The 48,143-nt window shown below is 37.1% G+C and carries 39 protein-coding genes; 22 read left to right on the top strand and 17 right to left on the bottom strand.

Features of this window, described 5'->3' with window-relative positions; all coding sequences use genetic code 11:
* Positions 1–3,055 (bottom strand): alpha/beta hydrolase family protein (locus tag ACODST_RS25320; RefSeq protein WP_488934884.1); only part of this gene is annotated, 3,055 nt, incomplete at its 3' end.
* Positions 3,056–3,331: 276 nt separating this feature from the next.
* Between ACODST_RS25320 and ACODST_RS25315 the strand changes: the two genes are divergently transcribed.
* From ACODST_RS25315 to ACODST_RS25265, 11 genes are all read left to right on the top strand, one after another.
* Positions 3,332–4,345 carry a hypothetical protein gene (locus ACODST_RS25315; RefSeq protein WP_488934883.1) on the top strand — a complete coding sequence of 338 codons (1,014 nt, stop codon included), beginning with the start codon at positions 3,332–3,334 and terminating at the stop codon, positions 4,343–4,345.
* 209 nt (positions 4,346–4,554) lie between these two features.
* Positions 4,555–5,076: a hypothetical protein gene (locus ACODST_RS25310; RefSeq protein WP_488934882.1), complete on the top strand. Its 522-nt coding sequence runs from the start codon at positions 4,555–4,557 to the stop codon at positions 5,074–5,076.
* Positions 5,077–5,256: 180 nt separating this feature from the next.
* Positions 5,257–5,679, top strand: coding sequence for an MgtC/SapB family protein (locus ACODST_RS25305; RefSeq protein WP_488934881.1), 423 nt, complete (start codon positions 5,257–5,259; stop codon positions 5,677–5,679).
* A gap of 50 nt (positions 5,680–5,729) precedes the next feature.
* Positions 5,730–6,857, top strand: coding sequence for an NAD(P)/FAD-dependent oxidoreductase (locus ACODST_RS25300; RefSeq protein ID WP_488934880.1), 1,128 nt, complete (start codon positions 5,730–5,732; stop codon positions 6,855–6,857).
* Between the two features lies 1 nt (position 6,858).
* Positions 6,859–7,572 (top strand): methyltransferase domain-containing protein, encoded by a 714-nt coding sequence (locus ACODST_RS25295; RefSeq protein WP_488934879.1) that lies wholly within the window; start codon positions 6,859–6,861, stop codon positions 7,570–7,572.
* A complete protein-coding gene (locus ACODST_RS25290) occupies positions 7,569–8,621 on the top strand; it encodes a type III polyketide synthase (protein ID WP_488934878.1) in 1,053 nt (350 codons plus the stop codon). The genes ACODST_RS25295 and ACODST_RS25290 overlap by 4 nt, the downstream gene beginning before the upstream one ends.
* Before the next feature lie 19 nt (positions 8,622–8,640).
* Positions 8,641–9,078, top strand: a complete 438-nt coding sequence (locus tag ACODST_RS25285) for a 3-hydroxyacyl-ACP dehydratase FabZ family protein (RefSeq protein ID WP_488934877.1) — start codon at positions 8,641–8,643, stop codon at positions 9,076–9,078.
* Complete coding sequence (locus tag ACODST_RS25280; RefSeq protein WP_488934876.1) at positions 9,075–10,349, top strand: beta-ketoacyl-[acyl-carrier-protein] synthase family protein; 1,275 nt, start codon at positions 9,075–9,077, stop codon at positions 10,347–10,349. The genes ACODST_RS25285 and ACODST_RS25280 overlap by 4 nt, the downstream gene beginning before the upstream one ends.
* 2 nt (positions 10,350–10,351) lie before the next feature.
* Complete coding sequence (locus ACODST_RS25275; RefSeq protein ID WP_488934875.1) at positions 10,352–10,606, top strand: acyl carrier protein; 255 nt, start codon at positions 10,352–10,354, stop codon at positions 10,604–10,606.
* The gene (locus ACODST_RS25270) at positions 10,603–11,106 is read left to right on the top strand and encodes a 4'-phosphopantetheinyl transferase family protein (RefSeq protein ID WP_488934874.1); all 504 of its coding nucleotides are present in this window, start codon (positions 10,603–10,605) and stop codon (positions 11,104–11,106) included. The genes ACODST_RS25275 and ACODST_RS25270 overlap by 4 nt, the downstream gene beginning before the upstream one ends.
* A gap of 300 nt (positions 11,107–11,406) precedes the next feature.
* A complete protein-coding gene (locus tag ACODST_RS25265) occupies positions 11,407–13,566 on the top strand; it encodes a prolyl oligopeptidase family serine peptidase (RefSeq protein ID WP_488934873.1) in 2,160 nt (719 codons plus the stop codon).
* A gap of 3 nt (positions 13,567–13,569) precedes the next feature.
* On the opposite strand, the gene ACODST_RS25260 is transcribed toward ACODST_RS25265, so the two are convergent.
* Both ACODST_RS25260 and ACODST_RS25255 read right to left on the bottom strand, forming a co-directional pair.
* Positions 13,570–15,840, bottom strand: coding sequence for an ATP-binding protein (locus tag ACODST_RS25260; RefSeq protein ID WP_488934872.1), 2,271 nt, complete (start codon positions 15,838–15,840; stop codon positions 13,570–13,572).
* Positions 15,840–16,439: a biliverdin-producing heme oxygenase gene (locus ACODST_RS25255; RefSeq protein WP_488934871.1), complete on the bottom strand. Its 600-nt coding sequence runs from the start codon at positions 16,437–16,439 to the stop codon at positions 15,840–15,842. Before ACODST_RS25255 ends, ACODST_RS25260 begins: the two co-directional genes overlap by 1 nt.
* Positions 16,440–16,645: 206 nt before the next feature.
* Between ACODST_RS25255 and ACODST_RS25250 the strand changes: the two genes are divergently transcribed.
* The 3 genes from ACODST_RS25250 to ACODST_RS25240 all read left to right on the top strand — a co-directional run bounded on the left by ACODST_RS25250 (position 16,646) and on the right by ACODST_RS25240 (position 20,334).
* Entirely contained in the window at positions 16,646–17,452 is an 807-nt protein-coding gene (locus ACODST_RS25250; protein WP_488934870.1) for an AraC family transcriptional regulator, read from the top strand.
* A 91-nt stretch (positions 17,453–17,543) separates the two neighbouring features.
* Positions 17,544–19,196: a serine hydrolase domain-containing protein gene (locus ACODST_RS25245; RefSeq protein ID WP_488934869.1), complete on the top strand. Its 1,653-nt coding sequence runs from the start codon at positions 17,544–17,546 to the stop codon at positions 19,194–19,196.
* Positions 19,197–19,209: 13 nt separating this feature from the next.
* Positions 19,210–20,334 (top strand): hypothetical protein, encoded by a 1,125-nt coding sequence (locus ACODST_RS25240; RefSeq protein WP_488934868.1) that lies wholly within the window; start codon positions 19,210–19,212, stop codon positions 20,332–20,334.
* A 145-nt stretch (positions 20,335–20,479) separates the two neighbouring features.
* Here ACODST_RS25240 and ACODST_RS25235 read toward each other — a convergent pair whose 3' ends face one another.
* From ACODST_RS25235 to ACODST_RS25205, 7 genes are all read right to left on the bottom strand, one after another.
* Positions 20,480–23,299, bottom strand: coding sequence for a M16 family metallopeptidase (locus ACODST_RS25235; protein ID WP_488934867.1), 2,820 nt, complete (start codon positions 23,297–23,299; stop codon positions 20,480–20,482).
* A 266-nt stretch (positions 23,300–23,565) separates the two neighbouring features.
* Positions 23,566–26,163, bottom strand: coding sequence for an alpha/beta hydrolase family protein (locus ACODST_RS25230; protein ID WP_488934866.1), 2,598 nt, complete (start codon positions 26,161–26,163; stop codon positions 23,566–23,568).
* Positions 26,164–26,187: 24 nt separating this feature from the next.
* The gene (locus ACODST_RS25225; protein WP_488934865.1) at positions 26,188–28,167 is read right to left on the bottom strand and encodes a TlpA family protein disulfide reductase; all 1,980 of its coding nucleotides are present in this window, start codon (positions 28,165–28,167) and stop codon (positions 26,188–26,190) included.
* An 11-nt stretch (positions 28,168–28,178) separates the two neighbouring features.
* Positions 28,179–29,534 (bottom strand): RagB/SusD family nutrient uptake outer membrane protein, encoded by a 1,356-nt coding sequence (locus ACODST_RS25220; protein ID WP_488934864.1) that lies wholly within the window; start codon positions 29,532–29,534, stop codon positions 28,179–28,181.
* 17 nt (positions 29,535–29,551) lie between these two features.
* Positions 29,552–33,115, bottom strand: coding sequence for a SusC/RagA family TonB-linked outer membrane protein (locus ACODST_RS25215; RefSeq protein WP_488934863.1), 3,564 nt, complete (start codon positions 33,113–33,115; stop codon positions 29,552–29,554).
* Positions 33,116–33,276: 161 nt separating this feature from the next.
* A complete protein-coding gene (locus ACODST_RS25210) occupies positions 33,277–34,335 on the bottom strand; it encodes a FecR family protein (protein ID WP_488934862.1) in 1,059 nt (352 codons plus the stop codon).
* 86 nt (positions 34,336–34,421) lie between these two features.
* The gene (locus ACODST_RS25205) at positions 34,422–34,964 is read right to left on the bottom strand and encodes an RNA polymerase sigma factor (RefSeq protein WP_488934861.1); all 543 of its coding nucleotides are present in this window, start codon (positions 34,962–34,964) and stop codon (positions 34,422–34,424) included.
* Between the two features lie 422 nt (positions 34,965–35,386).
* On the opposite strand from ACODST_RS25205, the gene ACODST_RS25200 reads away from it, so the two are divergent.
* Positions 35,387–35,725 (top strand): avidin-fold protein, encoded by a 339-nt coding sequence (locus ACODST_RS25200; RefSeq protein ID WP_488934860.1) that lies wholly within the window; start codon positions 35,387–35,389, stop codon positions 35,723–35,725.
* Positions 35,726–35,732: 7 nt separating this feature from the next.
* Here the strand turns inward: ACODST_RS25200 and ACODST_RS25195 are convergent, their stop codons facing one another.
* Positions 35,733–36,515 carry a polysaccharide deacetylase family protein gene (locus tag ACODST_RS25195; protein ID WP_488934859.1) on the bottom strand — a complete coding sequence of 261 codons (783 nt, stop codon included), beginning with the start codon at positions 36,513–36,515 and terminating at the stop codon, positions 35,733–35,735.
* Positions 36,516–36,698: 183 nt separating this feature from the next.
* On the opposite strand from ACODST_RS25195, the gene ACODST_RS25190 reads away from it, so the two are divergent.
* Positions 36,699–37,616 carry a bestrophin family protein gene (locus ACODST_RS25190; RefSeq protein WP_488934858.1) on the top strand — a complete coding sequence of 306 codons (918 nt, stop codon included), beginning with the start codon at positions 36,699–36,701 and terminating at the stop codon, positions 37,614–37,616.
* Here ACODST_RS25190 and ACODST_RS25185 read toward each other — a convergent pair whose 3' ends face one another.
* Together ACODST_RS25185 and ACODST_RS25180 are read right to left on the bottom strand one after the other, a co-directional pair.
* Positions 37,617–38,420: a DUF2490 domain-containing protein gene (locus ACODST_RS25185; protein ID WP_488934857.1), complete on the bottom strand. Its 804-nt coding sequence runs from the start codon at positions 38,418–38,420 to the stop codon at positions 37,617–37,619.
* A 203-nt stretch (positions 38,421–38,623) separates the two neighbouring features.
* Positions 38,624–39,970 (bottom strand): phosphatidylinositol-specific phospholipase C domain-containing protein, encoded by a 1,347-nt coding sequence (locus ACODST_RS25180; protein WP_488934856.1) that lies wholly within the window; start codon positions 39,968–39,970, stop codon positions 38,624–38,626.
* Positions 39,971–40,151: 181 nt separating this feature from the next.
* Between ACODST_RS25180 and ACODST_RS25175 the strand changes: the two genes are divergently transcribed.
* The 3 genes from ACODST_RS25175 (at position 40,152) to ACODST_RS25165 (ending at position 42,003) form a co-directional block, all read left to right on the top strand.
* Entirely contained in the window at positions 40,152–40,349 is a 198-nt protein-coding gene (locus ACODST_RS25175) for a hypothetical protein (RefSeq protein WP_488934855.1), read from the top strand.
* Between the two features lie 130 nt (positions 40,350–40,479).
* Complete coding sequence (locus tag ACODST_RS25170) at positions 40,480–41,034, top strand: hypothetical protein (protein ID WP_488934854.1); 555 nt, start codon at positions 40,480–40,482, stop codon at positions 41,032–41,034.
* A 54-nt stretch (positions 41,035–41,088) separates the two neighbouring features.
* Positions 41,089–42,003, top strand: a complete 915-nt coding sequence (locus ACODST_RS25165; RefSeq protein ID WP_488934853.1) for a phytanoyl-CoA dioxygenase family protein — start codon at positions 41,089–41,091, stop codon at positions 42,001–42,003.
* 4 nt (positions 42,004–42,007) lie between these two features.
* Here ACODST_RS25165 and ACODST_RS25160 read toward each other — a convergent pair whose 3' ends face one another.
* Entirely contained in the window at positions 42,008–42,649 is a 642-nt protein-coding gene (locus ACODST_RS25160; protein WP_488934852.1) for an NAD(P)H-binding protein, read from the bottom strand.
* A gap of 168 nt (positions 42,650–42,817) precedes the next feature.
* On the opposite strand from ACODST_RS25160, the gene ACODST_RS25155 reads away from it, so the two are divergent.
* Positions 42,818–43,837: an SDR family NAD(P)-dependent oxidoreductase gene (locus ACODST_RS25155; RefSeq protein WP_488934851.1), complete on the top strand. Its 1,020-nt coding sequence runs from the start codon at positions 42,818–42,820 to the stop codon at positions 43,835–43,837.
* 73 nt (positions 43,838–43,910) lie between these two features.
* The gene (locus ACODST_RS25150; RefSeq protein ID WP_488934850.1) at positions 43,911–44,726 is read left to right on the top strand and encodes a helix-turn-helix domain-containing protein; all 816 of its coding nucleotides are present in this window, start codon (positions 43,911–43,913) and stop codon (positions 44,724–44,726) included.
* Positions 44,727–44,896: 170 nt separating this feature from the next.
* On the opposite strand, the gene ACODST_RS25145 is transcribed toward ACODST_RS25150, so the two are convergent.
* Genes ACODST_RS25145 through ACODST_RS25135 form a run of 3 tightly spaced genes read right to left on the bottom strand, consistent with a single transcriptional unit; the run spans position 44,897 to position 46,656 of the window.
* On the bottom strand, positions 44,897–45,664 hold the full coding sequence (locus ACODST_RS25145) for a methyltransferase domain-containing protein (protein ID WP_488934849.1): 768 nt from the start codon (positions 45,662–45,664) through the stop codon (positions 44,897–44,899).
* 58 nt (positions 45,665–45,722) lie between these two features.
* Complete coding sequence (locus ACODST_RS25140) at positions 45,723–46,097, bottom strand: hypothetical protein (protein ID WP_488934848.1); 375 nt, start codon at positions 46,095–46,097, stop codon at positions 45,723–45,725.
* Positions 46,098–46,131: 34 nt separating this feature from the next.
* Positions 46,132–46,656 (bottom strand): PPC domain-containing DNA-binding protein, encoded by a 525-nt coding sequence (locus tag ACODST_RS25135; protein ID WP_488934847.1) that lies wholly within the window; start codon positions 46,654–46,656, stop codon positions 46,132–46,134.
* Between the two features lie 203 nt (positions 46,657–46,859).
* Here ACODST_RS25135 and ACODST_RS25130 point away from each other — a divergent pair, with 203 nt between their 5' ends.
* Positions 46,860–47,441, top strand: a complete 582-nt coding sequence (locus ACODST_RS25130) for a hypothetical protein (RefSeq protein WP_488934846.1) — start codon at positions 46,860–46,862, stop codon at positions 47,439–47,441.
* The last annotated feature ends 702 nt before the right edge of the window (positions 47,442–48,143 follow it).

The following is a 48,143-nucleotide window of genomic DNA, read 5'->3' as shown; positions in this document are numbered from 1 at the left end:
CGTTTTCTAAAGTGTACTGAAGGATATTGCCTTTGTCGTCGTACTGATCATAGGTAAATTTTCTGTCTGTAGAATTTAATATATTAATATCTGTACTTCCTTTATTAGTATACACTTCTTTAGGCAACAAAAGATTTCCTGTAAGGATAGATTTATCATATTTAGCATGTCTCTCTGATAATCTGACCGCACTATTAAATGTTTTTACAATAACTGGTTCACTTACCCTGTAAGCATCTACTAATTGCTGCATAAATGGTGTTTGTTCAACACCTATTAAATCATGTGGATATTTATACTCCGTTTTAAGGTTTTCGTTTTGAGAATTGGTAATTGAAGATGATTTTAGCTGATAAAAAGGCTGATCACCATATACGTTTGCAGTGGTAGTAACAAGATTATTATCTATAAAATAATTAGTTTCCGTCAAATTAGCCAATTTGACAATTCCATAATAATTTTTATATCCCCAGACAGAATAATTATAAAGTTTTGGAAAAAAGGTAGTGGGATCAACACATACCTTGGTATATGCATCAGGATATCCTAGTTCATCTAACGGGAAAACGTAGTTTCTTCTGGCTTTAATAGCCGTGAGATAATTATTATCGAATACTATATATTCAAATATTTTTTTATTCTTAACTTGATTTAAGTCATCATAAATTGTTTCTTCTATAATCTTATCATTCATTAACTCACCGGAATTATCAGGAGTATCAGCATAAATATCTGTTCCGTTATACAATCTTGCCGGAGAATTAGGGCTTGGAGCAAATATCCTTTCGATAGCCCCATTTTTAATACCATTATTCTCCAGTACTTCTGTTACAGCTGAATAATTAATAGGTTGACGGCTTAAATATCCAGAATTGATTGGATTTGAAGATATCGAATAATTATAAACAAGACTGGGTGAATATTCAGTACATTCAGGAAGACGCATACTGTTAAAGATTGGACACCATATTACTATATTACTATTTTTATTATACTGAGGTTCAAAGTTATGCTGCATAGTCGTTTTATTTGACAAATAATCCTCTAACTTGTTGTAATAGATTTTTCTCTTATTATAACTTACTGCATTTGTAAAATCAGTTATCTCTTTTACCCTCGCTCCTGCTCCATAAATGGTTTCTTCAACAAAATCACCATTATATTTAATCTTAACACTGCCATAAACACCTCCTTTTTCTAAAGTCATTGTTATCTTATAAGTACTCCCAGCTGTTGTACAAATAGGTTCGTTTGCATAGGTAGATGACCAGGTACTCATACAGGTTTTAGCTGGATTAGTATTTAATGGAATCCCATACGTGGTATCAAGATTTAATATGATCTGGTTATTCTTATACACTTTAATATTATACTTATTGTTTGTTGAGCCGGTACCGCAGGCAGGCCCCTGAAGAGCTCCAATTGCTTCAAAGTTTATAGGAAGACCATTGGATACAAACTCAAAAGTTCCTGTAACTGGAGCTACATTTGAATCACAATATTTAACTACCCCTAAAGTATAATTGAGAGGAACCTTTGTTTCTGACATTTTAGTGCTTTTATTTGGCTCATATACAATTTCAGTAAATCCACCCGTTGGGTACGTTATTTTACTTAACATACCATAATAGACAGAAGATGGGTTTACGTCGTTATTGGCAGTCATAGCAGGAAAAGGAACATCCAGATTATTTATTGATGTTGCTGATAGTGTTTTATTACTAAATCCACTTGTATTCGTTGAACCATTATTAAAGCCAAATTTATCTTTTGAATAGCTCAATCTGGCTGGTAACTGATCCGGGGAGTAGTAATCAAATGAATACTTTTCGTAGTTTGTGGAACTTAAATTCCCTTTAAATGTTATATTTTTTAAGAACATTCTGTAATTGACACCTGATTCTCCAACAGTATTAATAACAGAATTTAATGGTGTAATTCTTGCTGCAAGGGTTTCATAAGTAAAATCTATTTGTTTAACTAACTCCGTATTTCTAAGAACTTTTATTTCTTTTAATGACTTTCCGCCTCCGTCCTGCCTTTGCAAATTATAGTTAAATACCACTGAGTTATTCTGAAAGTTAATAGACGATATCACCTTTGAATTTATAGTATTGGAATTTAAACAGTTATTAATCTGAGTAGTTGTTAAAAGCGGGATTGCATTAATTTCACTTATCCCATTATTGGAAACAACTTCATATCCACAAGTGTCCTGAGCTGATGCACTTACAGAAAGGTTATTACTATAGTAGTGATCATTTGCTGCATATGAAAAAGTAACGGAATTATTTCTTGGAGAGATAATTTCTGTAAGAAACCACCCCGTAACAGCACTTATACTTTGAACATTATCACATTGATTATAATTTAATGTAGTTTCAATGGAATTAGTATTTCCACCAAACAAGTATTTGTATCCTTTTTCATCAATTAAGGTAAATTTCGAAACCCCATTAACCGTTTCAAAAATAATTTTTAGAGTTTGTTCACTACTGACATGAGGTACAAGATTTTTATCAAAATAAAAACTTCCAGAAATACCATTGACATTAAAAGAAAATGTGTCTTGCTCACCATCAAAAAATGACCTGTAACTCAGATTTCTGGCAATATCTTGAATATCTTCTACATGATCCTGGATATTAAAAGTATCATTAGAAAAATACAACCTTCCATCAGGTCCGGCTGATTCATCAGGATAATCCCTAACTACTCTCGAAATAACACCTCCTGCACTTAAGTTCCAATTTGTTCCCAAAGTTCCCGAAAGAGCATCTATCAAAACTCCATTGCTTGAGTATCCAATAGAAACCGGAAGGGTTATATCGCCTGATTCAATTGTATAGACGGGAATATTATAGTTAAAAGCTCCGGTACTTCCATTTATCGGGATACTCCCAAATTTAGAAAACTCATAAACAGAGGGCGAGGGAACGATAATTTTTTGAGATAGTCCCTTTACATATTCAGCATCTTGAGACTGACCATAAATAAAAAACAATAAAAAATAAAATGTAAAGATTTTTTTTAAACAGGTTCGATTGATTACCATAGAGAAAAGTTTTAATTTTTGGCATATATTTTAGAACAATCCACAAACTAAACTATCATGTGTTTGTTATCGTTTAAAATAAGAAGTATCTTGCAATTATAATAATTTTTCTTCTTTTATTTAACAAAAATTAATAAAATTTTATCTATTAAAAAATTATTTTTTTTTTCTCGATTATAAATTAATCTATGGTAAAAAAAAGAATACTTTTCGATTCTTAAAACTTAATTAAACAAAAAAACTCTATCTTTCCCATAAACTTAAAAACCCGCCCGCTTGAAAAACATCTTCAAAAAAACAATCATTATTCTTGCCGCCTTCCCTATTTTTTATTCCTGTAAAAATGATCCTAAGAAAACGGATTCCGGGCCCAAAAAAGCAGATACGCTCTCCAATTCCAAAAGAGATGCTGTCAGAACCGCTGTTTTATTCTCATTTAGTAATCCTGATAATTCTGAAATCATTAAAATAATGGGCAGCGAAGCCAGTGATGACAATGATTTTTTTCTAAGAGGCGACAAAAATGTGATTACGGTTTTAAAGTACAAAAGAGACAATAACAGCTTAAAACTCCTTCAAAAAGAAACCCTGCTTACGGATGAGTTTTATTATATTGAAGTCGATGGGAAAAATTCCTTACGAAAAAAAATCAGAGATACGGATTATTTTCTGTTTGCTTTACTGGAATCACCAAAAGGAAACGGAGATCCGGAATTCCTTGTAAATTTTATCATGTTTAATACTAAAACTTTACAATCCTATACGTTACTATACAAAGGAGAAGCTACTTTGAGATGTAAAGAATGTATCGATGGTGAATTCCTACCAAACAAAAGTCTGGACGCAGATCCGGTAATAAAAAAAGAATTATACCAGTTTGCCTACACCAGCAAATGGGTTTACAATCCGTCAGAAGAAGAGAAAGACATTAACTTCTACAGGAATTACGAACAAAAATGGTATCGGGATAACCGTTCCTTGTCTAATCCTGTAAAAAGTACTTATTACAAAGAAAACCTGTTTGAGTACACCGGACTTTACGACAAAGATCAGGTTACTGAAAATGATAATTACAAAATTGTCACTTACTTCAGAAACAATGTTATTGGATACGACAAGAATAAAGAATTGTATTTCCCTATTATAGTAGAATCTTGTGCATCAGGATGCCATAGAACAGTTAAATTTATATCTGATGATGAAATAGAAATAACCCATGAAATGAATTCTGAACCCAATGACACCATTAATTTGAGTACAATTGAATTTCAAAATCCCGATCTGCAATAGGTCTGATTCCGTTTCAAAACAAAAGAGCTGTCCATGGACAGCTCTTTTGTTTTTTATAAAAAGCCTGATTCCTGTCTTATAATGGTCTTTTTAAGTCTTATTCCGGGCATTCACCGAAAAGCCCGAACCTAACTTTGCATTAGAATTTAATCCACTAATTACTAATTAGTTAAAAACAATTAACACTAATTTTTAACGAATAAGAACTAATGCAAAAGACAATAATACCACTATTATTACTCCTTGCCAATACTTTAATGGCTCAAAACGGTTTTAGAATAAATCATCAGGAATTTTTTACCGTAAGTACTTCAATTGATCCCACCAGCTCTGTAAAAGAAGGCGGAGTTGATTTTGTTGGAGAAATTGAATATTCAGGTTTAATTTATGCCAAAGCAGGAATCGAAAATTTTGCTGCCTTAACAGGAGGATATCGCGATATTCACGCAGCAGTCGGGCTAAACTTTACTTCGGGTCTGTACGAAAGAATGCGTTATTACTCCGGAATACGGGTGGCCAAAGTAAACAGAGGCGGTGAAGGTGCCTTCAGAATAAACTACGGACTGGAAGGTGGAATAGACTATAAACTCACCGATCACTTTTTTATGGGACTCCGGGCTACTATTGACAAACGAAATGATCAGGAAATCTTCAGATGGAAACCGGAAACCAAATTCAGCGGTTTCATCAGAATAGGTTACCGATGGGATTTTAAAGGTTACAGAAGATAGCCCAAAAGCAAAAATGTAAAATAAACCGGTTATTACAATCGGTTTATTTTTTATGTCTATTGGTCATCAAAAGAGAGCTGTCTCACAAATGCTAAAACACCTCTGCATTTCAAATAATATTTTTATATTTATTACTGTTAATTTATTTCAAATGATAATTATATAAAAACCTGCATTATTTTGACTACAACAGAATTTTTTACGCGGCTGTCTATTGCTTTGTTTGCCGGCTTAATCATAGGTTTTGAAAGACAGTGGCACCATAAAGAAACCGGTTTAAAAACCAATATGCTGGTAGCCACCGGGGCAGCCACCTTTGTATTATTATCCATCAAAGTGGCAGCAGGAAATCCCAATATAGATGTAACCCGTATCACTGCTCAGGTAGTTATGGGAGTTGGATTCCTGGGTGCCGGGGTTATATTCAGGGAAGGAACCAATGTTCACGGTCTTAACTCAGCCGCCACCATATGGTGCAGTGCGGCTATTGGCTGTATTGCAGCTTCCGGTTATTTTGCAGAAGCGCTGATATGCACCTTTCTGGTAACCATTGTAAATACGGTACTGGAACCTGTTGAAAAATGGATGAGAAATAGAAAATAGACAGCTAAAATTATAAAGTATATTTAAATTTTTATTCCTAAATTGGTAGTATGGGAACAAATTGGGATGTGCTTATTATAGGAGGCGGTCTTGCCGGACTGGCAGCTGCCCTGCATTTATCGAAAAAAGACCTGAAGGTAATTTTGATCGAAAAAGCAGAATATCCCAGACATAAGGTCTGCGGCGAATACATCTCTAATGAAATTCTGCCGTATCTAAAATGGCTGGGAGTAAATGTTTCTGAATTAAATCCCGTCCTTATCTCTGATTTTGAGTTCAGCTCTCGAAATAATAAAACAGTAAAAACCAGTCTCCCTCTGGGCGGATTTGGCGTGAGTCGTTATACTCTTGATCATTTTTTGTTATTAAAAGCCATAGAAAATGGCTGTACAGTAGTAAAAGCATCTGTAGACACTATTACCTTTAAAGAAGATCAATTTAGCGTTTCGACCTCAGAACAGCATTTTACAGCCAAAATGGTATTGGGAGCTTATGGCAAACGTTCTTCTTTAGACCAGCAGCTGTCACGAGACTTTATAGCTAAAAAATCTCCATGGCTGGCTGTAAAAGGGCATTATAAAGGCCGTTTCGATGATCATCTTGTGGCCCTTCATAATTTTGAAGGCGGTTACTGCGGAGTTTCTAAAGTTGAAAACGGAATCATTAATATCTGTTATCTGGCTCATTATGACACTTTTAAAAAGTATAAAAATATAGAGGATTATCAGAAAGCCGTGTTGTATAAAAATAAAAAACTCCGGCATATTTTTGAAAACTGTACTCCTGTCTTCGAAAAACCGCTCACCATCAGCCAGATCTCATTTGATAAAAAACAGCCCGTTGAAAACCATATTTTAATGATTGGAGATACGGCCGGTCTTATTCATCCTATGTGCGGCAATGGGATGGCGATGGCAATTCACAGTGCTAAAACAGCCTCTGAACTGATACTGGATTTTTACGCCGGAAAAATAAAAAACCGCCCTTCACTGGAACAATTGTATGCGGCAGAATGGAAAAAACACTTTGGAAGAAGATTATGGATGGGCCGGATTCTGGCAAAAGCCCTGACCAATCCAACCATTACCTCTTTAATGATGTCAGCAGCTGTTGTTGTTCCGTCTTTACTAAAAGCTATAATCAAACAAACACACGGAAAAGTGGTAACTATTCAATAAAATGAAGCTAAACACCCAATATAGAACGGAAGAAAGTGAAATCATGGACGATTTTTTACTGGAAGGTAAAGAACTTGCAGATGCTCTTGACCAGATTGCTTCTATCAATAAGCTGTTAGGAGGAAACAGACTGACACTTCACGGATTAAAGCAGCTGCTTCAAAAAGCCGATATTTCACAGCCTGTTTTAATAGCCGACATAGGCTGCGGCAATGGCGATATGCTCCGGGTACTGGCCGATTACGGAAAAAAACACAATCTCAATTTTCAGCTGATTGGCATCGATGCCAATGCTTTTACGATCGAATATGCCAGAACACTGTCGGCTGATTTCCCTAATATCGAATACAAATGCCTGGATATTTTTAGTGATGAATTTACCCGTCTGCAATACGACATTGCATTATGTACTCTGACTTTACATCATTTTAACAACCAGCAGATCGCAGATATTATGACTTCTTTTCATAGTAATGCAGCTTTGGGAGTCATTGTAAACGACCTGCACAGAAGCCGAATGGCTTACCATCTCTTCAAAATAATATGCTTCATTTTTAATCTCAAACCCATGTCCCGTAAAGACGGTCTGATTTCAATTTTAAGAGGATTTAAGAGAAAAGAACTCGAAAATTTTTCTGAAAAACTAAATTTAAAAAACTATACCATAAACTGGAAATGGGCGTTCCGTTACCAATGGATAATTGCAAAAGTATGAGTGTAAAAATAGTAACCGCCGTAAAAGAACTCCCTCAGTATTCCCGCAGCACTGAAGAAATCCTGCCCTTTGTAGACATATGGCTTCAGGGACAGGAAGAACGTTTTATAAAAAAAGTAAAAAAAATATTCGAAGGCGCTTCTGTAGACCAGCGTTATTCTGTAATGGATCCTGCAGAAGTTTTTACTGCCTCTTCCTTTGAAGAAAAAAATGATATATACAGCCGGGAAATGATCGTTCTGGGCAGTAAAGTACTCGAAAAAGCGCTGCAGAAAACAGGCTGGGATCCGCTTTCCATTGATTATATTATTACGGTAAGCTGTACCGGAATTATGATTCCGTCATTAGACGCTTATCTGATCAATAAAATGAAGCTCAGACAGGATATTGTACGTCTTCCTGTAACAGAAATGGGCTGCGCTGCCGGTATCTCGGGTATTGTATATGCCAAAAACTTTTTAAAAGCCAATCCCGGAAAACGGGCCGCTGTTATAGCCGTAGAATCCTCTACCGCCACATTTCAGCTGAATGATTTTTCAATGCCTAATATTGTGAGTGCAGCAATTTTCGGAGACGGCGCAGCCTGCTGTCTTTTATCTTCTTATGAAGAAGACAAAGGACCGGAAGTTGTCGATGAAGAAATGTACCATTTTTATGATGCTGAACATATGATGGGTTTTAAACTAACCAACAGCGGACTGCAGATGATTCTGGATATAGAAGTTCCGGATACCATTGCTTCCCATTTTGATGCGATCATTCATCCTTTTCTGCAAAAGAACAATTTAGAAATAAAAGATCTGGACCATATGATTTTCCATCCGGGCGGTAAAAAAATAGTCAATACCGTTGAATCCCTTTTTTCGGGATTAGGAAAAAATATCAACGACACCAAAGAAGTATTACGGCAGTACGGCAATATGTCAAGTGCCACAGTACTTTATGTTTTAGAACGAATTATGGATCAAAATCCAAAACCGGGCGAAAAAGGACTTATGCTTAGTTTTGGTCCCGGTTTCTCGGCGCAGCGTGTCCTGCTGCAATGGTAATTATTTTATAAAAAACAATATGGACTTAACCTCTATTACAGCACAGCTTCCTTACAGTGAACCTTTTTTATTTGTCGACGAATTACTTCAGGCCGATGAAAATGGTGTTACCGGAACGTATTTTTTTAAAGAAAACCACGATTTTTACAAAGGACATTTTAAGAATAATCCCGTAACTCCTGGAGTAATCCTGACCGAAACTATGGCCCAGATTGGACTGGTCTGTTTTGGTATTTACCTGCTTGGCGATCAGTTTACCAAAGATACAGTAGTAGCGTTTACCTCTGCTGATATGCAGTTTTTAAAACCGGTATATCCTAATGAAAAAGTCACGGTAACTTCTGAAAAAATATTCTTCAGGTTTGGAAAACTAAAATGTAATGTAGTCATGAAAAATGAAACGGGTCTGGAAGTCTGCAGAGGCATCCTATCCGGAATGATAACTACTAAATTATGAAAAAACGCGTAGTAATAACAGGTCTTGGCGTCGTGGCCCCAAATGGTACCGGTATTCCGGCTTTTACCAGGGCTTTAAAAAACGGTATTTCGGGTATTCGCCATGATGTCCGTCTGGAGGAACTGCAGTTTTCCTGTCAGATTGCCGGAGAACCTGAAATATCAGACGAATTAAAATCGCATAATTTTACAGAACTGGAACTAAGAGGATTTAACAGTACCGGTATTCTGTACGGTGTTATTGCGGGTCTGGAAGCCTGGAAAAATGCCAGACTTTCTATAGAAAATAATAACCAGCCGGATTGGGACAGCGGTACCATATTTGGCTCCGGTACATCAGGAATTGACAAATTCAGGGAAAGTATTTATAAAATAGACGAACTCCAGACCCGCAGGCTCGGAAGCACCGTAGTGGCGCAAACCATGAACAGCGGTGTAAGTGCTTATCTTGGCGGTAAACTCGGATTAGGCAATCAGGTTACCACCAATTCCTCCGCCTGTTCAACAGGAACAGAGGCCTTAATTATGGCTTATGACCGTATTCAGTCCGGAAAAGCAAAACGTATTCTTGCAGGAAGTACCGGCGACAGCGGTCCTTATATCTGGGGCGGGTTTGATGCCCTGAGAGTCTGCAGTGCCAAATACAATCAAGCCCCTGAACAGGGTTCACGACCAATGAGCGCCTCAGCAGCCGGATTTGTTCCCGGAAGCGGTGCCGGAGCACTGGTTCTTGAAGATCTGGAAACGGCTTTAGAAAGAAATGCTGTTATTTACGCCGAAATATTAGGCGGCGATGTAAATTCAGGAGGACAACGCGGCAGCGGCAGTATGACCGCTCCTAACAGCGATGCCGTACAGCGCTGTATTGTAAATGCCCTTCGTAATTCAGATGTACTGCCTGAAGATATTGACGCCATAAACGGACATCTGACGGCCACAACCAAAGACAGTCTTGAAATTGAAAACTGGACAAAAGCCCTTAACCTGAAAGGAAATCATTTCCCGTATATCAATTCTTTAAAAAGCCTAACCGGACATTGTTTAAGTGCTGCCGGAAGCATCGAAAGCGTAGCAGCCGTACTGCAGCTTTATGAAGGTTTTATATTTGGAAACACCAACTGTTCTGACCTGCATCCGGAAATCACGGCTCTTATCGATTCCTCCAGAGTACCCCAGCAGACTATCTATAATAATCCCAAAATAATAGCCAAAGCCAGCTTTGGTTTTGGTGATGTAAATGCCTGTATACTATTCAAAAAATTCGAAAATTAATTATGGAAAAGCAAGAACTCATAGAAAAGTTAAAAACAATCATAAAACCATATGCTGCCAATGCAGAAGCTTATGAAAACCTTACGGAAGAAACTGATTTTATTAACGACCTGAATATCAACTCAGCAAATCTCGTTGATATAGTACTCGATATTGAAGAAACTTTTGATATTGTAATTGACAATACTGATATGGAACGTATGCTGGATGTAAAAACAGCAGTCGAAATCATTGAAACAAAACTAGAGGCTAAATGATTGGTAACGATGTGATAGACCTTTTGAAGGCACGCCGGGAAAGCAACTGGAAACGAAACGGTTTTCTGGAAAAACTTTTCACGGCACAGGAACAGCTTTTGATTGTGCAGAGCGATAATCCCGAAAAAATGGTCTGGCTGCTCTGGAGCATGAAAGAAGCCGCTTATAAAATCTATAACCGGCAGACCCAAATAAGAGCCTATATACCGCAAAAACTAATCTGCTCTCTACTTATCGAAGATCAGAAATACAGTGCAGGAAAAGTCAGCCTGGATAATGAGGTATACTATACCAAAACGAATCTGGCAGACGACAGCCTGCATACAATAGCAGTCAGAAACATTAAAGATCTTGATACCGTAATCGAAATCGAAAAAAAAGACATTATTAAAGATGTCTACGGCATTCCGTATCAATTTGATGTCTTTTCTAATACTTTACGGGATGCCTCGGTGAGTCATCATGGCCGTTACGAAAAATGCGTTACAATACAGCGCTGATCATGCCCCTGAATAGGCTGTAAAGATTTTTGCTTTTATTATTGTATAAAACAGCAGGTTTATTACGATTATTCTATCAGGATTTTTACATTTGCCAGAAAGCACTATGTATGATTTCTTATAAATTTTCCCTTCTTCTTCTTTACCATTTCTTCTCTCCTTTTGCGGAATTTATAAGACAAAAAGCACTGCCGTCATGATCATTAATAAAATAATGCAGTCACGTACTTTAAAAGTCTTCTTCGGACTTTTTATGCTTAACAAAAAAAAGTAAAATCCACCCCGTTTAAACTGAACCAATTGAAAAAAATTATACTCCTCTCTGCCCTCACCTGTTCTGTAATTGCAGCTGCTCAGTCTCCGGCTCCCTCTGTTTCCGCAGTAGATGTTTATCACGGAATTGAAATTACCGATCAATATCGAAATTTAGAAAATCTGGAAGATCCGGCTGTTATTGACTGGATAAAAAATCAGACGGCTTATGCTCAGAAAATCTTAAAAAATATTTCCGGCAGAAATAAGTTTCTGGAAAGAGTGCAGAACATTGACAAAAAAACAGAATACAGTTACGGAGGTATTAATATTACTGCAAATGGCGCTTACTTTTACACCAAAATTCACAATACAGACACTTATAGAAAACTATACTATAAAAATGGACTGCAGGGAGATGAGCAGTTACTTTATGATCCTAAAGATTTTAAACCTGAAAGCGGTAAAGAATACGTAATAAGTTACTATATCCCTGCCAGTGACGGTTCTAAAGTGGCTATTGCCCTTACTGAGGGAGGAAAAGAAATTTCTGAAATTATTATTTATGATGTGGCAGAAAGAAGGGCTCTGCCACAGATTATTACCAATACCTGGCCAGGCGGAATAGGCGGCATAAAATGGCTGCCGGACAATTCCGGAATTACCTATGTTTATATTCCTAATACAGATATGAAATCTGATGATTTTATAATGAATACCAGATCTGTGGTGTATCGCGCGGGCAGCAGCCCTGATACTGCAAAAGACATCTTTTCAATGGCAAAAGACCCGGAACTGAAATTAAACAGATCCGATTTTCCTATTGTCAAAATCCCTCAAAAATTTAATAACTATATCTTCGGGCGAATTGGCGGTGCCACTTCCTATCATGATCATTATTATGCAAGAGTAACCAATCTTTATGAGGATAAGGTAATCTGGAAACCTTTCTTTAAAAAAGAAGATAAAATTCAGGCCTTCATTACTGATGGAGATGATATTCTATTTATCTCTGAGAAAAACGATAAAAATCAATTGTATAAAACTTCAATCACAACTCCTGATTTTTCAACTCCCGAAGTCATAATTCCACAGCTGAAGAATGAAATTATAGATGATATTGTGAAAACAAAAGACGGGTTTTTCTTTACTACTGTAAAAAATGGCGTAACGGCTAATTTTTATTCACTTCATGGAAAAAATTATAAAAAAATAAAGCTTCCCGTACCTGCAGGGAAAATTTACATGCAGACCATAAATGAAGATTTTTCGGATATCTGGATTTCATGTTCGGGCTGGACCCAAAATAGAAAAAGATACAAATATGACCTTAAAACCAATACTTTAAAACCTGAAGATTTTCGAATAGAACCAGATTATTCTGAATATAAAAACATTGTTGTCGAAGAAACAGAAATAAAAACACCTGACGGGTTAGATCTGCCTCTAACAATTATTCACAAAAAAGGGCTTATTAAAAATGGTAAAAACAGGGTGATTATGGATGGATACGGATCGTACGGAATCTCAAATGATGCCTATTTTTCACCACAAAATTTACTTTGGGTACTGGACGGAGGAATTCTGGTACGCACACATGTAAGAGGAGGCGGAGAAAAAGGAGACTCCTGGTATAAAGGCGGTTATAAAAAGACCAAACCAAATACATGGAAGGATTTTATCACAACTGCTGAATATTTAATTCAGGAAAAATATACCTCTCCCGAATATCTGGGTGCAGAAGGTGCAAGTGCGGGCGGCATCTTAATAGGAAGAGCTATTACCGAAAGACCTGATTTATTCAAAGCAGCCGTTATTGATGTAGGCTCTCTAAATATGGTTCGATCCGAAAAATCGCCCAATGGCCCTAATAATGTAAAAGAATTTGGAACCGTTGAAAACAAGGAAGAATTTGAAGCACTGCTGGAAATGGATGCTTACCATCATCTGAAAAAAGGAACAAAGTATCCCGCAGTTTTACTAAATTCCGGCGGTAATGATCCAAGAGTTGTATCCTGGATCCCTGCTAAATTTGCTGCAAAACTTCAGGCTTGTCAATCTGGCAATAATCCTGTTTTGTTAAATGTAGATACTGAAAGCGGACATGGAAAAGATGTATCCTCAGACAAAGAGAATGATCAGTTAACCGATTTATATGCCTTTTTTTACTGGCAGCTGGGACATCCTGATTATAAATTAAAAGAATAAAACCTATAAAAGCGAATCCTCAGGATCACATGGGAAATAAAGAGTTATATCCGTCCCCTCTCCCGGCCTTCCCTGAGCATGGATATCACCGCCTAATGTCTGCATAATTTTTTTACAGAGTGCCAGTCCGATACCAGAACCTGTATATTGCTCCTGATTATGAAGTCTTGTAAAAACCTTAAAAATAGATTCGGCATACTGCTGTTCAAAACCAATACCGTTGTCTGAAAAACGAACCCAGTGGCAGTATACTTTATATAAATCCTGTATTAAAACAGGTTCCTGAGAAGCCGTAATTTTAATTACCGGAAACCTGTCCGGCGAGGCATATTTGAAGGAATTCTGCAGAATATTAGAAAACAGCTGACGCATTAAAAAAGGAATCGCATAGACTTCCGGAAGATTTTCGGATTCAATTATGGCATTACAGTCCGTAATGGCTTCCCTCATCTCTTCCGTCGTTACTCCGAGAATTTCATTCAAATCGGTTTTCTGAAGGGCATCTGCGGTATTTTTTATCCGGGTATATTTTAAAATATCTTCCAGTAAACCTCTCATCCTGCCAGCTGACTTTGAAACCCGCTCTAACGAATTAAAAATCGATTCGGTGGGTATAACATCCAGTTCCAGAAGCATTTTGGATGTAATCAGCTGGATTTTCCGAAGCGGTTCCTGCAGATCATGTGTACTGATCCAGTTGATATTTTCAAGTTCCAGATTGGTTTCTTTCAGGATTTCGCTCTGTGTTCTGTACTTTTCCTCCTCCTCACTCAGCATAATCATAATCAAATGTTTATGCAGCGCATGGGCATACTGAACGGCTGTATTGATTTCATAAGGACGCCAGATACTGCTTTGGTCTTTTACGATCTGTTTCCAGATATTAAATGAATTTCTCGGATGAAGACCGGTACTGTCTTTTACAATACTTTTTTGAGGATCACCGCCCCAGTTAATTTCTGATATAGTTTCGGGTCTGTACCAAATAATATAATCGTTATTTTCCAGCGAATGGTAAATAATGCCGGCAAAATTAAAATTCTGTGCAGCTTCCGGTAAATGCTCCATTATTTTATTGGTCGTAAATACCTCCTGAACCTTTTGATTTTGAATATAGTCTGCCAAAAACCTGATCTGGTCCTCTTCCGGTGTCAGACCGTTTTTATATATTTTATCTCTGGTTACAACAGAAACTCCTGCCGCATTACAGATATCCAGTAACTGAGGGGCTGCAATAATCGTTTCCAGTGATTTTTCGAGAAAAGGGAGGTCAAGAGCCGTTAACTGTTCCAGCGCCAAAGAGGTTTTCTGAGCATTATCATTTTCATCATTGGACTGGCGTATATCAATCTGTGAAGTGATAAACTGCCCCTGAAGCTTTGCTGCCAGTCTAATTTCCGGCGATATATTCTTTTTAGAATAATGATGACACGCTATCAATCCCCATAACCTGCCATGGTGAATCAGTGAAATGGTCAGTGTTGCCCCAACGCCCATGTTTTTTAGATACTCTACATGAATGGGAGAGGTACTTCTAAGAATTGAAAGACTTAAATCAAGGTTTTTATTTTCTTTATCGTCAATAGTAAAAACAGGCACCGGCTGATAATCGATATCTACAATAAGTCTCAGCTGGTTTTTAATATACAGTTCCCTTGCCTGCACCGGAATATCGGTATGCGGATAATGCAGGCCCAAAAAAGGCTCCAGGTCTTCCCTGCAGTTCTCAGCAAACACTTCGCCGTTGTATTGTTCATCAAAACGATAAATCATCACACGGTCATAACCCGTTATTTCGCGGGTTCCCTGTGCTACCAGTGCACACAAATCTTTTAACGATTTGGTGTTGTTCATCTGGGTCACAAACTGAATCGTCTGTGTATAAACATCGGCCAGTTTTTCTTTTCCGGGAAACTGAGGCTCTGCTTCCAGAATATAGACCGCATCATTTTTATGAATACTGATTTGAAAAGGTTTTCCGAGCAGATCGATCTCAAGCGGAAAAACATCCTGAACCGTATCTTCATTTATATAATCAAAAATCTCTTTCTCTGCTTCAGAGCCAAAAACATCTGCCAGGGCTTTTCCTAAAACATCAGTATGAGCAACCTCTATAAATGAAGAAATATTGGCTGTGCAAAAATCTATTTTCCAGCCAGCCGTTAGACCAATTAAAAAACCGTGCGGCTGAATACTTCCGGGAATATGAATGGGTTCATGTTCGCAGTTGGTCAGTGTAACAATATCACGGTTAACTATATCTTTTATCTTCATTATTTTTCTGCACTCCCAAAATGATTGTAAATACTATCAAAAGCATATACAGCCCCTTTTATTATTTCCTCTCCGCAGTTGTTATTTTGTTCATATTCTGAAAGCACATTTAAAAACGATTTCCAAAAACTTCCGGTTTTGTCTCCATATCCGTTAAAATAAGAGACTCCATTACCGTTATCCAGTCCTGAAACCGTAGTGATATTCTTTAATATAAATCTTCCGCCAAGGCTTGATCCTTCAATAACATAAAATACACCCAGTGCAAAAGGTATTGAAAACGCTGTCTGAGCAAATACCTGTTCTGAAACTGTTTTGTTATAATTAAGGTAAGAAAGATCGCCTTCTATAAGCTGTTTCTTCTTTCTTTGATCCAAATCATCAATAATTCCTGAAAGCAGCGGAAAAATAACTTCTTCGGTATTTTTATGAACGTCATGCATTAAACTTAAATAATGGGCATAGGCATCGAGAGTCATATCCGGTGACAAAATAGAAGCCGAAACCGGAAGCGTCTCCAGTCTGGTATGAGCATCAGTTGTCTGCGTTTTAAGGTCAGTAAGAAAATGGGAGGATAAAGAAGTTGCATGGGGATTCATAGTAGTTATTTTAGCAGTTTAGGCAGGAATATCAAATTCAGTTTATAATTTCTCTCTAAGCAAATTTAGAGAAAAAAATTCAGCGACCTAATATTTACGCCCGTCATCTGTATTTTAAAAAACAAAAAAACTGCAAATCCGCTCATCAGGATATTCATAAGTTCTTTTTTACTAAATTGCAAAAGCTAAAAAGTCAAATCAAACTCATGAAGGTTTTAAGTACAGGTCAGTTTTTTGGTGACACTAACAGTATCATAAAGCTGGAAGGCTTAACCATTACAGATACTGTCTATACTCATGATAAAGTAGACTGGCACTATCATGAAAATCCCTACTTCACTTTTATACTTCAGGGCGGTGTACTGGAAGGCAATAAAAAAGAAATCTACCATTGTTCCAAAGGCAGTCTTTTGTTTCATAATTGGGATGATGCGCATTATAATATAAAACCACCTGGATTTACAAGAGGCTTTCATATTGAAATAGACCGAAACTGGTTTCAGGGTTACAACCTGAATATCGAACATGTACTGGGAAGCATTTCGGTTAAAGATCCCGAAATACAATTGTTGTTTTACAAACTTTTCAAAGAAAGTAAAACAAATGACCCGCTGGTTTCTCTGGCTATGAATGCTTTAGTAATTGAGGTATTGGAACGAATCAACAGTCAGAATAAAATAACGGAACGCTCTGTTCCTTCATGGGTCAAACCTTTAAAAGAGCTTCTTCATGAGCAGGTTCATGATGATTTCTCTCTTTCTCTTCTGGCAAAAATTTTAGACATCCATCCAGTTCATCTTTCCCGTTATTTTCCCAAATATTTCGGCTGTTCACTGGGCGAATATATCCGTAAAATAAAAGTTAAAAAAGCACTGGGCATGCTAGCCGATCATCGCAATTCGCTGGTTGAAGTAGCACTGGAAAACGGTTTTGCTGACCAAAGCCATTTTAACAGATGTTTTAAAGAAAATATGGGCATCACCCCTGCCGGTTATCGTAAACTGATTTTTTAATCCGATTAAAAAAGGCTTCCCGGATGTTAATTTTATTCTATACTTTCGTTTTAGGTATTTGTAGTTTTATCATTCATTTAAAAACAAAAACATGAGATTATTTATAATTGGGGTTTTAGCTTTCTGCATGAAGATAACTGCTTTATCAGCACAAAATATCGTAGAGCCGGACGAACCCAAAAACAAACTTCAGGAAGCGTATGGCGGAAAAATTGCTTTTCTGGCAAAAAACTATTCCATCGAAGAATTAAAAGAGGAAAACTTTATCAGCTCTTTTGAACTTAAAGAAGGCAATGCCCTCGACATTCGTATTTTTCTAAAAAACTCACTGATCAATTACCTTCACAAACTCGCACCGGAAATCAGTGCCGAAGACCTGCTTAAAAAAGGTAATTTTCAGTTTACTTTTTCTGTAGATGATAAGCTGGTTTATACCGAGAACCTGCATACAGGAGCCGGAACCGTAACAGCCAAAAGACAGTGGACTACTTTCAGGGTTCCTTTGATCAGCCTCACAAATGAAGACAACTGGGGACGTTATATGTGGGGACGTTTTTATTACGGTAATGGCGGAGACGAAGCGCTTTTTGGCGGAAAACATCTGTTGAAAATAGCAATTCGTCCTTATATAAAAACAGAAAACGGTATTAAAACGGGAGATTTAATAGCTGAAGGTCAAATCACTTTTACAACTCCCATATTGGAGTTAACAGAACAGCAGACTGCCATTCAGGCTATAACTGAAGGAAGCGGCTGGGCACTTTCCCACGATACTTTTAATTCCAAACTGATTGAGGAAATGAACACCCGGATTGAGCAGAAACGTTTTAAAAATATTACCAGTATTGCCGTTATTAAAAACAACAAACTACTGTTGGAAGAATATTTTAACGGAACTCAAAGGGAAACACTTCACGATACCCGTTCCGTTGGTAAATCGTTTGCTTCTACCATGACAGGAATCGCTGTAAAAGAAGGGTATTTAAAAGATGAAAACCAGACCCTCGGCCAGTTTTACAACCTGAAAAATTACGATCATTATACTGCTGTAAAAGACAGCGTGAAATTAAAAGACCTGCTCACGATGAGTTCTCTTTTTGAAGGTTCTGATCAGGATTCGGATTCACCAGGAAATGAAGAAAACATGTACCCTACAGATAACTGGGTCAAATTTGCTCTCGACCTGCCTGTCGATCCTAAAAAGAAAAACGGAAAACAATGGGATTATTTTACCGCCGGAGTTGTTGTTATTGGCGATGTACTGAACCAGAAAGTTCCGGGCGGACTTGAAGCGTATGCCAATAAAAAGCTGTTTCAGCCTTTAGGAATTAAACATTACCAATGGCAGTATACGCCGCAAAAAGTAGCCAATACAGCCGGAGGTTTAGGCCTGGAAACACTTGAACTTGCCAAATACGGACAACTTTACCAGAACAAAGGAAAATGGAACGGAAAACAGGTTTTACCTAAAAGCTGGGTAGAAAAATCGTTTTCCAATTATTTTCCTAAAAATGAAAATCACAGTGGTTATGGGTATTTATTCTGGCGCGAAATTTTTGAAATAAACGGTAAAACTTACGAAGCTTATGCCTGCAGCGGTAACGGAGGTAACAAAGTATATGTTTTTCAAAATATTCCGTTTGTTATTGTTGTTACAGCAACGGCTTATAACCAGTCTTATGCGCATCCGCAGGTTAAAAAAATGATGACAAATTATATTCTTCCTGCTGTTTTGAACCTCTAAAAATCAAATAAATATGAAAGTACTATTCTTCCTGATGCTGGCCGTTTTACAGATTGGTCACGCCCAGACTAAAATTCCTGTAATAAGCGCTTCGTCTAAAACAGCCTTTATTAAAGAAGGTACCGAAGAAAAATCGCAATGGCATCTGGATGCTGAAATAAAACCGGATGTTTATCTTACTAGTAAAAGCCCTAACGGAAAAACAGTTACTTTTTATACCAATCAGGACTCTTTGAATATAACCTTAAAACCGGGGAAACATTTTGATTTCATGGTTCTTTTAAACGGAAAAGACAGCTGTTATACCCGTATTGAATGTCCGGCACTGCAAAACTTTTCGAAACTAAAACCGGAAATACACGATACCATTCCTTTTGTACTTTCGGACTATAACAACCTTATTTTTAAAGTGGTTCTGGATGATAACGAAACTCTGTATTTAAAATTCGATTCGGGCACTACAGATTTTCTACTGACTAATGAGGTCCTGAACAAACTGAAACTAAAAAGTCTTAACGGGCATACTTTCCAGCTGGGCAGCCAGGTCTGGAAAAACCAGCGTATTTATCCAACAGAACTTTCGGGCCAGGGAACTGTGGGACGTTTTGGATGGAATTTATTTGATGGTAAAATTGTAGAAATTGATTACGGGAAAAGGCTTTTTATTGTTCATTCTGTTAAACCCAAAACAGATAGAAAATATCTTAAACTAAATCTGGAATACAGTAATACTTTATTTTGCATTCAGGGCGCTTTGAAAATAAAAAACACCTCTTACAAAGGGCGTTTCCTTTTTGACAACGGCTACCAGCGAACGGTAATGCTCGATCCTCAGCTGGTAAAGGAACAGCAGTATCCTAAAGAAAGTCTTCCGGTGCTGAAAAAGGTCATTATGAAAAACGGAAAAGGGGAAGAAATTCCGGTACTGACTGTAAAAAATGAGAAGCTCTGTTTTGCTGGTTTATGTCTTGAAGATGTGCCGGTACAATTGCTCGCTGCAGGCAATCCGGCCCGGTTTAAAACACATATTTTAGGGAACGAAGTTTTAAAAAGATTCAATACCATTCTGGATTTTCAGGACAATATCCTATATCTGAAACCTAATGCGCTCTGGAACGATCCTTATAGTGAAGGCTGATAAAAAAGAAAAGAGCTGTTCGGCAAAACAGCTCTTCCTAGTCTACAAATTCTATAACTAATTCAAATTTAAAAAGAAACGTAAGTTTTTCTTTTCCAGAGACTATTAAAATTAAAGTGAAGAATTGCCGTTCTTGGTTTGGTATCTATTGTTTTGCAGCTGTATCGCCTGATTTTGGCTGCATTAAAACTTCTACTTTATCTGCTTTAGTCAGTACTTCTCCGGCATATTTCTGAATGTCTTTTACTGAAATACTTTTTATCAGTTTTTCATAATCACTGCTGCTCACAAACTTATCTCCTGTTTTTAACTGATCGATAATAATGTTCATCCAGTAGGAATTCGATTTGATGTTCTGCTGATTGCTTTTTACCAGATCTTCTTTTATATCAGAAAGGTCTTTTTCTGAAACTTCTTTTTTCACAATCGTTTCCAGTTCATCATACACAATCTGAAGCAGTTTGGTATCTTTTTCCGGATTACAGTCAAACGTTACTACTAAAGAAAAAACAGGAGCCGGGTTTTTAGACAATGAACTTTGTGTCTGTACACCGTAACTTCCCCCCTCATCTTCTCTGATCTTGTCTAAATAACGCTTGTCCAGCAACTGCGATAACATATAAGCCATAAGCTGGTTTTTCTCTGAAAAGACAGCGTTTCGGTTTTCAAGATGTACATAAATACTGGTTTTAGGCACGCTCATTTCTCTTAGCAGTTTTGCTTTTGAAAAGCCTTTTGCCGGACCAATTTTATGATCGATGAACTTTTCCTGCGTCTGGTTTCCGGCTAAATTTCCTAAATATGTATTAATGATTTGAAGATCGCTTTCGGCAATATTGCCAACAAATACAAAAGTAAAATCAGAAGCATTGGAAATACGTTCTTTGTAAATTCTGGAAGCCTCGTCAAATTTCAGCTCGGCAAGGTTTTCTTTACTTAAAAGATACGTACGTTTACTGTGATTACTGTCTAACAGGGCAATACTGTCTCCAAATATCTTATTGTTGTTTTCGTTTACATTTTCAAGCGCATTGCTGTAATAATCTATAATTCGTTTGTAAGCCTGAGTTTCAAATCTTGGATTTTTAAAATACAAATACGTCAGCTGCAATAACGTTTCTAAATCCTTTTTTACAGCGCTTCCGTTAAAGCCTTCGTAGTGTTCTGAGATAAAAGGTCCTACTTTTACAGTTTTCCCAGAAAGCTGTTTTTGCAGATCGGTCACTTTAAAATCACCTAATCCTGAATTTTTGGCTAGAACGGCTGCGATCTGAGAAGAAGCCAGGTCCTTTTCCGGTAATACTGAAACTCCACCCGGACTAAAAGCAGCAAACAATATCTGATCCTGTGCTAAGGTAGTTGGGTAAATAATCACTTTTGCCCCGTTTTCTAAAACATAACCTTTGGCTTCTTTGATTCCTTTGATTTCAAACTTTTTAGAAACCGGTTTTACCGTCAGTTTATCGCTTACCAAAGCTGTATTGGCTATGGTTTCAGTATAAGGCTCCAGTTTTTGTCCCTGTACTTTAGTCATAACTCCGGTATAATCAGACTCTGACGGATAGGCAACATTTTCTTTTTCAGGTCCTGAAACAGTTAATACCTGATTTTTAGAGGTTGGCAGGGCACGGAAAATTTTGTTAATCTGATTGACATCCAGCTTTGTTAAAATTCCTTTTACAAATTCTACTTCCTCCTCTAAACTCATTACAGGCGAAGCTTCCAGATAGTAATTCTGCAGCTGTGAAGCCCAGTTTTCATTGCTGATTTTGTCTTTATTTTTTAACTGGTTTTCATAACCGGTACGCATATTTTCTTTTACACGGTCCAGTTCTTCTTTCGTAAAACCAGTCTGAAGCGCACGTTCGTATTCTGTATAGGCCTGCTCAAAAGCTTCCAGCAGTCTTCCGTTTTTAGGATTTACTGTTAAACTGAATAACGACGATAAACGGGTAAAACCGGAATGGCTTACTCCTGCTGATAATAAAGCCGTTTCACTGTTTACAATATATTCCCTAAAACGATTGTTCATCATCTGCAGGGCTAACTGCTCTCCTATACTGTTTTCAAACTCAGCAGCATCCTGTACAAGCGGTTTGTTTTTTCTGAAGTTAAAAGTAATAGATGTCTTTTGTGCTTCTTTATCCAAAGCCAGTTTGTACATCAGTTTATCGTTATCCGGAACAGCCTCATAAGTACGTTCTGCCGCATTTGAAGGCATAGGAATAGAACCCATTATTTTTTTTACCTGCTGTTCTATTCGGGCCGGATCAATATCACCCACAATCACCACTGCCTGATGGTTTGGCAGGTACCACTTTTTATAGTAATCTCTTAATTGTTTGTATTTGAAATGATCAATAAGGTCCATATCGCCCAAAACGTCTCTTTTGGCATATTTCGAACCGTTGTAAATGACAGGTTCCAATTGTGTTCCAATTCTTAAATCAGCATTTCTTCTGGTACGCCATTCTTCATGGATTACCCCTCTTTCGGCATCAATCTCGGCATCTTTTAAAGATAAAAAGCCGGACCAGTCGTGCAGTACATACAAACAGGAATCTAATAAAACAGGATTTTTTACCGGAACGTTACTTATGTTATAAACGGTTTCATCATGTGATGTATACGCATTAATATCACGCCCGAAGGTAACTCCGTGTTTAGACAGCATATTGATAATGCCTTTTCCCTTAAAATGTTCGGTTCCGTTAAAAGCCATATGTTCCAGGAAATGGGCCAGTCCGTTCTGGTTATCGTCTTCTAAAATAGCCCCTACATTCTGTACAAAATAGAAATCGGCTCTTTCTTTCGGCCATTCGTTATGCAGAATAAAATACTGCATGCCATTGTTTAATGTACCATGAACTACCTCTTTCCGCAAGGGAATCGTAGTTTTAAACTGCGCTGAAACCTGAGTTAAACCCAGAAATAATAAATGCGCTGCAATTAATTTTGTTTTCATCGTTGATCGTTGTTGTTCTTTTTTTGATTGAATTTTAGTTTAAATAAGATATAAGTAATTCCTGCTGTTACTTTGAAGGTCTCATAAGAAACCTTCAAAAAACAGTTTTTGAAACACATAGAAACATAGTCAGCAGATCTGTAAAAGGCGTTTCACTTGTATCAATTCACATAGTTTTCTATGTGTGGAAGCGAGCTTCTTTTTTGCTCTTGAAAAGAAAAACAGTAAAAATCTATGTTTCTATGTGTTTAATAATTTTAATTGAATTACATCCAGTCTGGTTTATCTGAACCTTTTAAGTAGTAATCAAAATACTGCTGCATCTTGAGAGTCCAGTCTTTTCTGTTACCGGCATCGTCTAAAGTATGTCCTTCTTTTTTGTAGTTTACTAATAAAGCAGGCTTTCCTAAACGACGAAGCGCAAAGAATAAGGACTGTCCTTCCTGATACGGCACGGCACGGTCATTATCATTATGGAAAATCAAAATTGGTGTTTTGATGTTTTTCGCTGAGAAAATAGGTGAATTTTTGATATATCCGTCTAAATTGTCATGCATTGAACTTCCCATGCGGTACTGATCGGCTTCGTACTTAAACATGGTCGAAATACCGTTTGATCGCATTACAGGATAGTTGGCCGTAAAGTTGCTTACTCCGGAACCTACAATCGCACAGTTGAAAAGATCGGTTTTAGTTGTTAAGAAAGAAGTTTCGTAACCGCCAAAACTATGTCCCTGAATTCCAATTTTACCTTTTTCAGTAATACCGTTTGCGATTAAATATTCAACACCGCTCATAACATCATTGTAAACACTGTTTCCGACATCTCCGTAAACATAATGTACGTCTGGCTGAAATACGATATAACCTCTGCTTGTATAACTTGGAATATTAATATTCGAAGAACTAACTTCCGGCAGCTGATACGTATTAAAATCAGTTGTATGTTTTTCGTAAAAATGAACAATTACCGGATATGTTTTTTTGCTGTCGTAGTTGTCCGGAAGATATAGATTTCCTTGATTTTCCTTTCCGTTAAAGGTTTTCCAGGTCAATACTTTTGCAGTTCCCCAGGCATATTCTTTTTGCTGCGGATTAATATCGGTAATTTTAGATTGTGATCCAAAACCAGACGTTCCCCACCATAAATCCGGAAAAATAGTATAACTGGATTTTGAAAATAAAACACTTGAATTATCTCCGGAAACGGCTTCAATACGAACATTATAAGCAGTATTGGCAAATACTTTTGTAATAGAAGTATTGTTGTTTAATTGATAAACTCCTCTCGATTTATGATCGAAATCAAAACCAGTTAAAGTAACGGTTTTCTTTTGGTCCAGATTGCCAATAAAACCTTCTTCTCCGTAACGAAGTTCCACTTTATTTTTTCTTCCGTAACCCTGACTTAGAGAATAAGCTTTTTTCTGATTCGTAAGATCAATTGCCCACAAATCAAACTGATCGTATAAAACTACTGTATTTCCGTTGTTTAACCAGCCCGCAATTCCGTAAGCAGTATTCGCCGATTTCATGTCTACGTTATCATCTGAAACCGGAAAAGGAATCTGTGAACTGATGTTTTTAAACTGCATTGCTGCCGAATCAAAAACGGTCCAGATCTTTTGTTTCTCATCATACATAACCGCAAAACTTCCCTGCGGATTCCATGTAATGCCTCCAAAAACGCCTGTTAGTATTTTAGTTGATCTGCCTGTTGCAATATCAATCCAGTAAATATCGCTTCTTTCGTTAAAAGTCCAGTCGACTTCTACTGTATACGGTTTTTTATCGATAGCAAAAACACCTTTGTAATTCCCGGATTCCGGAACTAAAATCTGGTCAAATTCGCCTGTTGAAGCAACTTTTATTACTTTTTTGTTTGTAATATCATAAAGGAATTTCTGCTCGCTTGGAAGTGTTTTAGAACTTCTTAATAACTCTTGCCGGCGTTCCATAGTTCCCTGATTGGATCTCCAGATTTCAACGTTTGATTTTGCAATCTGAGTATTTTCAGGACGTTTGTTTGAGTTTACTAATAACGTAATGAAATTGCTGTTTTCATTTAATCCGTATGCTGCTTTAGAAATAGAAAAATCAGGATTATTCAAATTGATATCATCATAATTGAATACAAAATGAGTTTTATTAGTATTCAAATTGAAATAATAAACCATATTGAAATCAGCGCTGTTTGCATCTTTTAAAGTAAAAGTTCCGCCGTTTTCTTTGTCGTTTAACTGAAAATCTCCAAAATCAGCTGCATTACCACTGTAAACCGTCTGCTGTTTTCCTCCCGGAATTCCCTGTTTTAAAAATACTTTGTCTTTTTCAATCTGAACATACACAATCGATTTGTTCTTTAAAAAACGGGACGATTTGATATTGCTTACAAAAGTACTGTCATTGCTTTCTAAATTGTAGCAAACCAGACGCTGTAAAAACATTTCCCCTTTTTGTGCTTCAGGACGTGTATAATACAGAAAATCAGTTCCTTCAAGAGCATTCGTATAATGCGGGCTCTTCCAGAGTTTTTTAACACCAGTCTTTAAATTTTGTAAAACGGTACTGTCATTTACACTGTACTGAATCCAGTCTTTTTTTCCAATGAATTTTAAATCACTGATATTATTCAGAACCAGACGTTTTCCTTTTGATGCTTCCTGAATAATAATCTGTTTTTTACTTTCTTTTTCTTCATCCTGAAATACAGTACTATATGAAATCCATTTTCCGTTATAGGACAATGCTTTATTGTTGATTCGCTGCCACGTTTGATAAGCGGTTTCGTCTACTGATTTTTTCTGTGCTGATAAACTATGTACACCCAGAGCGAGTGTACATAGTAAAAATACTTTTTTCATATTTTTTTGGTTTTCAAAAAGAAGCTATTCGTTCTTTAAAACATTTATAACGTTAGTTAGTTCGTCTACAAGCTGTCCCGGATTTCCTGAATATCCTTCGGATGTGAAACGGATTTTCCCGTTTTTGATTACTACTTTTCTTGGAATTCCGCTTGAATTAAAGATTTTAGCATAATTCGTAAAAGAAGCGTTGTTGGTTCCTCCTCCTTTTTTTACTAAATCAAAATACGTATCCAGTTTTAATCCTTTTTCTTTTAAATAAGCCAAGGCTTCTTTTTTATACCCTTCTTTGGTTTCCTGAGTACTGATAAAATATACTTCAACCTGTTTATCATCTTTAAAGTTATTTACCAGCTGCTGCATCGCCGGGAACGCTTTTTTACAAGGTCCGCACCAGGTTGCCCAAAAATCGATCACGATAATTTTTCCGCTGTTTAGTGCCAAATCTTTTATTTTTCCGTCTGCACCCTGCACTTTAATTGCCGGAGCCGCTATTGGGTCCATTAAAGCAATTTTTTCTTCTCCTTTGTTTTCTTTTTTCAATTGCTCTAAATAAGCAGGGAAATCAGCTTCTTTTTTACCTTCTTTTAAATAGATTTCTTTCAGCTTAGCCGTTGCGCCTTCTGATAATGTATTAGCTCTGGCTGCATTTTTTAAAACTTCTAAAACAGGTTTGTTAAAAGTTTCTAAAGCTCGTACATGAATATCGTTGATACTGGCTTTCTCGTAACGTTTTTCAAATGACAGTAATTCAAAAGTTTCCAGTACTTCTTTGTACTTCTTAAGCATATCGTACATACGGATCTGAATTACCAGTTCGTTGTCCAGCTGGTTTTTGGCATTTTCTACCGCCTGATTTGGCGACCAGTAAATACCCTGCATATACGATAAGTCGTTTACTTTTTGCTGCATTAACTGAATCATAGGCACTGCCATAGTTTCGATTACCTGAGGCTCTACTGATTTTAAATACAATGCTTTCGAAATATTCTGATGATAAGCATCATTAAGATTAGCAAAATTCATAGTTGGAATTAACGCCAGAATACTCTTGTAATCTTTGGTGTCAAAATAATACCCAAACTGCATTTTTACAATATTGTCATAAAAATACTGCTGGTGCGGCGGTACTTCTGAATTATACGGGAAAGCCGTTAAAAATTCGGTTATTACTTTGTTACGTTCAGCAGCATCCTGAATTGGCATTATTTTTTGATACGCTTTGAATCGAACATGGCTTCCTTTTGGAAATTGTTTTTCAATTACCGTTTCGATTGAATCTGCTTTCGTTTTATTTTTCAGATCAAATAAATAAATGTGATGTACTTTTTCATACACTTCTTCCGGAAGTCCTTTTAAATTCTTTGCAAAATCGGCTAAAAATTTACTGCCCAGTTCTTCAAACTTCTCTGGTTTTTGTTTTTTCAGAACTTCAAAATAAGTATCAAAAAATTCCGGGAATCTGTCGCCATGGTCTTTTACTTCTTTTTTCAGCCAATACTCCGTAGCATCTCCTTCGATACTGAAATCTTTGAAATAACCGCCAAACTGACCGTTGAAATCTTTGTTTCTGAAAGTTGCCCAGGCCAGATCTGCTCCGGGCATTTTTACTTTTGGTTCTTTAAAGGCAACCAGCATGTATCCGGTATCCTGTCCTGTATCAGTAACTAAGCCGTTTTCGGTATTGCCGTAGAATTTGAAAGCCATAAAAGCACAGTTTTTCGGCACGGTAAAATCGGCACTGTAAACAGCGCCATTTTTCTTCATTTTAAGGTCTTCAATTTCCCAACGGTAATCATTAAAAACATAGGCGTAACCGCTAATATTTTTGACGTTTTCTAATGGTCCTCCTTTTGGATCGTAGGTCATACTAAAACTTGCCCCAGGAATCGGAATATCTATCATTCCCTGTAATCTTGACTTAACTTCCTGACTTGCAACCTGTAAAGTAAAGGCGCAGAAGGCCAATACCAGTAATTTGATATTTCTTATTTTTTTTAACATTGCTGTGTTTTTTAATTCCCTAATTCAGGGTTTAGATCGATGTAATTTTGATTAATTGGGAATACATATCCGTCACTGTTTGGTTCCAGCGTATACGTCTGCCCTTTGAATTCTCTGGTATAGGTTTTCTGATAAAGCGGATCCAGATTAAGTCTTTTCTGATCGAACCAGCGGAATCCTCTCCCAATGAATTCTTTTTGTCTTTCAGTAAGAACCAAATCAAGCGCCTCTTTAGCCGTTGCAGCAGTTACCTCATAAGCCGTTCCTGATTTGAATCGTTTTGCTCTCAGGATGTTTAAATTTTCTACTGCCTTCTGCGTATTGTTTAATCGCGCATAACACTCTGCTGAGATCAGGTACATTTCCGGAACTGATACCCCTACATTGATTCCGTTGGTATAACTGTAAGTTGCAATTCCAAATCCTCTTCCGGTATGGGAAGGATAAAAATTGGTTCCCGGAATCGTGTAATAATCGTAGCGTAAATCATCCGTTCCAAAACTGTTCAGCAATTCTGTTGACAATGGTGCTCCGTTATAAGCCGTTAATAATGTTTTTGAAAAAATCACTTCAGGATTCTGAATCAGAACCGGATAGCTGTAACCGGATGCAAATGTTTTTAAATCGATTAAAGTATTCTGCATCTGCAGTGCTTTCTGCGCATTGTCGAGACTTAACTGATATTGTCCCATATACAGATAGGTTCTGGCAAGTAATGCATAAGCCGCTCTTTTAGAAGGCAGTACATTAAACTCCGGCGTATCCTGAATATCATTAGCCAGTGCATCTTTTAAATCAGAAATAATCTGATCGTATACCTGTGCTACAGTGCTTCTTTCCAGAGAAGAGAATAATTCCGGTTTTAACAAAAGCGGAACTGCTTTTTCTGAATTGGCAGAAGCCGGATTAAACTGAGGACCGTAAGTATTTACCAGCTGCAGATAAGCAAAAGCCCTGTGAACAAAAGCTTCGGCATAAATTTCTTTTTTCTCTGCATCGGTTCCTTTTTCACTGCTCATAACCCCGTTCAGGATTACGTTGCTGTAATACACTGCTTTGTACAGACCAGTCCAGTCAGAATCGCCTTGTGACGGATCGTAAATTCTGTCCTGCCAGGTATAACTGTTGCTCCAGATAGTGGTTACTCCGTTTTGGTAAGCTGTTGGAAAATCTACATCGGCATTGGCAATCAGATAAATTCCGCCCGAAGCCGTCATGTCGTTATAATTATTAGCAAGGCCTCTGTAATCAGAAGTATATTTTAAAACTCGGTTGTTTCCCACCTGTTCTACCTCAACATAATCTCGGCAAGAGTTTAACAGAAGCATTGGAAGGACGATATATAGTGTGGATTTTAGAAATTTCATAGTCGTCTGTTTTTAAATTAGAAACTGCAGTTAAACTGTAAAGTGTAATTACGCTGTGGTGCCAGTGTATTGTAATTACCGTTTGATAAATATTGCGGATCGATTCCTAAATCATTTTTAACCCACAGTAATCCTAAATTTCTTGCTGCAAAATTGAAACTCAATGACTTTATAAACGTTTTTTCTAACCATTGTGATGGTACATTATACCCCAAAGAAACCTGTTGTAACCTTACATTGTCCGCCGGCAGTACATTGATATCAGCATTCTGGTAGCGGTTTAAACTGTTGTAGCTGATGTTAGCAAGTCCGGGAACATTCGTAAAGGCTTCATCTCCGGCCTGTCTCCAGCGGTCAGCCACCAATTCGTCTTTGGCAACTGCCCCGTACTGAACTCCTGAATAAGAAGGATAGTTCTGTAACACTGTATTTCTGAATACGTGTCCGGCATAATAAGTAATCTGAACTCCTAATCTGAAATTTTTAAATGAAAAATCATTTACAAAACCTCCAAAATAAGGAGCAAAAGTAGTTCCCATTTTTTTCAGGTCTTCTTTCTCCATTACATTAATCCCCTGATTGGCATTAATGATGGTACCGTCTTGTTTATATACTGTGGACTGTCCCGCAGCATCCAGCCCGGCCCATTTATAAGCATAAATAGTTCCAATAGCATTTCCTAACATAGGTGCAGAACCAAAATACTGATTAACACTGTTTAAAAGATAACGGGAATCAGTTACTTCATTAGTGTTGTAAGCCAGATTAAAGCTGCTGTTCCATTTGAAAGCGCCGTTTACAATAACCCCGGAAAGGTTTACATCGACACCGTGTCCTTTAAGTGAAGCGGTATTGTAATTTAAATACCCCCAGCCGTATGTTGGATTAAAAGGTAAATTAGCTAAAATATCTTTTGATTCTTTGTAATACAAATCAACACTTCCTCTTAAACGGTTATTAAATACTCCGTAATCCAGACCAAAATTCAGTGTGGTAGTCGTTTCCCATTTAATATTCGGGTTTTCCGGTAACGAAATATAAGCAATTGGCAATTGGGTATTATAGTCGACAGATCCTACTCCAATAATAGCACTCTGGCTTCCGAAACCGCCTCCTGGCGCACTTCCGGCTTTTCCGTAAGTAACACGAAGTGCCAAATCGCTCAGCCAGTTAGTGTTTCTTAAGAAAACTTCTTTGTTAAGGTCCCATTTTGTTCCCACCGACCATAAAGGCAGTGCTCTGTTTTTTCTGGAAGCTCCCAATAAATTATAATCATCAAAACGTACACTTCCGGAAACATGGTAACGGTTCATAAAATCATACGATCCTAATCCGTAGTAAGACAAATAACGGTCTCTGTATTTGCTGATACTGTTATCAGAAGTACCTATCATAGTCTGCCAGCCGTAAATTGTAGTATAATAATCGGTTGGGTTTACAGACTGTCCGGAGTTGGTATCTTCATTATAGCCGTAATATCTCTGGCTGGATCCTTCTCTTCTTTCTTCTCTGATTTCAGAACCTGCTAAAAAGTGCAGACCATTGTTTTCATTGAAGTTTTTGTTAATGTTCATTTGTAAACGCATACTCTGCGATTCATTAGCAGAAGTTGTATTGTACAAATAAGAACCAACCGGGATTCCGTATACTAATTTTCGGGCTGTATTCACCGACGTTGCTTCATTAATCAGGTTTCGGCTGTAATAACTGTCTAATTCACTCAACGATTTGGTTTTATTACCAATAGAAGTATACATTCCTGACGCTTCAAAATTTAACCAGTTGGTAACGGTAGCGGTTAAACTTGCATTTAAACGAATGTTAGCTCCTTTGGTAATAACATTGGAATAATTCAATTCATCTAAATAATTGTAAGTCCATGGCAGATACCCCTGATTTTCAAAACCCTGTGCAATTTCAGGTCTGAAAATAACATAACGGTTAATTCCGTTTCCGTTTGCATCTGCAATCATATCATACGGACGTAAAGCGAAATTAGATACATTAGATAACGCTTCATTTGCCGTATTGTTTACCTGAAAACTGGAAGATACATAGTTAACCCCTGTATTTAATTTCAGGAAACTTTTAAGCTGGAAAGAATTGTTTAAAGTAATGTTATAAGACTGAGACTCGTTGCCTCTCATCGCTGCCTGGTCATTATTGTATCCTAAAGACAAATAGTAAGAACTTTTATCTGTTCCTCCGTTAACCGACAAATCGTACTGTCTGGTTAATGAACTTCTTAATAAATACTTGTTGATTTGCCCCAGATTGTCGTTTTGTGAAAGCTGGTTCAGTAATTGATCTCTTTCGGTCATCGAGATTTCGCCTCTCATTTGTCTGAACATGATGTTCTGGGCGGCACTAGGATTTTTGGCCTGCCAGTTACTGCTGTCGTCTACTACAAATCCGCCGCTTACCAGATCTTTTTCATAATCGATATACTGAGCGGTATTCATAACACGCAGTTTTCCTAAATCCATTCTTTCACCAATGGTCGTTGTAGTGTTAAAATTGATGGTTGGTTCTCCTTTTTTTCCTTTTTTAGTTACCACTACCACAACACCATTTGCGGCACGTGAACCCCAGATCGAACTGGCTGCGGCATCTTTTAAAACGGTTATGCTTTCAACATCATCAGGGTTCAGGTAACTTAAAATAGAACTTCCCGGAACTCCTCTTCTACTAAAGGCAAAATCATTAATAGGCTGCGGGAAACCGTCAATCACAATAAGCGGCGATCCTACTCCGCTATAGCTGTTTGTTCCTCTGATGGTTATAGAACCTGTTCTTGGATCTACATTTACCCCTGCCATTTTCCCTTCCAGTCTTGAAGCGACATCTACAGTAGGTACTTCGGCAAGTTCTTTGGCTCCTATCACTTCAAATGATCCGGTTACTCTTTCTTTTGGAATATCGGTATATCCGTTTGAAGCTACAACTGCCACGCCGGTAAGTTCCATAACATCCGGAGTTAGGACAACGTTAATTACTTTTTTATTGGCTACACTTACGGTTTTGGTTTTATAACCTAAATATTCGAAACGAAGAGAATCTGAAGCGGTTACAGCAATTCTGTAGTCCCCTCTTTCACGTGTAATATCCCAGTTTTTTAGTTTTCCTACCAATATTACATTTACTCCAATTAACGGATTACCGCTTTTATCAGTAACTGTACCTGTAACTTCATATTGTTCTTCCTGTTGTGACTTTTTGCTTTTTTTGATAACAATCTGTTTGTCAATAATAGTATAAGTCAGCCCCGTATTAGACAGTGCAGCATTTAATATTTCAGGAACAGTACCATATCCTTCTAAGCTTACTTTTTTCGCAGAAGATAATAAGTCGTCATTATAAAAGAATACGTAATCACTTTTCTGCTGAATGGCTGTAAAAAGCGATTGTAATGAAGCTCCCTTAACCTTAACTGAGATTTCATTCTGCGCTTTTGCCCCATTAGCATAAATACTGGTTAAACCTAAATACAGAACTAAAATGAATACTCTCATAAATAAAATAAAAGTAAGGTTGATGATTTTTTTAGGCAATAGCGAGCCCTTATCATGATTTTTATTCATAATTTTGTCTTAGTTATTACAATAATTGCATCCGCAATTAAAATTTTACATAGCCAAAAGATGTTCCAGCATCTTTTGGTTTTTTTTTGGCTGGTTAGATTAGTTTATTTTTGGATTCTGTTTTTATATCATAGGCATTTATAGTTTTTTGTTATTAGTATTTAGTTAATAGTTATTTCACGGGTATCTTCATTATATACGAACTCAAAACCTGTTGTCGCTTCTAATGTTTTTACCACTTTGTCTAAATCGTCATTCAGTTTAAAAGCTCCCGAATAGGTTTCTTTTGGGTTTATTTCTTTTTTCACTACAAAATCAACATTGTAGTAGCGTTTGAGTTTTTCTAATACTAAAGGCAGTCTTTCCTGCGAAAATTCATAGTAGCCTTTTCTCCATGAAAACAGTGGTTCTACATTTTGTGTAACCGCTTTAATCGTCTCTCTTTTTTTGTCTAAAGCGGCAATCATACCCGGTTTTAAAATGGTTTGAAGGGTATCGATACTAAACAAGCCCTTTTTAGTATAGGCCACCTGCACTTTTCCTCTTAACAAGGCAGTCGATACTTTTGCATCTTTTGCATAACTGCTTACATTAAATAAGGTTCCCAATACACGAACGCTGTAATTATTAGCTGCTCTTACAAAAAAAGGTTTCTTTTCGTTATGAGCCACATCAAAAATTCCTTCTCCTTCCAGATATACTTCTCTGTTATTTTTATCAAAAACGGCAGGATAAATTAATTTCGATCCTGAATTAAGCCAGACTTGTGTTCCGTCTGCCAGGCTCAGCTGTGCCCTTTTTCCGTAAGGAACCAAAACCGTATTGTATAAAAGTTCTGAAGATTTCTTTTGCTGAATCTCCTTGTTATTGACATTGATATTATTTCCCGAAGCATCATAAGCAATAGTAGTACTGTCGCCTACATTTACAGCTTCCTGATTCGATAACACTAACTGAACCTGATTGCTTTTCTCAAAAGAACCGTTTGTTTTTGTACTGTTGGCAAATGCTTCGATTGCATTAATTCGTACTGACTGAGGTTCCTGTTTAAAAGTCGCTACAAGTCCAAATAAAATACAGAATACGGCAGCCGCACTCCACGACATTATACGGAGTCTTCTTCGCCTGGTACGCTGCTTTTCGAATGCAATACTTTCTGCAATTCGGGCTTTTAAATCAGCTTTAGCTTCTTTGGGTAAAATTTTGAAATTTGGGTACAAAATATTTTTCTTTTAGATTCTATAGTACCATAAGAATCAAAAGGCAAAAACATAGACAAAAAAAATAATGTTTTTTTAAAGTTTTTTTAAAGTTTCGAACGAAGCTCTTTTAAAGATCTATAAATCAACGTCCTACAAGATTCCAGACTGATTTCTAAAGTAGAAGAAATTTCCTCATAAGATAAATCTTCGCTGTAACGAAGGTGAAGGGCATAACGCTGTTTTTTAGTTAATGAGGCTAAAGCCAAAGCTAAAACGGCGTTCTTGTTCAGCGTAATTTCGTTATGTATTAATTCTTCTTCTGCTGAATCAGTTTTATAAGTGCCTTCAGCCACCGTGTCCAGACGGATGACTTTGGTCTGCGATTTCAGTTTCTTAAAGATATCATTCTGAAGAGATTTGAACAGATAGGATTTCACTACAACTTCAGAAGCAATAGTAGAGCGGTAACGGTGAAGGTCTACGAAAATATCGTGTATGGCATCCTGCACCAATGCATCATCATTGGTGTACTGCATTCCAAACGTAAAAAGTACATTGATATACCGATCATACAATTCATGATAAGCCTGAACATCTCCTTTTTTTATTTGAGTCCATAAATCAATATCTCTCTTTTCATTCTTCATTGAAGATTATCCCGCTTTTAGACTTGTTTTCAGTACAAAACTAAAGAATTTCAAAAATTTTCAATTATTTTTTCATAATTATTTTAAACGACCTCAAAAATTGCTGAAATTTAGATAAAACACTGCGATTTTGATTTTTTCATAATTAAGATGTTCAATAATTTTCTTTTATTTATTGCAGTAACGACTAAACTTACAAATTTTTTTGGTAAAATTCAAGACCGTTTTTTTACCTATAATCTTAATACTACAAGAAATAATACTAAAAATGCGAAAGAGGCATTAAACAAGTACAATTCATTTACGATTTCTGTATTAATTCAGTTTTAAAAAAAGGATATTTTTTTCTGTTCCTGTTTCCCTTTACTATAAAAATAGTTTTACCTTAGCCATCATTCTTTAAATCTTAATTCCCAGCAGACATGATTAATTATAACGGTAAAGTTTTTAAACCAGTCAGTAATACTGAAAATGGAGAAACTTCCGGCGAAACCACTTTTTATTACCAACAGAACGGAAACATATTAACTTCTGAATATTCAGGAGGAAAAATAAAACAGGGGCATCTGATAGCACTTGTTGACGATAACGGAAATATTGATATGCGTTACCATCAGGTCAATGAAAAAGGCGAACTGATGACGGGCACCTGTAAATCGGTACCCGAAATAATGGAAAACGGTAAAATCAGACTGCACGAAACCTGGGAATGGACTTCGGGCGATAAATCAAAAGGACAATCTGTTATCGAAGAACAATAAAATTATGTTATTTACCCGGAGGAACCAGATCATCCAGATCTGATAATTTGTAATATTTAAGATTGTTCAGTTTCATGTATTTACAAATAAACTCCAGAGTTTCTATTTTAGTCTGGTAGTTTTCTGTTACTTCCTTTACAGGTTTATGACCGCATAAAAGCAGGATCTTATTGTGTTTTTTGGCATAATCGAGCAATTCCAGAACATACGGAATACTAAAATGGACATGACTGTTGTCTATGTCAAAGGCAAATACAATTTTGGAGTTATTAAAATAGCTGTCCTGTTTTTCAGGAACTTCACCTCCAAAAGCCCGGCCTCTGATAATTTTAAAATCGTCGGATAAAGCCTTATCGAGTTCATCAGAACGCATTCCGTAAGGATAAGCAAAGGACGTTACATTAAATTTTTTCTTTTTCATGGAAACAATCATAGGATCAATTTCCTGCTGCATATAGGCATCTATTCCGTTTTGTTTTACAAACTTTACCGCGTTGTAATGGTGATAGCCATGTCCGGCAATTTCGTGACCATACTTTTGCATTTCAAGGAGTGTTTTAATTTCCGGTGCCCCTATAGAATCTATACGGCAGACATTAAAAGTCGCTTTCCAGTTATATTTTCTCAAAACACTGTCTGCTTCGGACCACTCGTCGACATACGCATCGTCAAAAGACAAAAGCACACCTGCTTTGTAAGGCTTTGGTGTTTCTTTTGGTTTCTTGTTGTCACAGGAAAAAAAAGTAAAGAGCACTACTAATATCATTATTCTAACGGAAAGTACTTTCATAAGCAGCCTATTAAAAATGAAAAACGAAATGGAATTTTATATCCTATTGTATCTCAAATATAAAAAGTTTTTTAACATCTTTTACGAGCCTTTTCCAATCTGTAAACTTATTTTTTCTACCTTATTTTCGGAGAAATACTGTAAGTTTTAGTTACTTTTATGTCCTGTATTTCCCATCCTGTTATGATTATCAAGAAAAAACACCATTGGTTCAGAATGCTTTTTGAATGGAAAGGTTCTGTTTTACCACAACTCCTGCCAAGACTGCTTTTATTACTGCTGTTTTCACTTCTGGTAGTTTATTTTAAGCCTTTTCTGCTGGAACATCAGCTTCACATTAATCCGGCCGCTTTTACCTTATTCGGAATAACTCTGGCTATTTTCCTGGGTTTTAGAAATAATGTAAGTTATGACCGTTTTTGGGAAGGCCGAAAACTTTGGGGTGCTTTACTTAATGATACCCGTTCTCTTGCCCGACAGAGTATTACATTACTTACAGATCAGGAATACAAGTTGAAACAGGATGAATTTATAAACCTCCTTACGGCTTTTGTTTACAGCCTGAAACATCAGCTCAGACATACAGATTCTGAACCGGATATGAAACGACTGCTGCCCGAAGAACTGGCAGAACAACTGAAAGACAAACATTATAAACCCGTTATCCTTTTAAGAGAATTGGGAAACTGGGTCAAAGAAGCCCGTATTAACGGAAAAATAGACAGTATTACCCAATTAGCTTTTGATGACAATCTGAACAAACTTTCGGATATTACAGGCGGCTGTGAAAGAATTGCCGGAACACCTATCCCCTATACTTACAGCGTTTTACTGCACAGAACCGTTTACCTGTATTGTTTTATGCTGCCTTTTGGCTTTGTTGAAACACTGGGATGGATTACGCCTTTTATCATTGTTTTTATAGCTTATACCTTTGTAGCACTTGAAGCTATTGCCGATGAACTGGAAGAACCATTTGGTACACAACCCAATGATCTCGCTCTGGATGCTATGGCACAGATGATCGAAAATACGCTTCTGGAATTAAATGATAAAAAAATAAATCCTGTACCGCCTGCTGATGATTATTACATAACCTAGTTAATCAGCACCGCCATCGACACTGTCAAAAGTTTCTCTTTCCTTAGGCCGTATACTGTATTTTACAGAGACCATTGGGCCATAGTATACGTCAAACTGGGTTCCGTTGGTACGCAGCTGCATCTGCCCGATAATTCCCGCCAGAAAATGCAGATTGGGTGTTATTCCTGCACTATAATATACTGAAAGCCTGAAAATATCAAAGTGTTCTTCGGCATAATCCTTTGAGGCAAACTTGAGCATTAGTTCAGTATAATACCCTAAATTGGGTGCCAGAAACAAGGGTTTTTCTTTATTCTGACGCAGATAGTGATTGACTCCAAACCTTGCTCTGAGGCGTGGAATAGTCTGCGGAACACCATTTCTATCATCAAAAAATTTGGTTTCAAAACGTACCTGTTCAAAAATAGAACCTTTGGGCATATCCTGAGAAAATGTGCCCATTACAATGAGTCTGTTTTCGAGGGTTTCATAATTCCCGGCTTCTTCTACGGCATATTTCTGATTGTGGGCATATCCCAGCCAGAGTTTTATATTTTTAAAACCTGAATAAATAAGCCAGGGCCTTAGCACGACACGTTGTGTATACTCAAACGGATTACCGTTTGTATAAGCTCCCTGTGTCACTAACTGAATATCGGCCTGACCGCTTAAATGCCATTTATCGTAAATTGGAAAAGCAACGTCGGCTTCTTCAATAGATGCCGGAATAAAACCTATTGAATAGGGAGCATCCTGCGCTTTTGTACTTTGTAAAGCAATAAGACACAGCCCTGCTATAAAACCCTTTTTAATGATGTCCATAAGTTAATTTGTTAGGATTACAGCTTTACTGACTTAATCTTAAAAGAACCATATCAAATTAAAAACGATTTGTTTATTTAACCTATTTTTTTACAAAGAGTTAGGTTGCAGGTTATAACATGAAACAAATTTTACCCGGGTCTTTATTCAAAAACTGTTTAAAAGCGTCTGATATTTAAACGTCATTACAAATTGCTGTTTTATTAACAAAGAATAACAGCCCATTGCGTAATCCATTGTGAATTGGACAGACTGAAAAGTTTTGCCGAAGTTCCGTTTACAATATCGCCGCTTTCAACTCCAAGTGCGCGGTCGTACTGTCCGTGTTTTGGAACCAGTATATAATAGCCATTATCCAGTTTAAGAAACTTCCATCTCTGGTTAGGGCCGCCGTTTTTCTCCTGCAGTATAATAGCAGCTCCCATTTCACGACTGATGCCGCTTACATCCAAAACAGAATTTGGTGTGTTTTCTGCTTTCAGATAAAAAAAGCCGTCTCCTTCTCCGGTATCGATTAAACGCCAGCGCTGATTAGGCTGTTCGTTAGATTGATGAACAATAATGGCAGTACCGTTGGCTTTACCATTCCCGCTTACATCGAGACATTTACTCAGATTTAATCTCGGGTGAAGTTCTATTACCTCATTATGTCCGGGATAATCTTTATTTATAAAATGAAACGGATTACAGGAAATAAGCCTGCCGATTAAATTACCTGATATTTCCGGGAAATCCATTGGTATAATACCAAATCTTGTTTTCTCCTTGTCCCATAAATAATTTGTCATGAGAGGGTTTACCACTTTGGCAATGCTTTTAGGACCTTCGTCTCCCGTACCGCTTGAAAAATTAATATAAAACTTTGGTGATGCATAAGCGGCCAGATCAAAAGTCTTTTTAACATAATCTGTAAATTTTTTTTCAAAATGAGAATTCCACGATTTGTATTTATCCTGTACATGGTAATCTATCGAATTGTTTGTAAAAGATTTATCCCCATTATCAGGCCATTGATCCGAAAGATTCAGTCCTATTTCCGGGTTTCCTCCCAGCTCAAATCTGCGGATTAACACAATTTTGCCTCTAACCTCCCCCATGGCAGGTACTGTATTAGCAGTATAAAAAAGATTGGGATATTTAGGAATATTATAATGAACCAGATCCTCATAAAACTTCTTAATAGTGGATTTAAAAGGATCTTTTGACTCTAATTTTACCGACATGAAAATAGTTTCTGTTGGATTATCCCTTAAAAATATAAAACAATCTTTTAGCACAGTTTCCGTAAAACTAAGATCCATATCGGCAATGCCATGCCAGACCCATAAACTATGATCTTTACCACCCAGAATCTTGGGATATAAACGCATATCCAGAAAACGAATGCCCGCATTTAATTGTTCCGTGATAGACATCGACTGGCATTTGGTTAAAAAACTGGTATTTAAAGCACGGTAAGTACCACTGTCATGAGTACCGGGAATAGTAAGCAGTGTGATTTTTTTATCGTTAGGGATGTGTTCCATCCACTTTCTGTAATAATTTGCCATAACTTAAAGTTTTTTATTCGTATTCTTAACAAAAATAAAAAGTTACTACCAGCTCCACATAGGTATATCTACCTGTATTACAGTTCATAACATGAAAATTAAACAACAATTCGGGATTTATATGTAAAAGATCCAACTATTCCTGCTGTACTTTTACAGTATTCATTTAAAATACAGCCTCATGGAAAATGCGATCACAAACCACAACGAAAACTGCTGCAGTTCCTCTAATCTTAGATTTTTTTCAGGAGAAAACAATGAACTGGTATTTGTAAAAAGCTATAAAGGAGACTGGGGAGACTGGGATGAAAAACCTTTACATGATTCAGCCGCAGACAGTATTTCTGATTCAGCCGACTGTTCTTTTCCGAATTTTTAAGACCTCAGAATTTCCTCTGTAAAAGTTTAAAAACAGGTATTTCTACTTTAGATAAAGAAATCTAAATGGGCTATTTTTGGACGATAATTATTACAATACTCTTTATCAAACCCAAAAATAATCCTGAATTATGGAAGTAAATCCGGCTCAAAAACAAAAAAAAACGACTTTAAACAGTAATGATCTGGCTTATCATACCTGGGTAGCTGCACCAGACGGCCCTCAGATCATTCAGAATTTTCAAAACGGGGATTCTGTACTTGCTTTTTCTGCGAGCTCGAGCGATGGTTTAATCAAATTAACCTCTTCAGTATCCAAAATAATATTTAGTAACGGAACTCCCGAAGCCAGAATGTATTCAATGGTCTACATTCATTTTGAACTGGGCAATTCAACCCAAAGAATTGTTTGTACTTTTGATCAGCCTTTTTTATTGAGCAGTGGAAATTATATCACTGCCGGAAGACTTATTCCGGGAATGGAACTTGTAGACAAAGATGGTAATCCTGTTCAGATTACAAATGTAAGTATTGGAGAGTTTTATTTAGGAATTCAGGGCATTGCAACCGATGCTTCTTTTAATGCTATGCCGGACGGACATTTAATATTGGCAAATGGTGTCATCATGGGAGATTTTATATTTCAGATCAATTTCGCCCAACTGCCGGACGAACTGAAATATTAAAAAAAGCGCTGTCATTCAAAACCTTTTTTCTAATTTGTAACCTTAAAAAATAGTATGCCCTGGACTAGTCTTGAAAAACTATGGAAAAACTCCCTTGAACCTTCTGCTGCTGCAGCTGCTGATCATAACCAAATATGGGATGAAAGTATCAAGAAGCTCTATGAACTGGGAATTGGTATGGAAGATACTCTGCAGTTTTTATATTTTGAAAAACCCGATTTCGAAACCTTTAAAAAATGGATTATCAGCAGAGAGCGAAAAGCTGATACAATTGACTTAACTGAGGATGTTCTTTCTGAACAGGATTTAGAGTTCTGGAACAAAAACGGGTACATCGTTGTTAAAAATGCCATTTCGAAAGAAGACTGTGAAAAGACCCAGAAAGCCATCTGGGAATACTTAGGAATAGACCCGCATCAAAAAGAAACCTGGTATAAGGAGCATGAAAATCAAAAAGGTCTGATGCTTAATTTTTCGGATCACGAAACATTGAACAAAAACCGGCTCTCTCCCCGTATAAAAAAAGCGTACGAACAGCTTTATAAAACTACTCATATTTATAAAATCATTGATAAAGTCAGTTATAATCCACCCGAAACTAATGAATTTTCTTTTATGGGAAGCGGCTTGCACTGGGACATTAGTATAAAAAAACCGCTGGTATTTGGCTTTCAGGGACTTCTTTACTTAACCGACTGCGGACCAGATGACGGCGCTTTTCATTGTGTACCGGGTTTTCATAACCTAATAAACGACTGGCTGGATCAGATTGAACCCAATGAAAATCCAAGAAATAAAGCACTCAAAACCTTGCAGCCGAAACCTGTCATTGGAAATGCAGGTGATTTTGTAATCTGGGACAACCGGTTACCGCACTGTGCTACACCAAACAAAGGTCAAAATCCAAGAATGGTGCAGTACCTAACCTATCTTCCAAACGATTATAAAAGTGCCGAAGAATGGGTCTGAACCGTTAACGGAAATCGAAAATACTTTTAAGCTCCAAAATTGTCTTTCCAGAGGGAAGTACTTTTGGGGCTTTTACTAATTTTTCGGCCAGAAGATCTGTTGGAAGCGGTTTAAACTTAGTCAGGATTCCAACGGCATTTAGCGCTTTAAAAACTTTTACGGCCGCTTTTTCGCCCAGTCGGTCCGAATCTTCCCGGACCAGCGGACCAGGTCTGAAAATAATATACTGTTCAAAACGAAGTCCGGCTATATAATCTTCAAGTTCTCCTTTCATTTTAGAGTAAAAAACACTGCTTTTGGCTGATGCACCATAAGAAGAAACCAGTACAAAAGACTTTACTCCGTTCTCTTTAGCCGCAAAAGCAAAATCAGCCGGAATATCATAATCTATTTCCCACTGTTTCTCTTTGGAACCCGCAGCTTTTAAAGTAGTACCGAGACAAGAAAACAAAACATCGCCTTTTATCAGGTCTTTAAAAGAATCAACAGTATTAAAATCAACCAGCTGCTCTTTTAATTTGGGATGCTGCTTTCCTGAAGGTTTTCGAACAAAAATATGTACCTCTGTATATTCAGGATCTTCAAGCAGTTTATCCGTCAAATACTTTCCTGTTGAGCCTGTAGCTCCAATTACTAATGCTTTCATACAATTCAATTTGGACAAAGTTAAAGGTACACAAAATACAGCTATTCCTTATTTAAAAAACCATTATCGTTTTTTGACAGTTTAAACAAAGTAAAATTGACGTTTTAAACAAAATCGAAATCGCAGACCCGTTCTAATTTTGTCCCATAACATTTAAACATACAAAAAATGAAAACCAATAATTATCAGGGAAAACTGCAAAAACCGCTTCATTCAGGATTTAATACGAAATCAACTTCAGCCGAAGTAATCAATGGAATAGACCTAACCGGAAAAATTGCCATTGTTACGGGAGGTCATACGGGAATTGGATTAGAAACCACCAAAACACTTTCAGAGGCCGGAGCAACCGTAATAGTAGCAGCCCGTGATCTTGCCAAAGCTCAAAATAACCTTAAGGGAATAGCCAATGTAGAACTGGAAGCCCTGGATTTTATGAATCCGGACGCTATTGATTCTTTTGCCTTAAAGTTTTTAGCATCCGGCAGACCGCTTCACCTGCTGATCAACAATGCCGGAATTATGTGGGTACCTTTACGCAGGGATTCAAGAGGTTACGAATCCCAGCTGGTAACTAATTATCTGGGGCAGTTTCAGCTTACGGCAAAATTATGGCCGGCGCTTAAACAGGCTGATGGAGCACGGGTTTTAAACGTATCCTCTTTTGGGCACCAAATGGCACCGTTTGATTTTGACGACCCTAATTTTCTTCACCGTGATTATCATACCTTACAGGGATACGGCCAGTCTAAAACAGCCTGTAATTTATTTGCACTCGAACTGGATAACAGGGCTAAAAAGTTTAATGTAAGGGCATATTCCCTTCATCCGGGCAGTGTCCTGGGAACTGATCTGGGAAGAGAAGAGCCTATTGAATTATTCAAACAAATGGGCACTCATGATCAGGACGGAAACCTGAAACCGGAAGTTGCCGCTTTATTAAAAACAATACCGCAGGGAGCCGCTACCACTGTCTGGTGTGCTGTTAGTCCACAGCTGAATACCATTGGCGGGGTTTACTGTGAAGATGCCGATATAGCCGAATTAGATCTTGGAAATATCGAACATAAATTCGACGATCCTTCAACTGTACGCGGTGTTCAGCCCTATTCTTTGGATGAGAATAATGCTAAAAGATTATGGGATTTGAGCGAACGCCTTTTGGAAATCACATTTGATGTTTGTTAAAAAAGAATTATACCGTCAGGAATGTTATCTTTGGTTTATCATTGAACAGTACTGACGGTTAAAAATGAATTGTATGGAACATGTTTCTAAATATTTGACCAAAGAAATCAAACTTTCCTGTTATGAGGATAAGTTTTTCAAATCGGATCTGGTTTTTGAGGACCATATGCTGATCTGGTTTATATCTGGTGAGACCAAAATCATTCAGGCCGATGCTGTTTATACTTTTAAATCAGGTGATATTTTTCTGATTCCGAGAAATGTACTGGCCGCCATCATCAATTATCCTAAAAACGGACAGCCTCATAAAACGGTGGTGATGCATTTGTCAGCGAAGCGATTAAAAGAGTTTTATCAAAAAACAGAAGTCACTGTAAAAGCTGTCGGCGAACCTAAAATTATCAGTTACAGCAATCATCCGCTGCTCGAAAGCTGTCTGACTTCTTTGATGCCCTATTTTGACATCGAAGGTGAATTTCCAGAAAATATAGCCTCTTTAAAAATAACCGAAGCGATTAGTATTTTAAGAGAGATTGACAAAAAAACTGACAGCATTCTGGCGAGTTTTGATGAACCGGGAAAAATTGATCTGATCGATTTTATGCAGCGAAACTTTATGTTCAATCTGCCTCTCGAAAAACTCAGTTATTTAACCGGAAGAAGTCTCTCTACCTTTAATCGGGACTTTAAGAAATATTTCAAAACCACACCTCAAAGATGGCTTACCCGTAAAAGACTGGAATTGGCGCATTATCATATAGCCGAAAATAAAAAGAAACCAACCGAGATTTATTTTGAAGTAGGTTTTGAGAACCTTTCCCATTTTTCTTTTGCCTTTAAAAAACAGTTTGGCTACCCGCCTGCCGCTTTGGCGGAACAGCTGCATTAAGGTGCTAAGATCTTTTGTTTTAATCTCACAGAGGCGTAAAAACACAGAGTTTTTTATTTCTAAGTAGTATATTTAATACGGATAATATTATGTGAACTCTTAACGTCAGGATTAAATACAGCCCGATTTCCTTTCACCTTTGAACCTTTGTACCTCTTTACAACAAAAACTCATACCTTCCTGCCATACATTAAAAGTCTTTTAAAAGAATAAATTGCCGGGAGTTTGGGAAAATGTTTTGCTATCCGCTCTTTATAGGTTTTAATAAAAAGAGTCTGCTGTTCACCTTCCAGTCTTTCGATATACGGAATGAGTGCCGAGCCCGAAATAAAGTTGTACAGCGTATCATGATCTCTGGCAATAATAGGATATACTTTTTGCAGAATCTGAATATTTTCCAGACCGCCGTCAAAAAGTATTTGGGCATATTCGTCGATACTTAAAACAGGAGAATCTCTTTTATAGCCTTTCAGATCTGTTTTAAAAGGCTCTTCGTTTACGAGTTCAAGAAGTATTTTATTAAGTTTATTTTCGGGCTGAACAGGCATTTGTACAGCAAACTGGCCTTTCTCTTTAAGCAGTTTTAATAAAGCCGGAAACAAAGTTTCATGATCGTTTGACCATTGCAGGGCGGCATTACTGAAAATCAAATCCCATTTTTCTCCTGATTCCAGTATTTCTTCTGTTGTCGCTTGACGAAAGTGAAGCCGGTCGGTTTCCAGAAGTTTTGATTTTGCCAGCATTTCGGCAGAAGAATCTATTCCTGTAAAACGGGCTTCGGTAAACTTATCGGTTAAAATGGCCGTCTGTTCTCCGGTACCACAGCCTAAATCTATGGCTTTCATGTCGTCAACCGACTCAATAAATGCAACCAGATCATAAAACGGCTGATAACGGATATCTTTAAAGGTATTGTATATTTCGGGATTCCAGGGCATATTTCTATAACTTTAATTAGGCCAGACAAGTTACAAAATTCCAGTGAAACGAGTCTTTTTATTTATCCTCGCTTTTGGTTTTATGGTCATTTTTCTTCGGAATTTTATACTCATTTTGTTTTTCTGAAGAACTGGTATAAGTAGAACCATCTCCGGCATTTTCGCCGGGACCAATTCCTGTTCCTGTTCCGCCTTTTTCTGTTCCTGGAACGGTTTCTTTGCTGGGAATTTGAGTCGTACTGCTCTGTGAACCTGTATTCGGTGTTCCGGTTGTAGTAGTAATTGCGGTACTGTCTTTAGACTTTTTAGTGCTGTCAATCGGAACCGTACTGGTTTCCACCTCATCGCTGTATCCATCCTGCTTATTTTTACATGAAAACAAAAACCCGGTCATAAGAACGAGTATTACACTGATTTTAAATACTGACTTCATACTTCTGATTTTAATTTAATACTGGCTTAAAATTTTACTGCATACAAGGCAGCTGCAAAACATTGGCATTTAAAGGCTGTTCTATTTTTCTTTCTAATTTTTCAGTATTTACCGTTATATAAATCTCCATGGAACCCGTTCCTACCTGAAGGCCCAGAATATGTCCGCCATATGCGTCGAATTTATCATCAGCAGCTACACCATGAATGTGCAGAGTAGGTTTGTCATTATTCCAGGCTATAGAACCTGTAAGACTGCCCATTTCAACTTTATAAAATGTTTTAGGGTGGAATTTCTTCTGCCCAAAATCATAAAAACCAAAAGTGACTTCTCCCGCAAAACCTATTCCTGTAAAATTTGCTGACGGGATTTTTTGCTCTTTCGCAAGTTTTTCAATTTCCGCCGGAACATTGTCACCTTCCCGTAAAACCATCAGCCAGCCATAAGGTGTTTTAGTATAACGGCACTTTTGATTTTCGGCTTTCTGCTGTGCCTGAATTCCATTTACAATCACGTAAAAAAACAATACAAACACCACTTTTTTAAACGATACATACATAAACAAAAACTTAAAAAATTACAAAACTTTAAAATTAAAAGTATCCTGATACAAATGTTTACACGATTTGACCGGGATATTACAAAACTTCAACTTTGGATTTTAAATATGGATTGAGATGCAATAAATACGATTTTGGACTGTTATTAAAAGACAGAGTGTTTCAAAAGAAACATGGCATTTCTAAAAATTAATTAAAGTATATGAAAAAAATAGTGTTTCTGATCCTATTTAGTACTTCCCTGCCCTTTTATTCGCAGGAAGGTAAATACAAGCCTATTCAGTCCAAAACCCCGGAAAGCAAAGAAGTGATTCCGCCTGCTCAGACACCGCCTGCTGATGAGCCCAAACTTGCCAAAGATCCTATTGTTTTAAAAATAAACCCCGAAGAACTTTTCAGCAACAATAATCTGTATAAAAGGGAGGCCAATGTTGAAGGTGTTTTTTACAGACGAAACGAATATTTAGGGGCCTTTGTAACGAAATCACCAACGTCAACAGTTCGTTATCGTGATGCCGCTTTTGTTGACGGAGATAAAATCAGGGTATATCTAAATGATAAAGTAATTGAACCGGAAGTAAATTTGGTTGGAGAATTTAAAGGTTTTAAAATAGACCTGGTAAAAGGAATTAATAAAATTGATTTTGAAGCTTTAAACGAAGGTTCAGCATCCCCAAATACAGCTGAATTTCAGGTATACGATGACAAAGGAAATGTAATTGAAGCCAGTCAGTGGAATGTGGGAACCGGCTATAAAGCAGTTATCATTTTATATAAAGAGTAAGTCCAACTTCTGTTTAGTGAAGAAAGCCTGTAGTACCTTAGTATACTGCGGGCTTTCTGATTTTACAAACTTTTATGATATAAGTATAACCAACAAATAAATACTTATGATGTGTAAAATATTTATACCATAGACAGTCCAAAATAATAAAAAATCTCCAGAGGAGCGAAATATTCTATAATATTTCACGCAGATTTAAAAAAGATTTCAGCAGATTAGCGCAGATTTCTGGTGGTATAATCTGCTCAATCTGCGGGAAACTAATTTTTTCTCTCGCAGATTCTGCAGATCGGGCAGATTATTTTTGATATGCTTAAAAGCTATTTTGGACAGCACCAAAAATCCAACCTATGAAAAAGCTCCGGAGGAGCGAAATATTCTATAATATTTCACGCAGATTTAAAAAAGATTTCAGCAGATTAGCGCAGATTTCTGGTGGTATAATCTGCTCAATCTGCGGGAAACTAATTTTTTCTCTCGCAGATTCTGCAGATCGGGCAGATTATTTTTGATATGCTTAAAAGCTATTTTGGACAGCACCAAAAATCCAACCTATGAAAAAGCTCCGGAGGAGCGAAATATTCTATAATATTTCACGCAGATTTAAAAAAGATTTCAGCAGATTAGCGCAGATTTCTGATGGTATAATCTGCTAAATCTGCTCAATCTGCGGGAAACTAATTTTTTTCTCTCGCAGATTAA

The organism is Flavobacterium sp. FG19, assembly GCF_057809475.1.
Note: the sequence above shows the minus strand (reverse complement) of the source record. Positions and strands in the feature narration are given on the sequence as shown.

What these genes read in the sequence shown, in the direction of transcription:
- ACODST_RS25310 (WP_488934882.1), top strand. Translation starts at nt 4,555, where the DNA reads ATGCAAAAGACAATAATACCACTATTATTACTCCTTGCCAATACTTTA.
- ACODST_RS25300 (WP_488934880.1), top strand. Translation starts at nt 5,730, where the DNA reads ATGGGAACAAATTGGGATGTGCTTATTATAGGAGGCGGTCTTGCCGGA.
- ACODST_RS25295 (WP_488934879.1), top strand. Translation starts at nt 6,859, where the DNA reads ATGAAGCTAAACACCCAATATAGAACGGAAGAAAGTGAAATCATGGAC.
- ACODST_RS25290 (WP_488934878.1), top strand. Translation starts at nt 7,569, where the DNA reads ATGAGTGTAAAAATAGTAACCGCCGTAAAAGAACTCCCTCAGTATTCC.
- ACODST_RS25285 (WP_488934877.1), top strand. Translation starts at nt 8,641, where the DNA reads ATGGACTTAACCTCTATTACAGCACAGCTTCCTTACAGTGAACCTTTT.
- ACODST_RS25280 (WP_488934876.1), top strand. Translation starts at nt 9,075, where the DNA reads ATGAAAAAACGCGTAGTAATAACAGGTCTTGGCGTCGTGGCCCCAAAT.
- ACODST_RS25275 (WP_488934875.1), top strand. Translation starts at nt 10,352, where the DNA reads ATGGAAAAGCAAGAACTCATAGAAAAGTTAAAAACAATCATAAAACCA.
- ACODST_RS25270 (WP_488934874.1), top strand. Translation starts at nt 10,603, where the DNA reads ATGATTGGTAACGATGTGATAGACCTTTTGAAGGCACGCCGGGAAAGC.
- ACODST_RS25260 (WP_488934872.1), bottom strand. Translation starts at nt 15,840, where the DNA reads ATGAAGATAAAAGATATAGTTAACCGTGATATTGTTACACTGACCAAC.
- ACODST_RS25255 (WP_488934871.1), bottom strand. Translation starts at nt 16,439, where the DNA reads ATGAATCCCCATGCAACTTCTTTATCCTCCCATTTTCTTACTGACCTT.
- ACODST_RS25250 (WP_488934870.1), top strand. Translation starts at nt 16,646, where the DNA reads ATGAAGGTTTTAAGTACAGGTCAGTTTTTTGGTGACACTAACAGTATC.
- ACODST_RS25245 (WP_488934869.1), top strand. Translation starts at nt 17,544, where the DNA reads ATGAGATTATTTATAATTGGGGTTTTAGCTTTCTGCATGAAGATAACT.
- ACODST_RS25240 (WP_488934868.1), top strand. Translation starts at nt 19,210, where the DNA reads ATGAAAGTACTATTCTTCCTGATGCTGGCCGTTTTACAGATTGGTCAC.
- ACODST_RS25235 (WP_488934867.1), bottom strand. Translation starts at nt 23,299, where the DNA reads ATGAAAACAAAATTAATTGCAGCGCATTTATTATTTCTGGGTTTAACT.
- ACODST_RS25230 (WP_488934866.1), bottom strand. Translation starts at nt 26,163, where the DNA reads ATGAAAAAAGTATTTTTACTATGTACACTCGCTCTGGGTGTACATAGT.
- ACODST_RS25225 (WP_488934865.1), bottom strand. Translation starts at nt 28,167, where the DNA reads ATGTTAAAAAAAATAAGAAATATCAAATTACTGGTATTGGCCTTCTGC.
- ACODST_RS25220 (WP_488934864.1), bottom strand. Translation starts at nt 29,534, where the DNA reads ATGAAATTTCTAAAATCCACACTATATATCGTCCTTCCAATGCTTCTG.
- ACODST_RS25215 (WP_488934863.1), bottom strand. Translation starts at nt 33,115, where the DNA reads ATGAATAAAAATCATGATAAGGGCTCGCTATTGCCTAAAAAAATCATC.
- ACODST_RS25205 (WP_488934861.1), bottom strand. Translation starts at nt 34,964, where the DNA reads ATGAAGAATGAAAAGAGAGATATTGATTTATGGACTCAAATAAAAAAA.
- ACODST_RS25200 (WP_488934860.1), top strand. Translation starts at nt 35,387, where the DNA reads ATGATTAATTATAACGGTAAAGTTTTTAAACCAGTCAGTAATACTGAA.
- ACODST_RS25195 (WP_488934859.1), bottom strand. Translation starts at nt 36,515, where the DNA reads ATGAAAGTACTTTCCGTTAGAATAATGATATTAGTAGTGCTCTTTACT.
- ACODST_RS25190 (WP_488934858.1), top strand. Translation starts at nt 36,699, where the DNA reads ATGATTATCAAGAAAAAACACCATTGGTTCAGAATGCTTTTTGAATGG.
- ACODST_RS25185 (WP_488934857.1), bottom strand. Translation starts at nt 38,420, where the DNA reads ATGGACATCATTAAAAAGGGTTTTATAGCAGGGCTGTGTCTTATTGCT.
- ACODST_RS25180 (WP_488934856.1), bottom strand. Translation starts at nt 39,970, where the DNA reads ATGGCAAATTATTACAGAAAGTGGATGGAACACATCCCTAACGATAAA.
- ACODST_RS25175 (WP_488934855.1), top strand. Translation starts at nt 40,152, where the DNA reads ATGGAAAATGCGATCACAAACCACAACGAAAACTGCTGCAGTTCCTCT.
- ACODST_RS25170 (WP_488934854.1), top strand. Translation starts at nt 40,480, where the DNA reads ATGGAAGTAAATCCGGCTCAAAAACAAAAAAAAACGACTTTAAACAGT.
- ACODST_RS25165 (WP_488934853.1), top strand. Translation starts at nt 41,089, where the DNA reads ATGCCCTGGACTAGTCTTGAAAAACTATGGAAAAACTCCCTTGAACCT.
- ACODST_RS25160 (WP_488934852.1), bottom strand. Translation starts at nt 42,649, where the DNA reads ATGAAAGCATTAGTAATTGGAGCTACAGGCTCAACAGGAAAGTATTTG.
- ACODST_RS25155 (WP_488934851.1), top strand. Translation starts at nt 42,818, where the DNA reads ATGAAAACCAATAATTATCAGGGAAAACTGCAAAAACCGCTTCATTCA.
- ACODST_RS25150 (WP_488934850.1), top strand. Translation starts at nt 43,911, where the DNA reads ATGGAACATGTTTCTAAATATTTGACCAAAGAAATCAAACTTTCCTGT.
- ACODST_RS25145 (WP_488934849.1), bottom strand. Translation starts at nt 45,664, where the DNA reads ATGCCCTGGAATCCCGAAATATACAATACCTTTAAAGATATCCGTTAT.
- ACODST_RS25140 (WP_488934848.1), bottom strand. Translation starts at nt 46,097, where the DNA reads ATGAAGTCAGTATTTAAAATCAGTGTAATACTCGTTCTTATGACCGGG.
- ACODST_RS25135 (WP_488934847.1), bottom strand. Translation starts at nt 46,656, where the DNA reads ATGTATGTATCGTTTAAAAAAGTGGTGTTTGTATTGTTTTTTTACGTG.
- ACODST_RS25130 (WP_488934846.1), top strand. Translation starts at nt 46,860, where the DNA reads ATGAAAAAAATAGTGTTTCTGATCCTATTTAGTACTTCCCTGCCCTTT.